The 50,725-nt window shown below is 64.0% G+C and carries 48 protein-coding genes and 2 tRNA genes; 32 read left to right on the top strand and 18 right to left on the bottom strand.

All coding sequences use genetic code 11. The annotated features are described in order from the left end of the window. Window positions 1-312: 312 nt before the first annotated feature. From ACSVIK_RS21245 to ACSVIK_RS21230, 4 genes are all read right to left on the bottom strand, one after another. On the bottom strand, window positions 313-1,476 hold the full coding sequence (locus ACSVIK_RS21245) for an EAL domain-containing protein (protein ID WP_442446194.1): 1,164 nt from the start codon (window positions 1,474-1,476) through the stop codon (window positions 313-315). Between the two features lie 99 nt (window positions 1,477-1,575). Beyond that, on the bottom strand, window positions 1,576-1,908 hold the full coding sequence (locus ACSVIK_RS21240; protein WP_442446193.1) for a hypothetical protein: 333 nt from the start codon (window positions 1,906-1,908) through the stop codon (window positions 1,576-1,578). Next, the gene (locus tag ACSVIK_RS21235; RefSeq protein WP_442446192.1) at window positions 1,905-2,264 is read right to left on the bottom strand and encodes a phage holin family protein; all 360 of its coding nucleotides are present in this window, start codon (window positions 2,262-2,264) and stop codon (window positions 1,905-1,907) included. Before ACSVIK_RS21235 ends, ACSVIK_RS21240 begins: the two co-directional genes overlap by 4 nt. A gap of 9 nt (window positions 2,265-2,273) precedes the next feature. Beyond that, complete coding sequence (locus ACSVIK_RS21230) at window positions 2,274-2,588, bottom strand: DUF883 family protein (RefSeq protein ID WP_442446191.1); 315 nt, start codon at window positions 2,586-2,588, stop codon at window positions 2,274-2,276. Window positions 2,589-2,944: 356 nt separating this feature from the next. Here ACSVIK_RS21230 and ACSVIK_RS21225 point away from each other — a divergent pair, with 356 nt between their 5' ends. Continuing rightward, entirely contained in the window at window positions 2,945-4,153 is a 1,209-nt protein-coding gene (locus ACSVIK_RS21225) for an ammonium transporter (RefSeq protein ID WP_442446190.1), read from the top strand. Between the two features lie 59 nt (window positions 4,154-4,212). Here the strand turns inward: ACSVIK_RS21225 and ACSVIK_RS21220 are convergent, their stop codons facing one another. Genes ACSVIK_RS21220 through purM form a run of 3 tightly spaced genes read right to left on the bottom strand, consistent with a single transcriptional unit; the run spans window position 4,213 to window position 6,640 of the window. Beyond that, window positions 4,213-4,929, bottom strand: a complete 717-nt coding sequence (locus tag ACSVIK_RS21220) for a DUF3108 domain-containing protein (protein ID WP_268183218.1) — start codon at window positions 4,927-4,929, stop codon at window positions 4,213-4,215. 8 nt (window positions 4,930-4,937) lie between these two features. After that, on the bottom strand, window positions 4,938-5,582 hold the full coding sequence (gene purN / locus ACSVIK_RS21215; RefSeq protein WP_442446189.1) for a phosphoribosylglycinamide formyltransferase: 645 nt from the start codon (window positions 5,580-5,582) through the stop codon (window positions 4,938-4,940). Beyond that, window positions 5,582-6,640 (bottom strand): phosphoribosylformylglycinamidine cyclo-ligase, encoded by a 1,059-nt coding sequence (purM, locus tag ACSVIK_RS21210; protein ID WP_442446188.1) that lies wholly within the window; start codon window positions 6,638-6,640, stop codon window positions 5,582-5,584. Before purM ends, purN begins: the two co-directional genes overlap by 1 nt. 232 nt (window positions 6,641-6,872) lie before the next feature. Between purM and ACSVIK_RS21205 the strand changes: the two genes are divergently transcribed. The 3 genes from ACSVIK_RS21205 to hda all read left to right on the top strand — a co-directional run bounded on the left by ACSVIK_RS21205 (window position 6,873) and on the right by hda (window position 9,817). After that, window positions 6,873-7,958 (top strand): DUF2066 domain-containing protein, encoded by a 1,086-nt coding sequence (locus ACSVIK_RS21205; RefSeq protein WP_442446187.1) that lies wholly within the window; start codon window positions 6,873-6,875, stop codon window positions 7,956-7,958. Between the two features lie 66 nt (window positions 7,959-8,024). Continuing rightward, a complete protein-coding gene (locus tag ACSVIK_RS21200; protein WP_442446186.1) occupies window positions 8,025-9,116 on the top strand; it encodes an AI-2E family transporter in 1,092 nt (363 codons plus the stop codon). Further along, window positions 9,113-9,817 (top strand): DnaA regulatory inactivator Hda, encoded by a 705-nt coding sequence (gene hda / locus ACSVIK_RS21195; protein WP_442446185.1) that lies wholly within the window; start codon window positions 9,113-9,115, stop codon window positions 9,815-9,817. The genes ACSVIK_RS21200 and hda overlap by 4 nt, the downstream gene beginning before the upstream one ends. 244 nt (window positions 9,818-10,061) lie before the next feature. Here hda and ACSVIK_RS21190 read toward each other — a convergent pair whose 3' ends face one another. From ACSVIK_RS21190 to arsC, 4 genes are read right to left on the bottom strand one after another with little or no spacing between them, the layout of a single operon-like run. Then, a complete protein-coding gene (locus ACSVIK_RS21190) occupies window positions 10,062-10,775 on the bottom strand; it encodes an alpha/beta fold hydrolase (protein ID WP_442446184.1) in 714 nt (237 codons plus the stop codon). After that, window positions 10,775-11,185, bottom strand: coding sequence for a DUF2069 domain-containing protein (locus ACSVIK_RS21185; RefSeq protein ID WP_442446183.1), 411 nt, complete (start codon window positions 11,183-11,185; stop codon window positions 10,775-10,777). The genes ACSVIK_RS21190 and ACSVIK_RS21185 overlap by 1 nt, the downstream gene beginning before the upstream one ends. Before the next feature lies 1 nt (window position 11,186). Further along, entirely contained in the window at window positions 11,187-11,783 is a 597-nt protein-coding gene (wrbA, locus tag ACSVIK_RS21180) for an NAD(P)H:quinone oxidoreductase (protein WP_442446182.1), read from the bottom strand. Next, window positions 11,780-12,133, bottom strand: coding sequence for an arsenate reductase (glutaredoxin) (arsC, locus tag ACSVIK_RS21175; protein WP_442446181.1), 354 nt, complete (start codon window positions 12,131-12,133; stop codon window positions 11,780-11,782). The genes wrbA and arsC overlap by 4 nt, the downstream gene beginning before the upstream one ends. A 344-nt stretch (window positions 12,134-12,477) precedes the next feature. On the opposite strand from arsC, the gene ACSVIK_RS21170 reads away from it, so the two are divergent. Then, the gene (locus tag ACSVIK_RS21170; protein WP_442446180.1) at window positions 12,478-13,716 is read left to right on the top strand and encodes a virulence factor BrkB family protein; all 1,239 of its coding nucleotides are present in this window, start codon (window positions 12,478-12,480) and stop codon (window positions 13,714-13,716) included. Here ACSVIK_RS21170 and ACSVIK_RS21165 read toward each other — a convergent pair. After that, on the bottom strand, window positions 13,713-15,119 hold the full coding sequence (locus tag ACSVIK_RS21165) for a PilZ domain-containing protein (protein WP_442446179.1): 1,407 nt from the start codon (window positions 15,117-15,119) through the stop codon (window positions 13,713-13,715). The two genes, ACSVIK_RS21170 and ACSVIK_RS21165, sit on opposite strands and share 4 nt — an antisense overlap. Before the next feature lie 30 nt (window positions 15,120-15,149). Between ACSVIK_RS21165 and ACSVIK_RS21160 the strand changes: the two genes are divergently transcribed. Then, window positions 15,150-15,617 carry a TlpA disulfide reductase family protein gene (locus ACSVIK_RS21160; RefSeq protein WP_442446178.1) on the top strand — a complete coding sequence of 156 codons (468 nt, stop codon included), beginning with the start codon at window positions 15,150-15,152 and terminating at the stop codon, window positions 15,615-15,617. A 4-nt stretch (window positions 15,618-15,621) separates the two neighbouring features. Here ACSVIK_RS21160 and ACSVIK_RS21155 read toward each other — a convergent pair whose 3' ends face one another. The 5 genes from ACSVIK_RS21155 to napE are packed head-to-tail and all read right to left on the bottom strand — an operon-like array spanning window position 15,622 to window position 19,675. Further along, window positions 15,622-16,218, bottom strand: a complete 597-nt coding sequence (locus tag ACSVIK_RS21155) for a cytochrome c3 family protein (RefSeq protein WP_442446177.1) — start codon at window positions 16,216-16,218, stop codon at window positions 15,622-15,624. 9 nt (window positions 16,219-16,227) lie between these two features. Next, window positions 16,228-16,713: a nitrate reductase cytochrome c-type subunit gene (locus tag ACSVIK_RS21150; protein WP_442446176.1), complete on the bottom strand. Its 486-nt coding sequence runs from the start codon at window positions 16,711-16,713 to the stop codon at window positions 16,228-16,230. 11 nt (window positions 16,714-16,724) lie between these two features. Next, a complete protein-coding gene (napA, locus tag ACSVIK_RS21145; RefSeq protein ID WP_442446175.1) occupies window positions 16,725-19,229 on the bottom strand; it encodes a nitrate reductase catalytic subunit NapA in 2,505 nt (834 codons plus the stop codon). Beyond that, window positions 19,229-19,486 carry a chaperone NapD gene (locus tag ACSVIK_RS21140; protein ID WP_442446174.1) on the bottom strand — a complete coding sequence of 86 codons (258 nt, stop codon included), beginning with the start codon at window positions 19,484-19,486 and terminating at the stop codon, window positions 19,229-19,231. Before ACSVIK_RS21140 ends, napA begins: the two co-directional genes overlap by 1 nt. Window positions 19,487-19,513: 27 nt before the next feature. Then, window positions 19,514-19,675: a periplasmic nitrate reductase, NapE protein gene (gene napE / locus ACSVIK_RS21135; protein ID WP_442446173.1), complete on the bottom strand. Its 162-nt coding sequence runs from the start codon at window positions 19,673-19,675 to the stop codon at window positions 19,514-19,516. Window positions 19,676-19,889: 214 nt separating this feature from the next. Here napE and ACSVIK_RS21130 point away from each other — a divergent pair, with 214 nt between their 5' ends. The 5 genes from ACSVIK_RS21130 (at window position 19,890) to ACSVIK_RS21110 (ending at window position 26,293) form a co-directional block, all read left to right on the top strand. Then, window positions 19,890-21,062 carry an MFS transporter gene (locus ACSVIK_RS21130; RefSeq protein WP_442446172.1) on the top strand — a complete coding sequence of 391 codons (1,173 nt, stop codon included), beginning with the start codon at window positions 19,890-19,892 and terminating at the stop codon, window positions 21,060-21,062. Window positions 21,063-21,174: 112 nt separating this feature from the next. Continuing rightward, window positions 21,175-21,780 (top strand): hypothetical protein, encoded by a 606-nt coding sequence (locus tag ACSVIK_RS21125; RefSeq protein ID WP_442446171.1) that lies wholly within the window; start codon window positions 21,175-21,177, stop codon window positions 21,778-21,780. 75 nt (window positions 21,781-21,855) lie between these two features. Then, window positions 21,856-22,533 carry a response regulator gene (locus ACSVIK_RS21120; RefSeq protein WP_442446170.1) on the top strand — a complete coding sequence of 226 codons (678 nt, stop codon included), beginning with the start codon at window positions 21,856-21,858 and terminating at the stop codon, window positions 22,531-22,533. Continuing rightward, the gene (locus tag ACSVIK_RS21115; RefSeq protein ID WP_442446169.1) at window positions 22,530-23,915 is read left to right on the top strand and encodes an ATP-binding protein; all 1,386 of its coding nucleotides are present in this window, start codon (window positions 22,530-22,532) and stop codon (window positions 23,913-23,915) included. The genes ACSVIK_RS21120 and ACSVIK_RS21115 overlap by 4 nt, the downstream gene beginning before the upstream one ends. Before the next feature lie 182 nt (window positions 23,916-24,097). Beyond that, on the top strand, window positions 24,098-26,293 hold the full coding sequence (locus ACSVIK_RS21110; RefSeq protein ID WP_442446168.1) for an OsmC domain/YcaO domain-containing protein: 2,196 nt from the start codon (window positions 24,098-24,100) through the stop codon (window positions 26,291-26,293). Between the two features lie 3 nt (window positions 26,294-26,296). Here ACSVIK_RS21110 and ACSVIK_RS21105 read toward each other — a convergent pair whose 3' ends face one another. Then, window positions 26,297-27,292, bottom strand: a complete 996-nt coding sequence (locus ACSVIK_RS21105) for an AraC family transcriptional regulator (protein WP_442446167.1) — start codon at window positions 27,290-27,292, stop codon at window positions 26,297-26,299. Here ACSVIK_RS21105 and ACSVIK_RS21100 point away from each other — a divergent pair. From ACSVIK_RS21100 to ACSVIK_RS21000, 21 genes are all read left to right on the top strand, one after another. After that, on the top strand, window positions 27,276-27,494 hold the full coding sequence (locus tag ACSVIK_RS21100; protein ID WP_442446166.1) for a hypothetical protein: 219 nt from the start codon (window positions 27,276-27,278) through the stop codon (window positions 27,492-27,494). The genes ACSVIK_RS21105 and ACSVIK_RS21100 overlap by 17 nt on opposite strands. A gap of 675 nt (window positions 27,495-28,169) precedes the next feature. Then, window positions 28,170-29,309, top strand: a complete 1,140-nt coding sequence (locus ACSVIK_RS21095; RefSeq protein WP_442446165.1) for an acyl-CoA dehydrogenase family protein — start codon at window positions 28,170-28,172, stop codon at window positions 29,307-29,309. 59 nt (window positions 29,310-29,368) lie between these two features. After that, entirely contained in the window at window positions 29,369-30,550 is a 1,182-nt protein-coding gene (locus tag ACSVIK_RS21090) for a CaiB/BaiF CoA transferase family protein (protein ID WP_442446164.1), read from the top strand. A gap of 594 nt (window positions 30,551-31,144) precedes the next feature. Further along, window positions 31,145-31,918, top strand: coding sequence for an ABC transporter substrate-binding protein (locus tag ACSVIK_RS21085; RefSeq protein ID WP_442446163.1), 774 nt, complete (start codon window positions 31,145-31,147; stop codon window positions 31,916-31,918). 160 nt (window positions 31,919-32,078) lie between these two features. Continuing rightward, window positions 32,079-32,768: an ABC transporter permease gene (locus ACSVIK_RS21080; protein ID WP_442446162.1), complete on the top strand. Its 690-nt coding sequence runs from the start codon at window positions 32,079-32,081 to the stop codon at window positions 32,766-32,768. After that, complete coding sequence (locus tag ACSVIK_RS21075; RefSeq protein WP_442446161.1) at window positions 32,765-33,463, top strand: ABC transporter permease; 699 nt, start codon at window positions 32,765-32,767, stop codon at window positions 33,461-33,463. Before ACSVIK_RS21080 ends, ACSVIK_RS21075 begins: the two co-directional genes overlap by 4 nt. 28 nt (window positions 33,464-33,491) lie before the next feature. Next, on the top strand, window positions 33,492-34,256 hold the full coding sequence (locus tag ACSVIK_RS21070; protein WP_442446160.1) for an ABC transporter ATP-binding protein: 765 nt from the start codon (window positions 33,492-33,494) through the stop codon (window positions 34,254-34,256). 163 nt (window positions 34,257-34,419) lie between these two features. Next, on the top strand, window positions 34,420-35,400 hold the full coding sequence (gene argR, locus ACSVIK_RS21065; RefSeq protein ID WP_268183274.1) for a transcriptional regulator ArgR: 981 nt from the start codon (window positions 34,420-34,422) through the stop codon (window positions 35,398-35,400). A 1,292-nt stretch (window positions 35,401-36,692) separates the two neighbouring features. Next, a complete protein-coding gene (locus tag ACSVIK_RS21060) occupies window positions 36,693-37,913 on the top strand; it encodes an aspartate aminotransferase family protein (RefSeq protein ID WP_442446159.1) in 1,221 nt (406 codons plus the stop codon). An 88-nt stretch (window positions 37,914-38,001) separates the two neighbouring features. Next, window positions 38,002-39,018, top strand: a complete 1,017-nt coding sequence (gene aruF, locus ACSVIK_RS21055) for an arginine/ornithine succinyltransferase subunit alpha (protein WP_442446158.1) — start codon at window positions 38,002-38,004, stop codon at window positions 39,016-39,018. A 97-nt stretch (window positions 39,019-39,115) separates the two neighbouring features. Next, window positions 39,116-40,132 carry an arginine N-succinyltransferase gene (astA, locus tag ACSVIK_RS21050; protein WP_442446157.1) on the top strand — a complete coding sequence of 339 codons (1,017 nt, stop codon included), beginning with the start codon at window positions 39,116-39,118 and terminating at the stop codon, window positions 40,130-40,132. A gap of 59 nt (window positions 40,133-40,191) precedes the next feature. After that, window positions 40,192-41,655, top strand: a complete 1,464-nt coding sequence (gene astD / locus ACSVIK_RS21045) for a succinylglutamate-semialdehyde dehydrogenase (protein WP_442446156.1) — start codon at window positions 40,192-40,194, stop codon at window positions 41,653-41,655. Then, on the top strand, window positions 41,655-43,001 hold the full coding sequence (gene astB, locus ACSVIK_RS21040; RefSeq protein ID WP_442446155.1) for an N-succinylarginine dihydrolase: 1,347 nt from the start codon (window positions 41,655-41,657) through the stop codon (window positions 42,999-43,001). The genes astD and astB overlap by 1 nt, the downstream gene beginning before the upstream one ends. An 80-nt stretch (window positions 43,002-43,081) precedes the next feature. Further along, window positions 43,082-43,354 carry a topoisomerase II gene (locus ACSVIK_RS21035; protein WP_268183286.1) on the top strand — a complete coding sequence of 91 codons (273 nt, stop codon included), beginning with the start codon at window positions 43,082-43,084 and terminating at the stop codon, window positions 43,352-43,354. 80 nt (window positions 43,355-43,434) lie between these two features. Further along, window positions 43,435-44,448 (top strand): succinylglutamate desuccinylase, encoded by a 1,014-nt coding sequence (gene astE, locus ACSVIK_RS21030; protein WP_442446154.1) that lies wholly within the window; start codon window positions 43,435-43,437, stop codon window positions 44,446-44,448. 153 nt (window positions 44,449-44,601) lie between these two features. Continuing rightward, window positions 44,602-45,606 (top strand): low-specificity L-threonine aldolase, encoded by a 1,005-nt coding sequence (ltaE, locus tag ACSVIK_RS21025; RefSeq protein ID WP_442446153.1) that lies wholly within the window; start codon window positions 44,602-44,604, stop codon window positions 45,604-45,606. A 259-nt stretch (window positions 45,607-45,865) separates the two neighbouring features. Continuing rightward, window positions 45,866-48,490, top strand: coding sequence for an alanine--tRNA ligase (alaS, locus tag ACSVIK_RS21020; protein ID WP_442446152.1), 2,625 nt, complete (start codon window positions 45,866-45,868; stop codon window positions 48,488-48,490). Between the two features lie 207 nt (window positions 48,491-48,697). Beyond that, window positions 48,698-49,936: an aspartate kinase gene (locus ACSVIK_RS21015; protein ID WP_442446151.1), complete on the top strand. Its 1,239-nt coding sequence runs from the start codon at window positions 48,698-48,700 to the stop codon at window positions 49,934-49,936. Between the two features lie 189 nt (window positions 49,937-50,125). After that, window positions 50,126-50,311, top strand: a complete 186-nt coding sequence (gene csrA, locus ACSVIK_RS21010) for a carbon storage regulator CsrA (RefSeq protein ID WP_003244478.1) — start codon at window positions 50,126-50,128, stop codon at window positions 50,309-50,311. A 61-nt stretch (window positions 50,312-50,372) separates the two neighbouring features. Then, window positions 50,373-50,463, top strand: a tRNA-Ser gene (locus ACSVIK_RS21005). Window positions 50,464-50,534: 71 nt separating this feature from the next. Further along, window positions 50,535-50,611 (top strand) — tRNA-Arg (locus tag ACSVIK_RS21000). Window positions 50,612-50,725: the final 114 nt, after the last annotated feature.

The raw sequence follows: 50,725 nt of genomic DNA, 5'->3' as shown, positions 1-50,725 counted from the left end.
TCTGGAACGGCGATGGAGTGAGCGAACCCTGGCGCAGCCAGGGCCGGATGATCGGGCGGAGGGTTTTGGTTACTTTTGCCCGCAAAAGTGACTCGCCCGGGAGGGCGAAACCAAGAACATCAGCAAAAACGCGGCAATTCGGAACAAACACCCGAAATACCACAAACTTGCCAGTCCGGTATCAAGACTGACTCCCCGAAACCCAGCGAAGAATCCACCCGGAGATCACCATCCAGGGGGCATCAGGCACGATAGAAATCTCAACGCCCCAGTTCGGATCGCAAGACCGCTAGAGCAATCAGCGTCACCACGCTACAGCGCGGCAGCGTCGATATCCACCAGCAGCAGGCGCTGGCCATTGTCGATGAACTGGCCGGCAGTCATGCAGTACTGATTGGTCGTGGCGTCACGGTAGGTGCTCGACAGGGTCAGGCGACGCTCGTCCCAGCCCTCGGCGAGCAACTGGTAGAAATAGGGGCGCCAGGACCAGTTGTGGCCCAGGTAGCGATCATCGGCGCGCCAATGGCTGCCGCACCATTCCAGATTGGGGCTGATCTGCGTGCCGTTGCGGTCGCACTGATAAGTGCGCAGCAGCCAGGGATAGTCATCCGGAGCCTTGAGCTGGCTGCTGGGAGCACCGCTCTCTGCCCATGGCTTGAGTTCGCTCATCAATTCGCTGAGGTGCTTGCGCAGTTTCACCAGGCGGGCACGCTCCGAGAGCTTCTGTTGCACGTAGCTGTCGCGCAGATGGGCGAAGCGGCCGACGAAGGCATCGCTGGCGAACAGCTCGCGCTCCGGGCGGGCGAAGAGAAAGCCCTGCACGTAGCGGGCCCCGCATTCCAGGGCGAAATTCAGCTCGGCTTCGGTTTCCACCCCTTCGGCGATGATCCAGCAGCCGGTCTTCTCGGCCATCTGCGCCAGGGCCTTGACCACCTCGCCGCTGGGGCCGCCGCGTGCCGCTTCCTGGAACAGACGCATGTCCAGCTTGAGGATGTCCGGTTGCAGAGCCAGCACCCGGTCGAGTTGCGAGTAACCGGCGCCGAAATCGTCGATGGCGATGCGCGCACCGGCTTCGCGATAGCGCGCCACCACCTGTGGCAGGCGCTGGCTGGCGCCACCGAGTTCGGTGATCTCGAAGACGATGCGCTGCGGCTCGATGCCGCTGCGTTGCAACTGGATGAGGCTGGGCAGGGGCTGCGCCGGGCGCAGACGGCTGATCCAGCGTGGCGAGATGTTGAGGCTGAGGAACCAGTCCTGCGGCGCCTCGTGAAAACGCATCAGGGCGTTTTCCCGCACCTGGCGGTCGAGCCGACGTAGCGCTGCCGGCGGCGTCTTGGGATCGGCGAACAACGGGCCGGCTGAGTGCACCTGGCCATGCTCGTCAACCAGCCGTGCCAGCGCTTCGACGCCGGCAATACGCCCGGTGGCGGTATCGATAAAAGGTTGAAAGACAGCGAATGGCGTTCCCTCGGTCACCTGGGAATTCCTTAGTTATGAGCCGTTTTATGGTTATTCAATAAGCAGATGACTCGACTAAGCAAGAACGCGGCCAGGCGGCACATGAAAGGTAACAATTCAGTTATGGCGGGTGACCTCGCCGGACGCCGGGTGGGAGGCGCCACGGCGTCTGAGCAATGGCATCAGTATCAGGGCGATGCGCAGCCAGCGGCGCCAGCCACTTTTGCCTCTGAGCAGGGTGGCGAACGCCAGGGCACCGCCAGTGAGCCACAATGGTGCAGAGCCACTGCTGCGCAGGTTCATGCTCATGTCTCGCACCTGACGCAGAGGCTGGGTGAGCAACAAGGCTTCATGGCGGATTTCCTGGCGGCGCATCTCCAGGCGCATGCGTAGCATGGCCTTGCGCATTTCACGGCGTGAGCCGTGGCTGGGCAGGTGAGGCTGGTTCATGGCAGCAGTTGCTCGCGGTCACGTTGTAGTTCTTCGAGGCTGGCGCTGAAGGGGGCGGGCGCGCGCATCAGGCTGGCCAGCAAGGCGCCGGCGCTGAGCAGCAGGCCCAGGCCATAGAACAGGCACAGGCCGGTGGCCACGGCCAGGCGGTGGCTATCCCAGTAGAGGATCAGCAGCAGTGCCGACAGGCCGATCAGCAGCAACAGGGCGAAACCCAGGCACAGGCCACCGAGCAACAGGGCGCGTAGCGCCTGGCTGCGCTGTTCCTCGAGTTCATGACCGACCAGCTCCAGGTGGCCCTGCAACCAGCCGAGCAGGGCGCCGCCGAGGCGGCGCGGTGAGGGGCTCTGACTCATGCGGCTGAATCAGCGCCGGCTCAGCAGCAGGCCGATCAGCGCGCCGATGGCGGCTGCCAGACCCAGCGCCTGCCAGGGGTGCTTGTGCACGTATTCCTCGGTGGTGTCCACCGCCAGCTTGCCCTGTTCGCGCAGGCTGCTTTCGGCATTCTTGAGGGTTTCACGGGCTCGCAGCAGGCTGTTGTGAATGTCTTCGCGCAGGTGGTCGGCTTGCTCGCCGGCCAGGCTGGCGGAGTGTTGCAGCAGTTTCTCGGTGTCGGTGACCAGCGCCTGAAACTCGTTGAGCAGGCTGTCTTGCGATGAAGTGGCAGTCTTGCGGGGCATCGTGCGCATCCTCTGCGTGGTGAATGTATGAGGTCTGAGTCTCGTTGGCTCCGAGGGTTCAGTCAGATTAGCAAACTCCGTACTGGTATATCGATTGCATTGTGCTGGTGCGTAATGTGCTCGAAATGCCCTCTTGTGGGGCTTTCTCGGGTTGGCTCAGGATGGCCAGATTAGATTTCAACCCATTGATAAATAAAAGATAAGTGCCTTTTCGATGGAAGCGGGTAGTGCCATTTTGGTGCCGACTGTCCGTGCCTTTTTCGGGCATCGGTAGCTGGTCTGCCATTTGTTGGTGCGTGACCGGCCCGTTTTGCTTTCATTTGGTGCTTTTTCCATTTTCGGAGCCCTCGTCTTAGATGGAAAACCTCAATAGTGCCGTTGCCACTCTGGTGCACGGTTCCAATACGCTGTTCATCCTCCTGGGCGCCATCATGGTTCTGGCCATGCACGCCGGTTTCGCCTTCCTCGAAGTGGGCACGGTGCGACAGAAGAATCAGGTCAATGCCCTGTCGAAGATCCTTTCGGACTTCGCCGTGTCGGCCCTGGCTTATTTCTTCATCGGCTACTGGGTGGCCTACGGTGTGACCTTCTTCGAGCCGGCCGCCGTGCTGACGCAAGACCATGGCTATGGCCTGGTGAAGTTCTTCTTCCTGCTGACTTTCGCGGCGGCCATTCCGGCGATTATTTCCGGCGGTATCGCCGAACGTGCCCGGTTCGGCCCGCAGTTGTGCGCCACGGCGCTGATCGTGGCCTTCGTCTATCCCTTCTTCGAGGGCCTGATCTGGAACGGCAACCATGGCTTCCAGGCCTGGCTGGAGGCACGCTTCGGCGCCGGCTTCCATGATTTCGCCGGCTCGGTGGTGGTGCATGCGGTGGGTGGCTGGCTGGCGCTCGGCGCCGTGCTGCTGCTCGGTCAGCGCAATGGCCGCTACCGCGATGGACGTCTGGTGGCGATGGCGCCCTCGAACATTCCCTTCCTGGCGCTGGGTTCGTGGATCCTGATCATCGGCTGGTTCGGCTTCAACGTGATGAGTGCGCAGAACCTGGAGAACATCAGCGGCCTGGTGGCGGTCAATTCGCTGATGGCCATGGTTGGCGGCACGGTGGCGGCCCTGCTGGTGGGGCGTAATGACCCCGGCTTTCTGCACAACGGCCCGCTGGCTGGGCTGGTGGCGGTGTGCGCCGGCTCCGACCTGATGCATCCGGTGGGGGCGCTGTTCACCGGGCTGATCGCCGGAGCCCTGTTCGTCTGGGCCTTCACGGCCACTCAGGTGAAATGGAAGATCGACGACGTGCTCGGCGTATGGCCGCTACATGGTCTGTGTGGCGTGTGGGGCGGCATTGCCTGCGGCATCTTCGCTCAGCCAGGTTTCGGCGGTCTGGGTGGTGTCAGCCTGGCCAGCCAACTGATCGGCACGTTGTTGGGCGTGCTGGTGGCGCTGGTGGGTGGTTTCGCCGTCTATGGCCTGCTCAAGGCGGTGCTGGGTATTCGCCTGGGTCAGGAGGAGGAGTTCAATGGCGCCGACCTGTCGATCCACAAGATTGGTGCCGTGAGCCACGATTGAGGCGAAGAAGAGCATGAAAAAACCGGGCGTTTGCCCGGTTTGTTCATTACCTGGAGGTCTCAGCCCTGGCGGCCTTCGACCGGCTTGCCGTTGACCGTGCCGTCCTTGAGCATGATCTGGTATTCCTTGCCGTCGGTTTCCACCTGGTGCAGGCGCACCAGCAGGTAGCCCCAGTCCTTGGCGAACCAGAGGATGGTCTTGCGGCTGCTCTGAGTGGGGTCGCGCACGCGCTCGACCTTGATGGCGTCGATCAGGCCGGCGCGGGTGCGCACCACTTCCTCGCCGAGCACGCGAAAGTCGTAGGTTTCCACCTCGTCGCCATCGACCACCTGATAGCTCATGCTTTTCTTGCCGTCGGCCACGTCGAGCTGCAGGGCAATCTGGTAGCTGGACTTGTCCAGCAGGCCGCGGTTCAGCGGCAGGCGCACGGCGTTGTCGCGGTCGCTACCGATCACCTGCTTCTGTTGCCAGTCGAAATCCAGCTCGATCTTCTTGCTCTTGCCCAGGCCGCTGCGGTCGAAGCGGTAGCTGTGGGGCAGCAGGGCGCCATTGTCGAGGTTGAAGGTGCTCTGTTCGGACAGGCCGGCCACCAGCATCGAAGCCTCGAAGTCGAGCTTCCAGCGCTCGCCGTCGACCTTGGTGAGGCTGCGTTCGGCGCTACCGCTGATTGGCAGTTGCTTCCAGTCGGCGGTGTAGCTGGCAGAGAAGGGTTCCAGCTCGGCGGCCAAAGCCGGCAGGCTGAGCAGGGTCAGGGCGAACAACAGGGCACGACGCATAAAGTCTCCTAGGTTCGAAACACGTGGCCGCTGGCGGGCAGCGGCTGGCCATCCAGCATTGCGCCTTGCGCGCCGAGACGCAAGCGGCCTTCGGCGAACCAGCGCACCGCCAGCGGATAGATGCGGTGTTCCTGCTGGTGCACGCGGCTGGCCAGGCGCTCGGGCGTGTCGTCTGCCAGGATCGGCAGCACTGCCTGTACGACCAGAGGGCCACCATCGAGTTCCTCGGTGACGAAGTGCACGCTGCAGCCATGCTCGGCGTCGCCGGCCTCCAGCGCCCGCTGGTGCGTATGCAGGCCCTTGTGTCTGGGCAGCAGGGATGGGTGGATATTGAGCAGGCGCCCGCTGTAGTGCCTGACGAAGCCGGGCGTGAGGATGCGCATGAAGCCAGCCAGCACCACCAGGTCGGGCTGGTGGGCGTCGATGACCTCGATCAGCGCCGCATCGAAGGCTTCGCGCCCTTCGTACTGCTTGTGGTCGAGCACGGTGGTGGCGATGCCGGCCTGCTGCGCACGCTGCAGGCCGTAGGCATCGGTGCGGTTGGAAATCACCGCGCCGATGCGGGCCGGGTTGTCGTCCTCGGTGCTGCTGTCGATCAGGGCCTGCAGATTACTGCCCGACCCGGAGATCAGGACGACGACATTGCACGGCATCAGTGGGCTTTCAGGTTGTTCAGTTGCACCTGGGCTGCGCCTTCGGCGGCCTCGGTGATCTGACCGATGACCCAGGGTTGCTCGCCGCTGGCGCGCAGGCTGGCCAGAGCTGCTTCGACCTGATCCTGCGCCACGCAGATGACCATGCCGACGCCGCAGTTGAGCACGCGGTGCATCTCGTGCTCATCGACGTTGCCTTGTTCCTGCAGCCAGTCGAACACTGCCGGGCGAGTCCAGCTGGCGACGTCTATCACCGCCTGGGCCCCTTCTGGCAGCACGCGCGGGATGTTGTCCAGCAGGCCGCCGCCAGTGATGTGGGCCATGGCCTTGACCGCGCCAGTGTCCTTGATCAGCTTGAGCAGCGGTTTGACGTAGATACGGGTCGGGGCCATCAGCAGGTCGGCCAGGGCCTTGCCGCCCAGTTGCACCTGCTCGATGTCGGCGCCGGAGACTTCGATGATCTTGCGGATCAGCGAGTAGCCGTTGGAGTGCGGGCCGGAGGAGGGCAGGGCGATCAGAGCGTCGCCGGTGACCACCTTGGAGCCGTCGATGATTTCGCTCTTTTCCACCACGCCGACGCAGAAACCGGCCAGGTCGTAGTCTTCACCTTCGTACATGCCCGGCATTTCGGCGGTTTCACCCCCGACCAGGGAGCAGCCGGCCAGTTCGCAGCCGGCGCCGATGCCGGTGACCACGGTGGCGGCCACGTCGACGTTGAGCTTGCCGGTGGCGTAGTAGTCGAGGAAGAACAGCGGCTCGGCGCCACAGACCACCAGGTCGTTGACGCACATGGCCACCAGATCCTGGCCGATGCTGTCGTGCTTGTTCAGGTTCAGCGCCAGGCGCAGCTTGGTGCCGACGCCGTCGGTGCCGGACACCAGCACTGGCTGCTTGTAGCCGGCCGGGATCTCGCACAGGGCGCCGAAGCCACCCAGGCCACCCATGACTTCCGGACGGGCAGTGCGCTTGGCCACGCCTTTGATGCGTTCGACCAGGGCCTCACCGGCATCGATGTCGACGCCTGCGTCCTTGTAGCTGATGGAGGGTTGCTTGCTCATAGATCCGGGCCTTTGAATGGGGAGTTCGGGTAGCGCCGACGTGGCGCAGGCTCATGCTGAGGAGCCCGGCGCGCCTACCGGCTGGCGAAGGCGCGCGATTTTATCAGGCTTGCCCGGTAGCGGCCACTCACGTGCGTGCGCTTCGTCGCGCCTTGCCCGGCCGCTGGCGGCTGTTTAAGGTATAGGCCCTCTGCACGGCCTTGCGCCGTCGTTCCTTCTGCGAGAGCCCACCATGCGTCCGTTTCTTCGCCCGCTGCTGTTTTGCCTGTCACTGCTCTGTCTGCCCGCCTGGGCCGTCCCGGTCAGTGGCCTCTATCAGGTGCGCGAACCGGTGGCCGATCAGAATGACAGCAGCCGCGACGAGGCCATGCAGCGCGCCTTGCAGACCCTGGTGCAGCGCCTGACCGGGGATACTCAGGCGATACAGAACCCGGCCCTGGAGGGGCTGCGCAAGGATCCGCAGCAGATCGTCAGCCAATTCGGTTACGAGGGCGACGCGCTGCTGGTGGACTTCGACCCGGCCAGCACCGAGCGTTTGCTGCGCGGTGCCGGGCTGCCGCTGTGGGGGGGCAACCGCCCGCTGATCCTGACCTGGTGGCTCAGCGACAGCGATGAGGAAAGCCAACTGATTGGCGAGAGTCAGGCCGATGCCGGGCTGCTGCGCGACGCCGCACAGCACCGTGGCCTGCCGTTACGCCTGCCCCTGGCCGATCTCAGCGAACAACTGGTGGCCACGCCAGAGAATTTCGCCGCCAATGACCCGCAGGCCCTGCGCGATGCCTCCGAGCGCTATGGCGCCGATGCGCTGCTGGCGGTGGTCGCCCGTCAGGCCGATGGCAAGTGGCAGGCGCAATGGCGCCTGTGGCTGGGCGATGAGCGCGAGCAGGGCAGTGCCGAGGCAGCCGATCAGGCGGCATTGGCCGATGCCGTGATGCTGGCGGTCAATCAGCGTCTGGCGCCGCGTTTCGTGGTCAAACCGGGCGCGGCGCAGAGTCTGACGCTGGTGCTCGAGGGCGCCGACCTGAGCCGCTTCGCGGCGGTCGAGCGCCTGCTCGAGCCCTTCGCGCCGCGCCTGCTGGCCGTCGACGGCAAGCGCCTGACCTATCAGGTCAACGCCAGTGCTGAGCAGTTGCGTGCGCAATTGGCCCTGGGGCAGTTGCAGGAAATGCCGGCCCCGCAGCCCGAGCCGGCCCCTGCATCAGGCGCTGAAGCGGCAGCCAATGCGGCGCCTGTTTCTTCCGGCGATGCCCAGGCTGCCAGTGCAGCGATGCCAGCGCAGCCTGCAGCGCCCAGCAACGCCCTGTATTTCCGCTGGTAAACTGCAACGCTGCGGCCAACCAGGTCGCAGCGTGCACCTGGCATTGCGCAAACCGAGGAAGCGAGCATGACCGACTCCAATCGCTGGCTATGGATGGCTGGGCTGTTTCTGCTCGGCTGGTTGCTGTACCTGCTTCACCCGATTCTTTCGCCTTTTCTGGTGGGCATCCTGCTGGCCTATCTGGGTGACCCCCTGGTAGACCGCCTGGAGCGCCATCGCCTGTCGCGCACTGGCGGTGTGGTGGTGGTCTTCGCCCTGTTCGCCCTGGCCTTGCTAATCCTGCTGCTGGTGCTGGTGCCGATGCTCGGCCGGCAACTGGTTAGCCTGTATCAACTGATGCCGCAAATGCTCGACTGGCTGCAGGGCACCGCCTTGCCCTGGTCGCAATCGCATCTGGGGCTGAACCACGATCTGCTGCAGGTCGACCAGCTCAAGCAGGTGTTCTCCGACAATCTCGGCAAGACCACCGACGTGCTCAGAACGGTGCTGGCCCAGGCCACCTCTTCCAGCCTGGCGCTGCTGGCCTGGCTGGGCAACCTGCTGTTGATCCCGGTGGTCAGCTTCTACCTGATGCGTGACTGGGATCTGCTGGTCGAGCGCATGCGCCGCCTGCTGCCCCGTCAGCGCGAAGGGCTGGTGGTCAAGCTGGTGGGCGAATGTCACGAGGTGCTCGGCGCCTTCCTGCGCGGGCAGTTGCTGGTGATGCTGGCGCTGAGCGTCATCTATGCCGTCGGCCTGATGCTGGTGGGGCTGGAGCTGGGCCTGCTGATCGGTCTGCTGGCTGGCCTGGCGAGCATCGTGCCGTACATGGGCTTCATCGTCGGCATCGGCGCGGCGCTGGTGGCGGCGCTGTTCCAGTTCGGCCTCGACCCCTATCCGCTGCTGGGCATCGGTGCTGTGTTCATGGTCGGGCAGATGCTCGAAGGCATGCTGCTGACCCCGCTGCTGGTGGGCGATCGTATCGGCCTGCACCCGGTGGCGGTGATCTTCGCCATCCTCGCTGGCGGTCAGCTGTTCGGCTTCACCGGCGTGCTGCTGGCCCTGCCAGTGGCGGCGGTGATCATGGTGCTGCTGCGCCATGCTCATGATTTGTATAAACTTTCCGGCCTTTACGGAGAGTCCAACAGCGGTTCCGATGAGCCGCCGAGCCCTGCATGAAACCTATCCAGCTGCCTCTGGGGGTGCGTCTGCGCGACGACGCCACCTTCGCCAACTACTACCCCGGTGCCAACGCCGCAGCGCTCGGTTATGTCGAGCGCCTGTGCGAAGCCGATGCCGGCTGGACGGAAAGCCTGATCTACCTCTGGGGCGCCGAAGGCGTCGGCCGCAGCCACCTGTTGCAGGCGGCCTGCCTGCGTTTCGAGCAGCGTGGCGAGGCGGTGGTGTATCTGCCGCTGGGCGAGGTGGTGCAGCATGGCCCTGAACTGCTCGACAACCTGGAGCAGTGCGAGCTGGTCTGCCTCGACGATATCGATGCGGTGGCGGGGCGCAGCGACTGGGAAGAGGGGCTGTTCCACCTGTTCAACCGCTTGCGTGACAGTGGTCGACGCCTGTTGCTGGCCGGCACCATGTCACCGCGCGAACTGCCGATCCAGTTGCCCGACCTCAAGTCGCGGCTGACCCTGGCGCTGGTGTTCCAGTTGCACGAATTGTCCGACGAAGACAAGTTGCGCGCCCTGCAACTGCGTGCTTCGCGCCGCGGCCTGCAGATGAGCGACGAGGTCGGGCGTTTCATCCTCACCCGTGGCGAGCGCGGCATGAGCGCGTTGTTCGAGCTGCTCGAACGCCTCGACCAGGCCTCGCTGCAGGCCCAGCGCAAGCTGACCATTCCTTTCCTCAAGGAAACTCTGGGCTGGTAGGAGGCGAGCTGCAAGCCGCAAGCTACAAGCTACAAGCTACAAGCAAGAGCGTAGCCCGGATGCAATCCGGGAGCTTTCCCACTATCCCTGGATTGCATCCGGGCTACGGGCTCCCCTGAGGGCATTTGTAGGAGCGAGCTCTGCTCGCGAACCTTTAGCTGCATGGCGTTTCGCGAGCAGAGCTCGCTCCTACATAGGGCATGGCCCGGATGCAGATCTGGGCCACGGACCTACAAGCCCCAAGTCATAAGGTATGTGCGCGCCTTCTTGCCGCTTGTGGCTTGCAGCTTGAAGCTGCTTCTATGAACTCGGCGATTGCCTTGGCACAGGCCTGTGGCTGGGTCTGCAGGATGAAGTGCGGGCCGTCCAGGCGGATCTGGCGGATGTCGTTGCAAGCCTGGGGCAGGCGCTCAGCGGCGCTGTTGGCGACCAGGCGATCCTGCTGTGGCCAGAGGTGCAGGCAGGGTAGATCCAGGGTTTGCGCCGGTGCTCGCAGGCTGGCCAGTGTGGCGAGTCGGGCGCGCAGCAGGCTTGGATCCAGCCGGCGAATTTCCCTTTGCACCCGCTGCAGGATGTCCTCGTCCGCCGCCTTGCCCAGGCACATCATCCGCAGCAACCCGGGCATTGTGGCCAGGGTCAGTGGCATGGGCAGGTGCTTGAGCAGGGCCAGGGCCGGATTGGGGCAACTGAGGAACGAAGCGGCGAAGATCACCCCGCGCAGCCCGGCCGGTTGGCGCAAAGCCAATTGATGGGCGAGGGGGCCGGAAAATGACTCGCCCAGGAGCACGAAGGGCGTCGTCCCCAGTTGCGTGAATAGCGTATCGGCCAGGCTGGGGTAATCCTGTTGCACTTGCGTCGGCAGGCTCAAGGGTTGGCAGTCGATCTCGCCAAGCGCCTCGATCAGCGGCGTGAAGAGGGTGCTGCTGCCGTTCATGCCGGGCAGCAGCACCAGGCGCATCAGGCTTCTCCAGCCAGCTTGCGGTCGTACTGGAAGCGCCAGCGGGTGTAGAGCAGGGCGCAGCAGAACAGGTTGAAGCTGATCAGCGCCTCCAGCACGCCGAACAAGGCGCGTTGCGGGTCGATGGCGGCGAGCACGCCCTGGATGAAGTAGATGTTGACCACGAAGCAGGTCCAGGCATGCGCGCGGGCGCTGCCCATGATCAGGCCGGGGGCCAGCAGGGCCAGAGGAATCAACTGGATGGCCAGTACCACGCCGACGCGGGCGCCGTGCAGGTCGGCGAAGGCCAGGTTCCAGATCAGCAGCAGGGCCACCAGGGTAATGAAACTGAACAGGCTCAGGGCGCGGCTCAGCTTCATGCGCGGTTCCAGCCATTGCAGGTTGGGCAGGGGTTTCTTGGCGCGGGCCACGTCAGTTCTCCAGCTTCTGCGCAAGGCGCGCCAGGCGGCTGCCGAGGGCGCGACAGAGGGCGGTTTCCTGCTCGTCCAGGCCGCGTTTGCCGTCACCGCCGGCATGGTGGCTGGGGCCGTAAGGCGTGCCGCCGCCCTGGGTCTGCAGCAGAGCCGATTCGCTGTAGGGCAGGCCGCACAGCAGCATGCCGTGGTGCAGCAACGGCAGCATCATCGACAGCAGGGTGCTCTCCTGGCCGCCGTGCAGGCTGGCGGTGGAGGTGAACACGCCAGCCGGCTTGCCCACCAGCTCGCCAGTCAGCCACAGGTTGCTGGTGCCGTCGAGGAAGTACTTCAGCGGCGCGGCCATGTTGCCGAAACGCGTGGGGCTGCCGAGGGCCAGGCCGGCGCAGTTCTTCAGGTCATCCAGCGTGGCGTAGGGGGCGCCTTCGTCGGGCACGGCTGGCGCTACGGCTTCGCATTCGCTGGACACCGCCGGCACCGTGCGCAGGCGTGCTTCCAGGCCGGCCAGTTCGATGCCACGGGCGATCTGCGTGGCCATCTGCGCGGTGGCGCCGTGGCGGCTGTAGTAGAGCACCAGAATGTAGGGCGCACTCATGCCAGCAGCTCCAGTACCTTTTCCGGCGGGCGGCCGATCACCGCCTTGTCGCCGGCGACCAGAATCGGCCGTTCGATCAATTTCGGCTGCTGCACCATGGCCTCGATCAGTTGCGCCTCGCTCAGGTTGGTATCGGCCAGGCCCAGGGCCTTGTATTCGTCCTCGCCACTGCGCAGCAACTGGCGGGCACCGATGCCCAGCTTGCCGAGCAGGTCGCGCAGTTCCGCGGCACTAGGCGGGGTTTCCAGGTAACGCACGACTTTCGGTTGCAGGCCGCGGGCTTCGAGCAGTTCCAGCGCGCCGCGGGATTTCGAGCAGCGCGGGTTGTGGTAGAGCGTCAGGTCGGTCATGGTGAGCTGTATTCGGCTTCAGGTGGCCGCTATTCTAACAGGCTGTTGAAAAACTACCTGCGTTGTCTGGCCAGCGTTAAAAACAGCCTCAAGATGCTCATTTACAACACGTAAACTGCGCTCTTTCGGCTGTTTGCGGGGCCGCCATCGGTATTGGCCAGTCTGCCTCGCCTACGTTTTTCACCGGCCTGTAAACCGCCTCCGGCATGGATGGGCGAAGGCAGTTGCATGAGACCCTGCGACCTTTTCACGCGCTGGGTGGTCTGTTCAGATTGGGCTTTCAGGCAATCGGCCAGACAATCCAAGCGGCTACGAGCCGTGCAACGCAGCTTTGAGGAGAGGGCATGCGCTATCGATTGCGCGACTGGTGGGAGTTCTGGCGTGGCCTGGTGCAGCGCTTCTTCGAGGATCGCGGCACCAGCAGCGCGGCGGCCCTGACCTATACCACGCTGTTCGCGGTGGTGCCGATGATGACCGTGACCTTCGCCATGCTCTCGGCGGTTCCGGCCTTCCAGGGCGTGGGTGAAGAGATCCAGTCCTTCATCTTCCACAACTTCGTGCCCTCCACCGGCGAGACGGTGCAGGAGTACCTGCGCGAATTCACCGGCCAGGCCAAGCAACTGACCTGGATCGGCGTGGTGTTGCTGGCGGTCACGGCCTTCCTCATGCTGGTGACCATCGAGAAGACCTTCAACGCCATCTGGCGCGTGCGCCAGCCACGCCGTGGCATGTCCAGCTTCCTGCTGTACTGGGCGATCCTCAGCCTCGGGCCGATCCTGCTCGGTGCCGGGTTTGCCATCAGCACCTATATCACCTCGTTGTCGCTGATCTCCGGCCCGGATGCGGTGCTCGGCGCCAAGACCCTGTTGCGCTTCATGCCGCTGCTGTCGAGCGTGGCGGCCTTCACCCTGCTCTATGCGGCCGTACCCAACACCCGCGTGCCGGTGCGCCATGCCCTGCTGGGTGGGGTGTTCGCCGCCGTGCTGTTCGAGATCGCCAAGGCCCTGTTCGGCCTCTACGTGCGGCTGTTTCCCGGTTATCAACTGATCTACGGCGCCTTTGCCACGGTGCCGCTGTTCTTGCTGTGGATCTATCTGTCGTGGCTGATCGTGCTGCTGGGCGCCGAGCTGGTGTGCAGCCTGTCACTGCCCAAGCAATGGCGGCGCCGCCCCATGCCACGCATGTTGGTATTGCTGGGCATCCTGCGGCTGTTGCTGGCGCGCCAGCAGCATGGTCAGGCGCTGCACTATCGGGGTCTGCAAGGGGCGGGCTGGCGCATGCCCGAGGACGAGTGGAACGAGGTGATGGGCTTTCTCGAGGATGAGCAAATGGCCTGCCGTGCCAGTGGCGGGGGGTGGGTGCTGTGTCGTGACCTGCATCACTTCAGCCTGCAGCAACTGCTGACGCGCAGCCCCTGGCCATTGCCGAATCTGCAGCAGTTGCCGCAACAGCTCGAGGAGCCCTGGTTCCCGGCCATGCGCCAGGCGCTGGAAACTCTGCAGGCGCAGCAGGATGAGCTGTTCGCAGGCAATCTGGCGGACTGGCTATTGGCGCGGCCATCCGAGCCGCGAGCCTCGGCTTAGTTCAGATGCAGAGGATGGCGCGCCACGCTGGTGGTCGCCAGGTTGCTGGCCGGTAGCTGCAGGATGGCCTGGTTGTGCACGTTGGCCAGTTGCAGCCAGAGGTGCTCGCCCTCGACGAACTGCCCGAGCGCCAGCCACAGGCCGTGATGCCAGCCGGAGCCGGGAGCCGGCGTGCTCTGCAGGACACCGGGGTGGGTCTGCGCGCTGGGCGCGCGACGCAGCCAGACCGGCCGTGGCAGACCCTTGAGGTAGCGCAGGCCCAGGTGCAGGCCTTCACCATTGACATGCCGCCAGCGCACCAGGGCCAGGGTCGGCTTGGTGTCGGTAAGCAACAGCACCAGTTGCCCGACCACCATCTGCAGGCCCTCGTTGGCGTTGCACAGCAGGCGTGCGCCACCGGCACCGGCGTCGAGGATATGCGCCGTGGTACGCGGCGGCCGTTGCTCCAGCAGGTGCGCATGGATGGCGGCCAAGCCGATCACCAGGCTGCACTGACCGTCCAGTTCGGCCCGGGCGTGACGGCGCTGGCGCTGCCCCAACCAGTGGGGTTGCACGCGTTCGAGCAGGTCATGCTCCCGCGCGCTTTGCAGGGGCGCGGGTTCCTGCAAGGCGACCAGCAGGGCACCCAGCTCGAGGCGGCGCAGCGTTTGCGTCGGCCTTTGCGGATGTTGCTCGAAGCCCAGGCAGGGTTTGCCGACGCTGAGATCCAGCAGTGCCCCTTCGCTGTCGTCGTATTCGTCCCAGGGCTGCAGGCGCGCCAGCTCGGCATAGGGCGACAGGGCGGCGAACAGGGTCAGGCATTCGCCCTCGGCCAGTTGAAAGGGGTCGCTCAGCGCCAGCAGCAGGCATTGTTGGTACAGGCCGCGCAGGCTGCTGGCCGGGCGGGGCTGGAAGGCAGCGGCGATGGGTTCGTCCAGGCACTGCTGGTGTTCGCCGATCCAGTACAGCAGGTGGCTGTCGCGCCACAGCGACTCCGGCGGCTGCTGGTAGAGCTGGTAGCTGCGCAGCAGGTGCTGGGCCAGGTAATGCTGGGCCATGTACAGGCACCAGGCCAGGTGTGGCAGGGACGGCTGGCGCCCTTGGAGAATCTGCAGCAGCAGGCGCTTGAAGCCGATCGCCATTTCGCTGCACAGGCGCAGGAGCAGGGCGCTGGGCGGACCGGCGGCGTCGCTCAGGGCGGCATAATGACGGAACTCGTCGCTGAAATTTTGCAGCGCGCGTTGTCTTTCCAGTAAGGTCAGCGCGCTGCGGTTGAGGTTGAACAGCAGGCTCAGTAGCTGTTGCAGTGCGTTGCTCGGATCCTGCCGGCGCGCGCTGGCGAGCTGTCCGACCAGATCCGCCGGCACGACGCCGTGCTCTTCGCGCAGTTCTGGTACTTCCAGGCGCAGGGTGTCCAGCGTCATATCAACCCCGGGTAGACGAGGATCGAGTGCATGGGCTTACAGCTCCGCAATGCGGTAGTAGGGATTTTGGCCGGTCTGCTGCTGGTTGGCTGCAGCGAGGATTTCGGCCTCGATCAGCATGGGCAGAAGGTACCGGCTGAGCGTCTGGATGGCCAGTGGCTGGTCATCAATTATTGGGCCGAATGGTGCGCGCCGTGCCGCACCGAAATTCCCCAGCTCAATGCGCTGTCCAAGGCGCTCGAGACGCAGTCGGCAACAGTCATCGGGGTCAACTTCGATGGCTTGCAGGGTGAGGAACTCAAGCGGGCCGCCGATGCCTTCGATATTCAGTTCACCGTCCTGGCGCAGGATCCGGCTGAGCGTTTCGCCTTGCCGCACAACGACGTGCTGCCGGTGACCTACATCATCGATGACCAGGGCAAGCTGCGCGAGCGCCTGGTGGGCGAGCAGACCTCGGCTGGCGTGCAGGCGCATCTGCAGCGACTGCGCGGCGAATAGGCCCCTACCAGCCCGGCACACCACTCATGTCCGGCAGATGGTGGGCAATGCCCTTGTGGCAATCGATGCAGGTGGCCTCACCGCTGGCCAGCGCGCTGGAGTGCATCTGCCGGGCGCGCGGGCTCTGCTTGGTGAAGTCCATGTAGTCGAACTCGTGGCAGTTGCGGCATTCCAGCGAGTCGTTGGCCTTGAGTCTGGCCCACTCGTGCTCGGCCAGCTCGCGGCGTTTTGCCAGGAACTTGTCGCGGCTGTCGATGGTGCCGAAGATCTTGCCCCAGACTTCCTTGGAGGCCTGCATCTTGCGTGCGATCTTGTCCGTCCACTGGTGCGGCACGTGGCAGTCCGGGCAGGTGGCGCGCACCCCGGAGCGGTTGCTGTAGTGAATGGTGTCCTGCAGCTCGACATAGACGTTGTCGCGCATCTCATGGCAGGAGATGCAGAACTGCTCGGTATTGGTGGCCTCCAGCGCGGTGTTGAAGCCGCCCCAGAAGATGATCCCGGCGATGAAACCACCGAGTGTGAGAAAGCCCAGGCTGTAGTGCACGCTCGGGCGACGCAGGATGCCCCAGTATTCCTTGAGCAGGGCCAGTAGTGACTTCATGAGGCCTCCTCAGGGCTTCGCCGCGCGGGCCGCTTCGTCGCCCAGCAACTGGTCGATATTGCGGAAGCTGTTGCCGACCAGCGGTTTGACCTCCTGCTGAGCCACATGACACTGGGTGCAGAAATAGCGCCGCGGCGATACGGCAGCCAGCGGCTGGCCGTCACGATCCATGTAATGGGTGATGCTGATCATCGGTGCCTGGCTGCGGGCACTGCCGGCGCGGCTGTGGCAGGTCAGGCACTTGTTGCCGTTGGCGTCCACCTGGTAGCCGCGAATGCTGTGCGGGATGGTCGGCGGCTGTTCCGGGTAGTTGCGCTCGCGGCGCACGTCCTTGTTTTCCTCGTTGCCCAGCACCGGTGCCGGCAGGGTCTGACTGAGGGTACCGCCTGGGCGGCGGCCGTCCGGCGCCGGGGCGTCGAGTGGGTAATCGAGCTCAGCGGCGATGGCCAGGCCAAAGACCGCAAGCAGTAACAGAGGCAGAAAACGCAGGCTCATGACGGCTCTCCTCAGGCCAGGCTGACCAGTTCGATCTTCACCGCACACTTCTTGTAGTCGGTCTGCTTGGAGATCGGGTCGGTGGCGTCCAGGGTGACCTTGTTGATCAGTTTGTTGGCGTCGAAGAAGGGCACGAACACCAGGCCGCGTGGCGGCTTGTTGCGCCCGCGGGTTTCGATGCGCGCGCGGATCTCGCCGCGCCGGCTGATCACCTTGACCTCGCTGCCACGCCGCGCCTTGAGCGCCTTGGCGTCGTCCGGATGCATGTACACCAGGGCATCGGGCACCGCGCCGTGCAGTTCTTCGACACGCTGGGTCATGCTGCCGGTATGCCAGTGCTCCAGCACGCGGCCGGTGCTCAGCCAGAACGGGAAGTCGGCATCCGGCGCCTCGGCTGGCGGCTCGTAGGGCAGGGCGAAGATCAGCGCGCGCTTGTCCGGGTAACCGTAGAACTGCACGCCGCTGCCTTTTTCCACGTAGGGGTCGAGCCCTTCGCGGTAGCGCCAGCGCGTCTCCTTGCCATCGACCACCGGCCAGCGCAGGCCGCGCTCGGCGTGATAGCGGTCGAAGGGCGCCAGGTCATGGCCATGGCCACGGCCGAAGCGGGCGTATTCCTCGAACAGGCCCTTCTGCAGATAGAAGCCGAAAGCCTCGGCCTCGTCGTTGGCGTAGCCGGCTTCGATCTGCTCGCTGGGGAACTGGTCGACCTGGCCATTGGCGAACAGCACCTGGTAGAGCGTCTTGCCCTTGTAGTCCGGGGCCTTGGCCAGCAGTTCGGCGGGCCAGACCTCGTCGGTGGTGAAGCGCTTGGAGAATTCCACCAATTGCCAGAGATCGGACTTGGCCTCGCCCGGCGCCTTCACCAACTGGTGCCAGAACTGCGTGCGGCGCTCGGCGTTGCCGTAGGCGCCTTCCTTCTCCACCCACATGGCGCTGGGCAGGATCAGATCGGCGGCCTGGGCGGAGACGGTGGGGTAGACGTCGGAGACGATGACGAAGGTTTCCGGGTTGCGCCAGCCTGGCAGCACTTCCTGCATGACATTGGGGCCGGCCTGCATGTTGTTGCTGACCTGCGTCCAGTAGACCTTGAGCACGCCGTCCTTGAGCATGCGGCTCTGCTGCACGGCATGGAAGCCCGGCTTTTCCTGAATGGTGCCGGGCGGCAGCTTCCAGATCTTCTCCGCAGTTTCGCGGTGTTTGGGGTTGGCCACCAGCAGGTCGGCGGGCAGCCGGTGGGAGAAGGTGCCTACTTCGCGGGCGGTGCCGCAGGCCGAGGGTTGGCCGGTGAGGGAGAAGGGGCTGTTGCCTGGCTCGCTGATCTTGCCGGTGAGCAGGTGGATGTTATAGATCAGGTTGTTGGCCCAGACGCCGCGGGTGTGCTGGTTGAAACCCATGGTCCAGAACGACACCACCTTGCGCTTGGGGTCGGCGTACAGCTCGGCCAGGGCCTTGAGGCGCTCGGCTGACACGCCCGATTCCTTGGCGGTGCGCTCCAGGGTGTAGGGTTTGACGAAGGCGGCGAACTGCTCGAAGGACATGTCCTCCCAGGTGTTGGCCTTGGCGGCGTTCCTGGCCTGCATCTCCAGCGGGTTGTCCGGACGCAGGCCGTAGCCGATGTCGTCGGCGCCGCGGGCGAATTTGGTGTGGTTGCCGACGAAGTCCTGGTTCACCGCACCGCTCTCGATGATGTGGTTGGCGATGTAGTTGAGGATCAGCAGGTCGGTCTGCGGTTTGAACACCAGCGGGATGTCGGCGAGGTCGAAGCTGCGGTGCTCGAAGGTGGAGAGCACTGCCACCTTGGTGTTCGGCTGGCTGAGGCGCCGATCGGTGACCCGGCTCCAGAGGATCGGGTGCATCTCGGCCATGTTCGAGCCCCACAGGACGAAGGCATCGGCGGCCTCGATATCGTCGTAGCAGCCCATCGGCTCGTCCATGCCGAAGGTGCGCATGAAGCCCATCACCGCCGACGCCATGCAGTGCCGCGCGTTGGGGTCGATGTTGTTGCTGCGCAGGCCGGCTTTCATCAGCTTGTTGGCGGCATAGCCTTCCCACACCGTCCACTGGCCGGAGCCGAACATGCCGACCGCCTCCGGGCCGTGCTCGGCGATGGCCTGCTTGGTCTTCTGCGCCATGATGGCGAAGGCCTGCTCCCAGCTTACCGGCTGGAATTCGCCCTGCTTGTCGTACACGCCGTTCTTCATGCGCAGCAGCGGCTGGGTGAGGCGGTCGACGCCATACATGATCTTCGACAGGAAATAGCCCTTGACGCAGTTCAGGCCGCGGTTGACCTCGGCCTTGACGTCGCCGTGGGTGGCTACCACGCGGTTGTCGCGGGTAGCCACCATCACGCTGCAGCCGGTACCGCAGAAGCGGCAGGGCGCCTTGTTCCAGTCCAGGCGGGTCATGTCCGCTTCGGTGATCAGGTTGCTGGCGGTGCTGACCAGAGGCAGGCCGGCGGCCGCTGCGGCGATGGCGGCCGCGTTGGCTTTGGCGAATTCACGGCGGGAAAGCTTCATCAGGCGTCTCCTTCTGCTTCGAGGAGTTCGTGGTAGACCAGGGCGGCGTTGAGCACGCCCGGCAATGCATTGATCTGTTCGATGCGCGCCAGGATCTGGCGCTCGTGTTCGGTTTCCAGCACCACCACCAGCTTGCCCTGAGGGCTTTCCTGGTGCAGTTCGACGCCGTCGAGCTGGCGCAGGTTGGCTTTTACCGCGACGAGCAGCTCGGGCCGTGCGTGTATCAGCAGGCTGGATATGTGCAGGGGGGCGGCCATGTTCCGTGGCTCCGTGTTTGACGACGATCAGGTGGGTGGGCCAGGCGGCCCCAGGAGCATCTGCATGAACCAGATGATGAATCCGTAGCCGCCGACCAAGGCGACCGAAAGAAGGGGGAACAGGCAGACGACGAGAAAGAGGAACAGGCGGGTTTCCTTGCCTTTCTTGGCTTTGCTCTCTGTGTCCATTCGCTTGGCTCCATTGCGTTCCCTATCTCAGGCTAGACCCTAGCTTTAGTGAGGGCAAAGTCCGTTGCGCTGGATCAAGGGAGGGGGAATCAGGCCAGGTGCAGGGCGCGCGTTCGGAATTATCGATAGCGTGCTAATATTTTCTCCCGTTCCATTCATTGGGCGGCGTCGACCCAGCGCGCGCCCGCATCAGGCTTCTTGAGTTTTCTCGTTCATGTCTACTGCCCATCTGACCCGTGGCAGCGTGGCTTACCGGCGCGCCACCCTGGCGCTGTTCTGCGCCGGTTTCGCCACCTTCGCCATGCTCTATTGCGTACAGCCACTGCTGCCATTGCTGGCCGCGCACTTTCGCGTGTCGGCAGCCAGCAGCAGCCTGGCGCTGTCGCTGACCACCCTCAGCCTGGCGCTGTGCCTGCTGGTATCCGGTGCGTTGGCCGAGAGCTGGGGGCGCAAACCGGTGATGGTGGCGGCGCTGGGCCTGGCGGCGCTGCTGGGGATCGCCTGCGCGCTGGTGGAGCAGTGGAGCAGCCTGCTGATCCTGCGCACTTTGCTGGGCTTGGCATTGAGCGGTCTGCCGGCGTTGGCCATGGCCTATGTCGGCGAGGAGTTCGACCCGCAGTCCCTGCCAGCGGCCATGGGGCTGTACATCGGCGGCACGGCCCTGGGCGGTTTGCTCGGCCGTCTGCTGGCCGGCCTGCTCAGTGATATCGGCGGCTGGCCCTGGGCGCTGGGCGGCATCGCCGGGCTGGGCCTGCTGGCGCTGGGCCTGTTCGTCTGGCTGCTGCCGCCATCGCGGCATTTCACCGCGCAGCCACTGTCGCCCCATGGCTTGCTGCGCAACTTCGCCCTGCACCTGGGCAATCCACGTCTGCGGCTGCTGTTCGCCCTGGCGTTCCTGCTGATGGGCGGCTTCGTCGCGCTGTTCAACTACGTAGGCTTTCGCCTGGCCGGCGCGCCCTTCAACCTTTCGGCGACGGTGATCGGCCTGCTGTTCGTGGTCTATCTGCTGGGTATCTTCAGCGCCGGTTGGGCCGGGCGGCTGGTGCCTCGCTTCGGCGCGCGCCAGGTGATGCTCGGCAGCATCGCCCTGATGCTGCTGGGCGTGGCGCTGTGCGCAACGCCCTGGTTGAGTGCGGCCGTGGCCGGCCTGGCGCTGTTCACCCTGGGCTTCTTCGCCGCCCATGCGGTGGCCAGCGGGCAGGTCGGGGTGCATGCGCAGGGGGCCAAGGCGCAGGCTTCGGCGCTGTACCTGTGCGCGTATTACCTGGGATCGAGCCTGGTGGGGTATCTGGGTGGTTATGTCTGGGAGCATGCCGCCTGGCTGGCGCTGCTGGCCGTTCTCGCCTCCCTGTTTCTGCTGGCAGCGGCTCTGGTGCGACGTTTATAGGTCGTTCGCTGCCCATTCAGTGCAGGTTCAAGGAGGGTTCAGCAGGGATTCAGTAGTCTTCGCACAGACTCGTTGGCGAGTTGATCGCAACGGCAACGAGAGGAACGATTCGATGAAAGTCATACTGAACCGTATCGCACTGAGCACTTGCCTGGCGCTGGGCGCTACCGCCGCCAAGGCCGATGACAATTTCCTCGGGCTGACCTGGGGGCAGACCGACAACAACATCCAGAAGTCCAATGCGCTGAATGCCAACCTGGACGACCCCAAGCTGGACAAGGTGATCGATGGCACCGGCACCTGGGGTGTGCGCATTGGCCAGCAGCAGGGTGATGGCCGCTACTACCTGAGCTACGAGAATTTTTCCGACAGCTACAGTGGTTACAAGCTGCGCCAGCAGAACCTGCTGGGAAGCTACGACCTGTTCTTGCCGCTGGGTGAAAACGGCACCAAGCTGTTCGGTGGCGTGAGCGGCGGGTTGGTCAAGCTGGAGCAGGAGAGCCGGGGCTTCTCCCGTGACAGCGATATCGGCCTGGCAGCCGGTTTGCAAGCGGGTGTCGTGCAGGAACTGGGCAGCAATACGTCGATCGAAGGCGGATATCGTTATCTGCGTACCAATGCCAGCACCGAGATGGCGCCGCATGGTGCGGGCAAGGCCGGGTCGCTGGATCTGCACAGCAGCTCGCAGTTCTACCTGGGTGCCAACTACGCCTTCTGACGGCGGACTGCGATTCACGGGCCGGGCGTATGCCCGGCCTTCGTATAACTGAAAAAAGAGGAGGGAACACAGATCATGAAATTGTTGGTGGTGGAGGATGAGGCCCTGTTGCGTCACCACCTGTTCACTCGTCTCAGTGAAAACGGTCATGTGGTCGATGCCGTGCGTACCGCCGAGGAGGCCTTGTACCGCGCGGACAACTTCAATCACGACCTGGCCCTGGTCGATCTCGGCCTGCCGGGCATGAGTGGCATCGACCTGATTCGCCAGTTGCGCAGCCAGGACAAGCACTTCCCGATCCTTATCCTCACCGCGCGCGGCAACTGGCAGGACAAGGTGGAGGGGCTGTCCTGTGGTGCCGACGATTACCTGGTCAAACCCTTCCAGTTCGAGGAGCTGGAAGCGCGCCTGAACGCCTTGCTGCGGCGCTCGTCGGGGTTCACCAAGTCGACCATCGAAACCGGTGAGCTGGTGCTGGATCTCAACCGCAAGCAGGCCACGGTCGGTGAGCAATCGTTGCAACTGACGGCCTACGAATACCGCATCCTCGAATACCTGATGCTCCATCACCAGCAGGTGATCGCCAAGGAGCGCCTGATGGAACAGCTCTATCCCGGCGACGAGGAACGTGATCCGAACGTCATCGAGGTGCTGGTCGGGCGGCTGCGGCGCAAGCTCGAGACGGCATTGGAGAGCAAGCCGATCGAGACTGTGCGCGGCCAGGGGTACATGTTCAACGAGCGCTGCAAGTGAGGCGCGCGCGCGACATTCTGCATCGTCTGCGCGCCCGTTTCGGCTCGCTGCGCCTGCGTCTGATGCTCGGCACGGCGGCGCTGGCGGTGTTGTTCATGCTGTTGTTGATGCCGGTGCTGCAGGGGGTGTTTCTCAACGCCCTGGAGCAGACCGTGGAAAAACGCCTGGCCTCCGACGCCGCCGCGCTGATCTCGGCCGCACGCATCGAGGATGGCCAGTTGCGCATGCCGGACAAGATGCCGGACGAGGAATTCGACAACCTCGACTCGCATCTGCTGGGGTTCATCTTCGACCGCGACGGCAATCTGATCTGGCGTTCGCGCTCGTCCCTGTACGAGCTGGTGCGTTACCTGCCGCGCTATGATGGGCACGGTCATGAGTTCGTGCGTATCCACGACGACCACAATGGCCAGGAGTATTTCGTCTACGACATCGAAGTGGATCTGCTGCGCGGCGATGAAACGGCGCTGAGTATCGTCACCATGCAGCCGACGCGGGAATACCAGACCCTGTTCGATGGCTTCGCCTGGAAGTTGCGTCTGTGGCTGGGCCTGGCCCTGATGGTGTTGCTGGGGCTGCTGTGGTTCGGTCTGACCTGGGGCTTCCGCAGCCTGCGCGGCTTGAGTGACGAACTCGATGGCGTCGAGGCCGGTACCCGCCAGCGCCTGAGTGATGAGCATCCGCGCGAACTGCTGCGCCTGACCAGTTCCCTCAACCGCCTGCTCGACAGCGAACGGCGTCAGCGCGAACGCTACCGTGACTCTCTGGAGGATCTTGCCCATAGTCTGAAGACGCCCCTCAGCGTGTTGCAAGGCATCGGCGAGACGCTCACCGCGCAGCCGGAGAACCGCGAGCAGGCGCAACTGATGCAGGCGCAGATCGAGCGCATGAGCCAGCAGGTCGGCTATCAGTTGCAGCGCGCCAGCCTGCGCCGCAGTGGCCTGGTGCGTCATCGCGAGCAGGTCTGGCCATTGCTCGATGGTCTGTGCAGCTCGCTGGACAAGGTGTACCGCGACAAACGCGTGGAGGCGACCCTGGAGGTGCCCGAGTACAGCCAGGTGAGCATGGAGCGTGGTGCGCTGATGGAACTGCTCGGCAATCTGCTGGAAAACGCCTACCGGCTCTGCCTGCATCAGGTGCGGGTGCGCCTGGAGCCGCTGGCGGACGGTTGCCTGCTGACCATCGAGGACGATGGCCCCGGGGTGCCGGCCGATCAGCGCGCCCGCGTGCTGCAACGTGGCGAGCGCCTGGATGTGCAGAACCCGGGGCAGGGCATCGGCCTGGCGGTGGTCGAGGACATAGTCGAGAGCTACGACGGCGAACTGAGCCTGGAGGATTCCGAGCTCGGCGGGGCCTGCTTCCGCGTGCGCCTGTACGACTGAAACGGGCCGCCTTGCTACTGAGTCGCCGCTGAAGCGCCTGCCATGGTTCGCCTTTCACTCGAAATGGGAGGGGCTTCAGCCGCGACGGCTCCGATTGCCCGCCCTTTGGCGCGCGGTGCAAGACATCCGGGGCAAAACCCGGATAATGGCGGCCATTTCGTTTTGCTTGCCGGTGCCGCTCCATGGAAATCAAGGTCAACTTTCTCGACAACCTTCGCCTCGAAGCCAAATTCGACGACTTCACGGTGATCGCCGATCAGCCCATCCGCTACAAGGGCGATGGCTCGGCGCCGGGGCCGTTCGACTATTTCCTGGCGTCCTCGGCGTTGTGCGCGGCGTACTTCGTCAAGCTGTACTGCCAGACCCGCGACATCCCCACCGAGAACATTCGCCTGTCGCAGAACAATATTGTCGACCCGGAGAACCGTTACGCGCAGATCTTCAAGATCCAGGTCGAGCTGCCGGCCGACATTTCCGAGAAGGATCGTCAGGGCATTCTGCGTTCCATTGACCGCTGCACGGTGAAGAAGGTGGTGCAGCAAGGCCCCGAGTTCGTCATCGAGGAAGTCGACAACCTCGACGCCGATGCCCAGGCGCTGCTGATGCCGGTAGCCGATACCTCCACCTACATTCCCGGCAAGGATCTGCCGCTGGAACAGACCATCGCCAATATGTCGGGCATCCTCGCCGAGCTGGGGATGAAGATCGAGATCGCCTCCTGGCGCAACATCGTGCCCAACGTCTGGTCGCTGCATATCCGCGATGCGCAATCGAACCTGTGCTTCACCAATGGCAAGGGCGCGACCAAGGAGGCTGCCCTGGCCTCGGCGCTGGGCGAGTTCATCGAGCGGCTGAACTGCAACTTCTTCTACAACGACCAGTTCTGGGGCGAGGACATCGCCAGTGCCGAATTCGTCCATTACCCCAACGAGCGCTGGTTCAAGCCGGGGCCGAAGGACGCACTGCCCGAGGAAATTCTCGACGAGCATTGCCTGGCCATTTACGACCCGGATGGCGAGCTGCGTGGCTCGCATCTTTATGACACCAACTCGGGCAATACGCTGCGCGGCATCTGCTCGCTGCCGTTCGTGCGCCAGAGCGATGGCGAGACGGTGTACTTCCCGTCCAACCTGATCGAAAACCTGTATCTCTCCAACGGCATGAGCGCCGGCAACACCCTGGCCGAGGCCCAGGTGCAGTGCCTGTCGGAGATCTTCGAGCGGGCGGTCAAGCGCGAGATTCTGGAGAACGAGCTGTGCCTGCCGGACGTGCCGCAGGCCGTGCTGGCCAAGTACCCGGGCATAGTCGCTGGCATTAAAGGCCTGGAGGAGCAGGGCTTTCCGGTGCTGGTCAAGGATGCCTCGCTCGGTGGCGAATTCCCGGTGATGTGCGTGACCCTGATGAACCCGCGCACCGGCGGCGTGTTCGCCTCCTTCGGCGCGCACCCGAGCTTCGAGGTGGCGCTGGAGCGCAGCCTGACCGAACTGCTGCAGGGGCGCAGCTTCGAGGGCCTCAACGACCTGCCGCAGCCCACCTTCGACAGCCTGGCGCTGACCGAGCCGAACAACTTCGTCGAGCACTTCATCGACTCCAGCGGCGTGGTGTCCTGGCGCTTCTTCGGCGCCACGCCGGACTTCGAGTTCGTCGAATGGGACTTCTCCGGCGAGGGGGCCGACTCCAATGAACAGGAAGCCGCGACCCTGTTCGGCATCCTCGAAGCCATGGGCAAGGAAGTCTACGTGGCCACCTATGCCGACCTCGGCGCCAACGCCTGCCGCATCCTGGTGCCCGGCTACTCGGAGATCTACCCGGTCGAGGATCTGATCTGGGACAACACCAACAAGGCGCTGCTGTTCCGCAAGGACATCCTCAACCTGCACGCCCTCAGCGACCGCGAACTCAAGTCGCTGCTGCGCAACCTGAACAACGCCGAGGTCGACGACTACACCGACATCACCACGCTGATCGGCGTCGAGTTCGACGACAACACGGTGTGGGGCCAGCTCACCATCCTCGAGCTGAAGCTGCTGATCAACCTGGCGCTGAAGAAATACGACGACGCCAAGGAGCTGGTCGAGGCCTTCCTGCAGTACAACGACAATACCGTCGAGCGCGGCCTGTTCTATCAGGCGGTCAACGCCGTGCTGGAGATCCAACTGGACGACGAGCTTGAGCTGGCCAACTACGAGCACAACCTGCGGCGCATGTTCGGCAACGAGCGCATGGACGCGGTAATCGGCTCGGTGGACGGCAGCGTGCGCTTCCATGGCCTGACCCCGACCAGCATGCAGCTCGAAGGCCTGGACAAGCACCTGCGTCTGATCGACAGCTACAAGAAACTGCACGCGGCCCGTGCGCGCGCGGCAGGCTTGAGCTGAGGCCTACTGGCCAGCGCGGTAGGTGCCGGGGGTCAGCCCCGTCCATTTCTTGAACGCGCGGTGGAACGCCGAGGGCTCGGAAAACCCGAGCTGCTCGGCGATGCTCTCGATGGTCATCTCGTTGCGACCCAGGTAGTAGATGGCCAGATCGCGGCGCAGATGATCCTTGAGCTCCTGAAAGCTGCTGCCTTCCTCACGCAGGTGCCGACGCAGGGTCTGCGGACTGGTGTGCAACTGCTGGGCGACCCGCTCAAGATCCGGCCAGGTGCGGCAGTCGCGGCCGAGCAGGCGGCGAATCTGGCTGATCAGGCTGGCACCACCATCGGGGCGGGCCAGCAGGTCGGCGGGGGAGTGCAGGAGAAACTGCTTGAGGGTGCGCTCGTCCTGCAGCAGCGGCATGTCCAGGTAGCGCGCCTGGAACAGCAGGCTGTTGTACCCGGCGGCAAAGCTCCTGGGGCAGGGGAACAGCAGGTCGTACTCGGCGGCATGGGCAGGTTCGGCATGGGCGAAGGTGGCTTCTTCCAGGCGGATGCGCTGGCCGATCAGCCAACTGCCGAGGCGGTGCCAGATCACCAGCAGGCTTTCCAGCAGGAAGTGATCCGGATCCCACAGCGCGCTGTCGTCCACGCTCAGGCGTGCCCAGTCGCCCTCGCGCTGCAAACGAATGCGTGGAGCTTCGGGAAACAGACCATAGAACAGCACGCCGCGGTTCAGCGCCTTTTCCAGCGTGCGGCAATGGATGATGGCGTGCCCCATCATGGCAAAGGTGCCGCGCTTGCTCGGCAGCTTGCCGAAACCCAGGTACTCGTCGTCGAGGGCTTCCCAGAGCAACTGCACCAGGCGGGTGAACTGCTCGGGGGCGACACGCGCGCGGGGCTGTTGGAGGATGGCCGACTGGATGCCGGCCTGGCGCAGCAGCTCGTCGCAGGGCCGGCCATGGCGCTGCGCGCCACGCAAAGCGGCCTGGACGAAGTGGCTGGCGATGGAGCGTTCACGCATGGAGGGCGGGCCTTTTTTGCTGGCGATGGTAGCCAGTGCCGTGCCTGGGGAACAAGTGTGGCTGGTAGTGGTGCGGCTGCCGGTTGCCAGCCTGGCGCTGATTCTCAGCTTCGGCGGCTTCATGCCCGAGACTTGGGTTATGGTCAGTCTGGTCGGGGATAGCTTGGCCGGCCTGTCCCGTACAGAGTCTCCATTGGCCTGACTCCTTCGCAGGCTCTTTCTGGCATGGCGGGGTTATTGATACCGGACTGGTAATGAAGTCGGGATGGGGTCGTCGAGTTAAACCAATAGTTCATTCGCGTAGGCGTGACGGGACGCCGGCCACTCGGAAGCAGTACGCTGTTGGGAGTATTGGACGTAGGTTGTGGTGCCGAACTGGGCATGGCCCGGCGGACTGTTCGCTTCGCTCCTGAGTCCGCCCTACGGCTGACCAGCACTCCGCGCTACCTCTGGGGTTACCTCGGGTTCAGGCGCGTGCAGAGCCCGCCCAGGAGGGCGAACGGAATCGTCGTGGAAGAGGTTGAGCGGCATGGATGCCGCGAGAGCCGCGATGGGCCATGGATGGCCCACCGCGGCGGGCCTCTGGAGCGACGATGGAGTGAGCGAACCCTGGCGAAGCCAGGGCCGGATGATCGGGCGGAAGGTTTTGGTTACTTTGCCCGCAAAGTGACTCGCCCGGGAGGGCGAAACCAAAAACATCAGCAAAAACGCGGCAATTCGGAACAGACCACAGAACAACCAATACAAACTTGCCAGTCCGGTATCACCACCTACTTTGGCCGAATGAGTCAACCGCACCTGAGCGCATGGGTCATTGAGCGGCATGCGGCGGCACACCTAACCTTCGCCCGATAACGAGCAGCGGAGGATCCGCCCCATGCAGCGCAATCATTTCGACACCGAGCACAACCTGTTCCGCGATGCCTTCGCGGCGTTCCTCGACAAGGAGGTGGTGCCGCATCAGGAAGAGTGGGAGGCCGCCGGCGTGGTCGATCGCAGCGTGTGGCGCAAGGCCGGCGAGATGGGCTTTCTGCTGCCCTGGGCCGACGAGCAATACGGCGGCGCCGGGCTCAAGGATTTCCGTTACGAGCAGATCATGTGCGAGGAGCTGGCGCGCATCAACGAGCCCGGTTTCATGATCCCGCTGCACTCGGCCCTGTGCGGCCCCTATATCGCCGAGTACGGCAGTGCCGAGCAGAAGGCGCGGTTCATGCCGGGCATCGTCAGCGGCGAGACCATCCTCGCCGTGGCGATGACCGAGCCGTCTGCCGGCTCCGACCTGGCCGGCATGCGCACCACGGCGGTGGACAAGGGCGATCACTGGCTGCTCAACGGCTCCAAGGTATTCATCTCCAACGGTTACCTGGCTGATCTGGTGATAGTCGCGGCCAAGACCGACCCGGCCAACAAGCACGCCATGGGCCTGTTCCTGGTGGAGCGCGGCATGCCCGGCTTCGAGCGTGGCAAGAAGCTGAAGAAGCTCGGCATGCACAGCCAGGACACCGCCGAGCTGTTCTTCAACGACGTCAAGGTGCCCAAGGAGAACCTGCTGGGCGATGCCAAGGGCGGCTTCTTCTACCTGATGAACATGCTCGCCCAGGAGCGCCTGACTAACGCCTGCGGCGCAGTGGCCGGGGCCGAGGCGGCGCTGCAGACCACCCTCGATTACGTCAGGGAGCGCCAGGCCTTCGGGCGTCCGGTGGCGCACTTCCAGAACACCCGCTTCAAGCTGGCGGAAATGCGCACGCAGGTCGACGTGGCGCAGGTCTTCACCGACCGCTGTGTGCTGGATCACAACCAGAAGAAACTCACTCCGGAAGTGGCCGCCGAGGCCAAGCTCTTCACCACCGAGCTGCTCGGCAAGGTGGTGGACGAGGGCGTGCAACTGCATGGCGGCTGGGGCTACATGTGGGAATACCCGATCTGCAAGATGTACGCGAACGCGCGTATCCAGCGCATCTTCGCCGGCACCTCGGAGATCATGAAGGAGATCATCAGCCGTGGTATGAAGCTGTAGGGCGCCGCAGGGCGCGCAGGCGTTACCGGCCATATCACACACAGGAAATGGGAGTCGCCATGTCCGGCCCACTGTCTTCGCTGAAAATCCTCGACTTCTCCACCCTGCTGCCGGGGCCGTTCGCCTCCTTGCTGCTGGCGGACATGGGCGCCGAGGTGCTGCGCGTGGAGTCGCCCACGCGCCTGGATCTGGTGCGGGTGCTGCCGCCGCACGAGGGTGGCACCTCCACCAGCCATGCCTATCTCAATCGCAACAAGCGCAGCATCGCCCTCGATCTCAAGCGGCCCGAAGCGGTGGAGCTGGTCAAGCAACTGGTGGCCGAGTACGACATCCTGCTCGAACAGTTCCGCCCCGGCGTGATGGACAGGCTGGGGCTGGGCTACGAGGCGCTCAAGGCGATCAATCCACGGCTGATCTACGTCTCCATCACCGGCTACGGGCAGACCGGGCCTTATCGCGAGCGCGCCGGGCATGACATCAACTATCTGGCCCTGTCCGGCATCGCCAGCTACACCGGGCGCCGCGACAGCGGCCCGCTGCCCCTTGGCGTGCAACTGGCGGATCTTGCCGGTGGTTCCCTGCACGGGGTGATCGGTCTGCTGGCCGCCGTGGTGCAGCGCCAGGCCACGGGCAAGGGGCAGCAGGTGGACGTGAGCATGACCGACTGCGCCTTCAGCCTGCACGGCATGGCCGGCGCCGGTTACCTGGGGGCGGGAGTGGAGCCGGCCATGGAGAATCAGCCGCTCAATGGCGGCAGCTTCTACGATTACTACCGCACCCGTGACGGCCGCTGGTTCGCCGTGGGCAGCCTGGAGCCGCAATTCATGCAGGCTTTCTGTCAGGCCATCGGGCGGCCGGAGCTGGCGGCTCGTGGGTTGTCGCAGAAGCCGGAAGATCAGCAGGCGCTCAAGCGCGAGATCGCGATCGAGTTCGAGAAGCGTGATTTTGCCGAGTGGGGTCAGGTGTTCGCCGCGCTGGATGCCTGCGTCGAGCCCATGTTGCCGCTCTCCGAAGCGCTGAAGCATCCGCAGATCCGCGCCCGCGAGCTGGTCACCGAGGTGCCGCGCGAGGGGCTGCCGGCGCAGGCGCAACTGGCCTGCCCGTTGAAGTTCTCCGACGGCCTGCCACCGCCACGGCATGTAGGCGCGGCGCTCGGCGCGCACACCGAGCAGGTGCTGGCCGAACTGGGTTTCGATGCCGAAGGTGTGGCCAGATTGCGTGAGGCAGGGGTGTTTGGCTAGCAGGCTGTTGAAAAACTACCTGCGTTGGCAATACTGCGTTAAAAACAGCCTCAAAATGCTCATTTACAACACGTAAACCCGAGTGCGGGCCCAGTGCTTTTTTCGGCTGTTTTTGCGGGGCCGCCATCGGTATTGTCTTGCCTGCCTCGCCTACGTTTTTCAACGGCCTGCTGGGGGCTGTTGCTAGCTGCTGGTAACACCCTGCACCGGACTGGGCGTTTCGGGAACGAAATTGCCCTGATTCGGTGCAATTGCTGGTCGCAGTGATCGCTCGTTCTCCAGCGAAAACACCGATCTAGAGCGGCCGGCGATTTCATGGCCTGGCTCTTGCTTTGAACATCCGTTTGGATTTTTTCTGTTGATCACTGCTTTTTCTGTCTGTCAATATCTCCCGCCTGCGCATCCTGCGCTTCTGTAATTAGTTGTCGCATTGAAGAAATATCGCCTCATTGCCTGCCGCTAGAATGCCGCACACCCAGCCAAGGCCCCTTGTCGTCCACCCTGCACGACAGCGCAGCACTGCCTTCTACAACCCATAAAAGGCCCGGGCCCCTCACTGCCATCGATGCCATACCCAATTCGAAGGAGCAATTCATGAAGAAGATCGCACTGCTCGGCGCCTTGACGCTGTCCCTGTTGTCGCCCCTGGCCATGGCCGAGAAGCCGCTGCGCATCGGCATCGAGGCGGCCTATCCGCCCTTCGCCTTCAAGACCCCCGATGGCCAGATCGCCGGCTTCGACTATGACATCGGCAACGCCCTGTGCGAGGAGATGAAGGTCAAGTGCCAGTGGATCGAGCAGGAGTTCGACGGCCTGATCCCGGCGCTCAAGGTGCGCAAGTTCGACGCCGTGCTGTCGTCCATGTCGATCACCGACGATCGCAAGAAGTCCGTGGACTTCACCAACAAGTACTACGCCACCCCGGCCAAGCTGGCGATGAAGGCCGGTACCGAGCTGAAGGATCCGCTGGTCGACCTCAAGGACAAGAAGATCGGCGTGCAGCGCTCCTCGGTGTATGACCGCTACGCCACCGACGTCTTCGCCCCGGCCGGTGCTCAGGTGGTGCGCTACAGCTCGCAGAACGAAGTCTTCCTCGACCTGCAGGCCGGTCGTCTGGATGCCACCCTGGCCGACTCGGTGAATATCGACGACGGTTTCCTCAAGACCGATGCCGGCAAGGGCTTCGCCTTCGTCGGCCCCGATTTCACCGACGTGAAGTACTTCGGCGAAGGGCAGGGCATCGCCGTGCGCAAGGGTGACACCGCGCTGCGCGACAAGCTCAACGCCGCCATCGCGGCCATCCGTGCCAACGGCACGTACAAGCAAGTGCAGGACAAGTACTTCGACTTCGACGTATACGGCGAATAACTCCGACCTGCAGACGACCAATGGCACGGACTCCTGCGAGCCGTGCCATGCTTTCATGGCTACCTTTTCCAGGTGGCCTTCGTGGTGAGCCTGGCCGCCACCGCTGACCTTTCCACTGTGCTCCCTGGCGCCCTTGCGGTGCCTGACGAGGTATTCGCGCATGCTTCAAGGCTATGGCTCGACCATTCTCGATGGTGCCTGGCTCACGCTGCTGCTGGCGCTGACATCCATGGCGCTGGCCATCTTTCTCGGCCTGATCGGCGCGGCGTGCCGCCTGTCACCCATCAGGTGGTTGGCCTTGCTCGGCGAAACCTATGCCACGGTGATCCGTGGCATTCCCGATCTGGTGCTGATCCTGCTGATCTTCTATGGCGGCCAGAGCCTGGTGAACAGCGTGGCGCCGATGGTCGGCTACGACGATTACATCGACATCAACCCCTTCGTCGCCGGTGTGTTCACCATGGGTTTCATCTTCGGTGCCTACCTGTCGGAAACCTTCCGTGGCGCCTTCATGGCCATCCCCAAGGGGCAGGCCGAGGCGGGCTCGGCCTACGGCATGAGCGGCTCACAGGTGTTCTTTCGCATTCTGGTGCCGCAGATGATCCGTTTCGCCATTCCCGGCTTCACCAACAACTGGCTGGTGCTGACCAAGGCCACCGCGCTGATTTCCGTGGTCGGCCTGCAGGACATGATGTTCAAGGCCAAGAGCGCCGCTGATGCCACCCGCGAACCCTTCACCTTCTATCTGGCGGTGGCCGGCCTGTACCTGCTGCTGACCAGCGTGTCGCTGCTGGCCCTGCGTCTGCTGGAGAAACGCTACTCGGTGGGCGCCAAGGTGGCCGAACTATGATCTTCGACTATCAGATGATCTGGGAGAACCTGCCGCTGTATTTCAGTGGAGTGCTGGTGACCCTCAAGCTGCTGGCCATCTCCCTGAGCGTCGGCCTGGCGCTGGCCCTGCCGCTGGCGCTGATGCGGGTGTCGAAGTCGCCCTGGGTGAACTTCCCGGCCTGGCTCTATACCTACGTGATCCGTGGCACGCCGATGCTGGTGCAACTGTTTCTGATCTATTACGGCCTGGCGCAGTTCGAGTTCATCCGCGACAGCTTCCTCTGGCCGTATTTCTCCAGCGCCACCTTCTGCGCCTGCCTGGCCTTTGCCATCAATACCAGTGCCTACACTGCCGAAATACTCGCTGGCAGCCTCAAGGCCACGCCGCCGGGGGAGATCGAGGCGGCCAAGGCCATGGGCATGTCGCGCGTCAAGCTGTACCGGCGCATCCTGCTGCCTTCGGCGCTGCGCCGCGCACTGCCGCAATACAGCAACGAGGTGATCATGATGCTGCACACCACCTCGCTGGCCTCCATCGTCACCCTGGTGGATATCACCGGCGCGGCGCGCACCGTCTACTCGCAGTACTACATGCCGTTCGAGGCCTTCATTACCGCCGGCCTGTTCTACCTGGCGCTGACCTTCACCCTGGTGCGCCTGTTCAAGCTGGCCGAGCGCCGCTGGCTGGCCTACATGGCCCCGCGCAAGGCCTGATGCCATGCCGATTCAAGAGAACCCGAACATGTACAAACTCGAAGTCCAGGATCTGCACAAGCGCTACGGCAGCCATGAGGTGATCAAGGGCGTGTCTATGGCGGCCAAGGCCGGCGACGTCATCAGCATCATCGGCTCCAGCGGCTCGGGCAAGAGCACCTTCCTGCGCTGCCTGAACCTGCTGGAGCAGCCCCATGCCGGCAAGATCCTGCTCAATGGCGAAGAATTGAAGCTGGTGCCGGCCAAGGACGGCTCCCTGCGCGCAGCCGATGCCAAACAGTTGCAGCGCATGCGCGCGCGCCTGGCCATGGTGTTCCAGCACTTCAACCTGTGGTCGCACATGAGCGCCTTGGACAACGTGATGGAAGCGCCGGTGCACGTGCTCGGTGTGAGCAAGGCCGAAGCCCGCGACAAGGCCGAGCATTACCTGAACAAGGTGGGTGTGGCCCATCGCAAGGACGCCTACCCGGCGCACATGAGCGGCGGTGAGCAGCAGCGTGTGGCCATCGCCCGCGCTCTGGCCATGGAGCCGGAAGTGATGCTGTTCGACGAGCCCACCTCGGCACTCGACCCGGAACTGGTTGGCGAGGTGCTCAAGGTGATGCAGGATCTGGCCAGCGAAGGGCGCACCATGGTGGTGGTGACCCACGAGATGGGCTTTGCCCGCGAGGTCTCGAACCAACTGATGTTCCTGCACAGGGGGCTGGTGGAAGAGCGTGGTTGCCCGCGTGAAGTGCTGGCCAATCCACAATCCGAGCGGCTCAAGCAGTTCCTTTCCGGCAGTCTCAAATAATAAGAAGCTAGACTGCGTCTCAAAGCCTGTTCAAAGTCTTGCGAGCTAGAGGCATGCAAGGCAAAAACAGGCGAGGAAGCGGAGTGTACTTTTGTACATGAGCATTCCGAGCCTGTTTTTAACGCAGCAGGCCCGACGCGCAGCAAACTATGAACAGGCTTTCATGACCCCCCATCGAATCGGCTTTCTATACTGGCCCGGCACCAAGGCCCTGACCCTGTCCCTGGCCGAGGAAGCCCTGCGCGTGGCGCAGCGGGTGCACCCCGAGGTGCTCTACGAACTGGTGTTTCTGCAGGCCGAGCCGTCGATGGCGGGGGATTGGCGCCTGCCGGGCGAGCCCTGGGCCGGGCACATGGATGGCCTGCACAAGTTGTTTCTGCTCGCCGATGCGCCGCCGGCTCAGGTATCGGCGCCGCTGGCTGCCGCGCTCAAGCAGCAGGTGCGTAGTGGCTGCGTCATTGGCGGCTTGTCGGCCGGGGTCTATCCGCTGGCGCAGCTCGGCTTGCTCGACGGCTACCGCGCGGCGGTGCATTGGCGCTGGCAGGACGATTTCGCCGAACGCTTCCCCAGGGTCATCGCCACCAGCCATCTGTTCGACTGGGATCGTGATCGCCTCACCGCCTGTGGTGGCCTGGCGGTGCTCGACCTGCTGCTGGCGGTACTGGCGCGCGACCATGGCGCTGAGCTGGCCGGTGCGGTGAGCGAGGAGCTGGTGGTCGAGCGCATCCGTGAAGGCGGCGAGCGCCAGCGCATCCCATTGCAGAATCGTCTGGGTTCCAGCCATCCCAAGCTGACTCAGGCGGTGCTGCTGATGGAGGCCAATATCGAGGAGCCGCTGACCACCGACGAGATCGCCCAGCACGTCTGCGTGTCGCGCCGGCAACTGGAGCGCATCTTCAAGCAGTACCTCAACCGCGTGCCCAGCCAGTACTACCTGGAGCTGCGTCTGAACAAGGCGCGGCAATTGTTGATGCAGACCAGCAAGTCGATCATCCAGATCGGTTTGTCCTGCGGCTTCTCCTCGGGGCCGCATTTTTCCAGCGCCTACCGCAACTTCTTCGGCGCCACGCCGCGTGACGACCGCAACCAGCGGCGCAGCAACAGCCCCTTCGAGCTCAGCTCCACACCGGTCGAGCGCGGCTGATCCGTCCTGCGTCTGCCCTGTAGGAGCGAGCTCTGCTCGCGAAGTTGTGGTGCTTCCCTTGGCGTGCGAGCGGGTAACCGGATGAAATCCTGATGCCGTTCACTCAAGGCACTTCCTTGAAACCTCGTGCCAGGGGTTGGTCTGCTTGCTTGATACCGGGCTGGTAAGTTTGTGTGTTGGTTCGTATTGGGTCGTTGGGGTTTTGGACGCCGCTGCGGTGTATTCAGAGGTTCCGGGTTTCGCCCCCTCGGGCGACTTACTTTTCTTTGAAGTGCGCAAAGAAAAGTAAGCAAAAGAAACGCACCCCCGCCATCCGGGTCTCGCTGCGCTCGACTTCCCTCTCTCCGGCACCGCTCCGGGGTCGGCGTACATGGGCCGTCCCTGGCCCATTACGCCTCTCGCGGCATCCATGCCGCTCGCCCCCTGCGCAGCGCCTACGTTCGGCCTCCTGAAGGGGGTATTCGCGCGCCTGAACGAGCAGGCATGTCATGACTTGCCTGGCATGCTCTGATAGCTATGAAGTAGCGATGCGGCCATTGAATTAAACCAAAACTTTCATTTTGCAGTTTCATGCGTTGAACAGCTTGCCGGCTTGCAGCCGGCATTCTGGTCAGCTACAACCACTCCGTGCTACTTCTGGGTTACCGCAGATTCAGGCGCGTGCAGAGCCCGCCCAGGAGGGCGAACGGAATCGTCGTGGAAGAGGTTGAGCGGCATGGATGTCGCGAAAGCCGCGATGGGCCAGGGATGGCCCACCGTGGCGGGCCTCTGGAGCGGCGATGGAGTGAGCGAACCCTGGCGCAGCCAGGGCCGGATGACCGGGCGGAGGGTTTTGGTTACTTTTGTCGGGCCGGCCATCCGGGGCAAAAGTGACTCGCCCGGGAGGGCGAAACCAAAAACATCAGCAAAAACGCGGCAATTCGGAACAGGCATAAAAACAACCAACACACAAACTTGCCTGTCTCAAAGCCCGCCATCCATTGGCCGGCAATGGCTGCACCGCTTGAATGAACCGCATCAAGATGAAATCCGAGTCAATAGCGGCCCGGCAGCCAGCGCAGAATTTTTCCCGGCCCCTGCACCGCAGCGCTTAACTGCGTTTACACTGCGCCTTTCCGACGTTTTCTGTCGCTTTGACGAAAACCCGCGGGAAACCTGGGGTGGCGCTGTAAGAACATGTCGCATGAGCACAAGGCCGACCCCGAATCAGCCCCTACAATCCTTGGCATTCCCTGTCGTTACGGGCCTTCTGGCTGCCCGGGCGGCCGGTATTTCTCATCAGGAGAGCTTCGATGTCCGTTCAGCACGATGCGGTGCAACGCGCCGATTTCGACCAGTTCATGGTCCCCAACTACGCCCCCGCTGCCTTCGTCCCGGTGCGCGGCCTGGGTTCGCGAGTGTGGGATCAGAGCGGTCGCGAGCTGATCGACTTCGCTGGCGGCATCGCCGTCAACGTGCTCGGCCACTGCCACCCGGCGCTGGTGGCGGCCCTGACCGAGCAGGCCAATACCCTGTGGCACATTTCCAACGTGTTCACCAACGAGCCGACCCTGCGCCTGGGCAAGAAACTGGTGGAGGCCACCTTCGCTGAGCGCGTGTTCTTCTGCAACTCCGGCGCCGAGGCCAACGAGGCCGCGTTCAAGCTGGCCCGGCGTGTCGCCCATGATCGTTTCGGCGCGGAAAAACACGAGATCATCGCCGCTACCAACAGCTTCCACGGGCGCACCCTGTTCACCGTCAGCGTCGGCGGCCAGCCCAAGTATTCCGACGGTTTCGGGCCGAAGATCCAGGGCATCACCCATGTTCCTTACAACGATCTGGAGGCGCTGAAGGCGGCCATCTCCGACAAGACCTGCGCCGTGGTGCTGGAGCCGATCCAGGGCGAGGGCGGGGTGCTGCCGGCGGACAAGGCCTACCTGGAAGGTGCCCGCGCGCTGTGCGATGCGCACGATGCGCTACTGGTGTTCGACGAGGTGCAGAGCGGCATGGGCCGCAGCGGCGAACTGTTCGCCTACATGCACTACGGCGTGGTGCCGGACATCCTCTCCAGCGCCAAGAGCCTGGGCGGCGGCTTCCCCATCGCGGCGATGCTCACCACCACCGAGCTGGCCAAGCATTTCTCCCCCGGCACCCACGGCACCACCTACGGCGGCAACCCGCTGGCCTGCGCCGTGGGCGAGGCGGTGCTGGACATCGTCAATACCCGCGAGACGCTCGATGGCGTGAAGGCCAGGAGCGCGCGTTTCAAGAGCCGCCTGGAGGCCCTCGGCCAGCAGTACGGCCTGTTCGAGCAGGTGCGTGGCATGGGCCTGCTGCTCGGTTGCGTGCTCAATGACAAGTGGAAGGGGCAGGCCAAGCAGGTACTCGATGCCGCCACGGCCGAAGGCCTGATGGTGCTGCAGGCTGGCCCGGACGTGGTGCGTTTCGCCCCGAGTCTGGTGGTCGAGGACGTCGATATCGAAGAAGGCCTGGCTCGTTTCGAGCGCGCGCTGAGCAAGCTGACGGCGGCCTGAGTAGCCCCAGGCAAGGGCTCGAGCCGCACAGCCGCGGCTCGGGCCCGTGTCGCCGCCTTACCGATTCCCTGTTGAGAAGGAGTGCCCCATGCTGGTGATGCGCCCCGCGCAAATGGCGGATCTGGCCGAGGTGCAGCGGCTGGCTGCCGACAGCCCGGTCGGGGTCACCTCGTTGCCGGACGATGCCGGCCGCCTGGGTGACAAGATCGGCGCGTCGGAGTCGTCCTTCGCTGCCGAGGTCAGCTTCAATGGTGAGGAAACCTATTTCTTCGTCCTCGAAGACACCGTCAGTGGGCGCCTGGTGGGCTGCTCCGGCATCGTCGCCTCGGCCGGTTATTCCGAGCCGTTCTACAGCTTTCGCAACGAAACCTTCGTGCACCACTCCCGCGAGCTGAAGATCCACAACAAGATTCACGTGCTCTCGCTGTGCCACGACCTCACCGGCAACAGCCTGCTGACCAGCTTCTACGTCGAGCGCTCGCTGGTGTCCACGGCCTTCGCCGAGCTCAACTCCCGTGGTCGCCTGCTGTTCATGGCCAGCCATCCCGAGCGCTTCGCCGACGCCGTGGTGGTGGAGATCGTCGGGCAGAGCGACGAGCATGGCGAGTCGCCGTTCTGGGACGCCGTGGGGCGCAACTTCTTCGACATGAGTTATGCCGAGGCCGAGCGCTTGTGCGGTTTGCGCAGCCGCACCTTCCTCGCCGAGCTGATGCCGCATTACCCCATCTACGTGCCGCTGTTGCCGGACGCGGCGCAGGAGGCCATGGGCCAGGTGCACCCGCGGGCGCAGATCACCTTCGACATCCTCATGCGTGATGGCTTCGAGACAGACCATTACATCGACATCTTCGACGGCGGGCCGACCCTGCATGCGCGCACCTCGGGCATCCGCAGCATCGCCCAGAGCCGCCTGGTGCCGGTGCTCATCGGCGATGGCGCGCAGGCTGGCCGGCAGTACCTGGTGAGCAATGGCCAGTTGCAGGATTTTCGCGCCATCGTCGTCACGCTGGACTGGGTACCGGGCAAACCCGTGACCCTCAGCGCCGAAGCCGCCGAAGTGCTGAGCGTGGGCGAGGGCGGCAGCGTGCGTTTGGTGGCGGTTTGAATCGCAGCGGCAAGCCTCAAGCTCCAAGCGGCAAGCCAGCCTGGCTGCTGACTTGTAGCTTGCCGCTTGAAGCTAATAGCTTGATCCGGAGGATCCAATGATCGTTCGTCCCGTGCGCAGCGCCGATTTGCCGGCTCTGATCGACCTGGCACGCAGTACCGGCGCCGGCCTGACCACCTTGCCGGCCAATGAGGCGCGTCTGGCGCAGCGTGTCGTCTGGGCGGAAAAGACCTTCCGTGGCGAGGCCGAGCGTGCCGACGCCGATTACCTGTTCGTGCTTGAGGACGATGCCGGCCAGGTGCTCGGCATCTCTGCCGTGGCGGGCGCTGTGGGCCTGCGCGAGCCCTGGTACAACTACCGCGTCGGTCTGACCGTCAACGCCTCGCAGGCGCTGAATATCCATCGGCAGATTCCGACCCTGTTCATGGCCAACGACCTGACCGGCAACAGCGAGCTGTGCTCCCTGTTCCTGCATGCCGATCACCGTACCGGGCTCAATGGCCGTCTGCTGTCGAAGGCGCGCTTTCTGTTCATCGCCGAGTTCCGCGAGCAGTTCAGCGACAAGGTGATCGCCGAGATGCGCGGTATGTCCGACGAGCACGGCCATTCACCGTTCTGGGAAAGCCTGGGGCGGCACTTCTTCAAGATGGAATTCTCCCAGGCCGACTACCTCACCGGCGTAGGCAACAAGGCCTTCATCGCCGAGCTGATGCCCAAGTTCCCGCTCTATACCTGCTTCCTCTCGGCGGAGGCGCGCGCCGTGATCGGTCGTGTGCACCCCGATACCGAGCCGGCGCTGACCATGCTCAAGGCCGAAGGCTTCAGCTATCAGGGTTATGTCGACATCTTCGACGCGGGGCCGGCCATCGAGGCGGAAACCGCGAAGATCCGCGCCGTGCGTGACAGCCAGCAACTGGTGCTGGCCATCGGCACGCCGGGCGACGACGCAGTGCCCTATCTGGTGCATAACCGCAAGGGCTACGACTGCCGCATCACCGTCGGCCCGGCGCGGGTGGCCGCCGGTACCCTGGTGGTGGCGCCATTGACCGCCAAGCGCCTGCGCATGTCTGCGGGTGATCTGGTGCGTGCCGTGCCGCTGGCAGCCCGCAGCTGAAAGAGACTGTACCGGGCCGGTCAGCCTGCCGGCCGTGAATGTGTGGAGTGAAAAATACAATGAGCACTCACTATATTGCTGGCCAGTGGCTGGCAGGCCTTGGCGAGCCGCTGCAATCGCTCGACCCGTTCAGCCAGGCCGTGCTCTGGCAGGGGCGCGGCGCTACTGCCGAGCAGGTCGATGCCGCCGTGACGGCGGCACGCCAGGCCTTTTCCGCCTGGGCTGGGCAGTCGCTGGACGCGCGTATCGCCGTGCTCGAGCGCTTCGCCGTGCAGCTCAAGGATCAGGCCGAGGCCCTGGCGCGGGCCATCGGCGAAGAGACCGGCAAGCCGTTGTGGGAAGCGGCCACCGAAGTCAACAGCATGATCGGCAAGGTGACCATCTCCATCCAGAGCTACCGCGAACGCACCGGCGAGAAACGCGGGCAGGTGGCCGACGCCAGCAGTGTGTTGCGGCACAAGCCTCATGGTGTGGTGGCGGTGTTCGGCCCCTACAACTTCCCGGGTCATCTGCCCAATGGCCATATCGTGCCGGCGCTGCTGGCCGGTAATTGCGTGCTGTTCAAGCCCAGCGAGCTGACCCCGAAGGTGGCCGAGCTGACGCTCAAGTGCTGGATCGCGGCGGGGCTGCCGGCGGGTGTGCTCAACCTGCTGCAGGGCGGGCGCGACACCGGCATCGCCCTGGCCGGTCATGATGGCATCGATGGGCTGTTCTTCACCGGCTCCAGCCGTACCGGCAACCTGCTGCATGCGCAGTTCGCCGGGCGCCCGGAGAAGATCCTGGCGCTGGAGATGGGCGGCAACAATCCCTTGATCGTCGATCAGCTGGCCGATGTCGAGGCCGCGGTCTACAGCATCGTGCAGTCGGCCTTCATCAGCGCCGGCCAGCGCTGCACCTGCGCGCGCCGTCTGCTGGTGCCCGCAGGGGAGTGGGGCGATGCCCTGCTGGCGCGCCTGGTGCAGGTGGCCGGGCAGCTTGGCGTCGGCCGTTTCGATGCGCAACCGGCACCTTTCATGGGAACTGTGATTTCCCTGCAGGCGGCAACGCAACTGCTGCAAGCCCAGGCCGATCTGCTCAGCCAGGGCGCCACGGCACTGCTGGCGATGACTCAGCCGCAGGCCGATGCGGCGCTGCTCACCCCTGGCATCCTCGATGTCACTGCTCTGGCTGAGCGCCCGGACGTGGAGTTCTTCGGCCCGCTGCTGCAGGTGATCCGCTACGGCGATTTCGAGGCCGCCCTCACCGAGGCCAATGCCACCGCCTATGGCCTGGCTGCTGGGCTGCTGTCCGATTCGCGGGCGCGCTTCGAGCGCTTCTGGCTGCACAGCCGCGCCGGCATCGTCAACTGGAACAAGCCGCTCACCGGCGCCGCCAGCAGCTCGCCGTTCGGCGGCATCGGCGCCTCCGGCAACCATCGCCCCAGCGCATACTATGCGGCCGACTATTGCGCCTATCCGGTGGCCTCGCTGGAAAGCGAAAACCTGGCCCTGCCTGCGACCTTGAGCCCGGGAGTGACCCTCTGATGCCTGCCCATGAGATGAACCTCGACGGCCTGGTCGGGCCGACCCACAACTACGGCGGGCTGTCCTACGGTAACGTCGCCTCGCAAAGCAACGGACAGGTCGCTTCCAACCCCAAGGAGGCCGCCAAGCAGGGCCTGGCGAAGATGAAGGCGCTGATGGACATGGGCTTCAAGCAGGGCGTGCTGGCCCCGCAGGAGCGCCCGGCCGTCGCCGAACTGCGCCGTCTGGGCTTCAGCGGCAGCGATGTCGAAGTGATCGCCCGCGCCGCGCGCGAGGCCATGCCGTTGCTGGTGGCGAGCTGCTCGGCCTCGAGCATGTGGACGGCCAATGCCTGTACCGTCAGCCCCAGTGCCGATACCGCCGATGGTCGCGTGCACTTCACCGCTGCCAACCTCAATTGCAAGTTCCACCGCTCGATCGAGCACCCCACCACCAGCCGCGTGCTGCAGGCCATGTTCGCCGACGAGGCGCACTTCGCCCATCACCCGGCGCTGCCGGCGGTGGCGCAATTCGGCGACGAGGGCGCGGCCAACCACACACGCTTCTGCAAGGATTATGGCGCTGCCGGCGTGGAGTTCTTCGTCTACGGGCGCAGCGCCTTCGATACCCGTTACCCGGCACCGGCCCGTTACCCGGCGCGGCAGACCCTGGAGGCCAGCCAGGCGGTGGCACGCCTGCACGGCTTGAGCGAGGCAGGGGTGGTGTACGCCCAGCAGAATCCGGCTGTGATCGATCAGGGCGTGTTCCACAACGACGTGATCGCCGTGGGCAACGGTGAGGTGCTGTTCTATCACCAGGACGCCTTTCTCCGCAGCGACCAGGTGCTGGCCGAGCTGAGCGACAAGCTGGCCCGACGCGGTGGCAACCTTCAGGCAGTGTGCGTGCCGACTGCGGCGGTCAGCGTGCAGGACGCAGTTTGCTCGTACCTGTTCAACAGCCAACTGCTGACTCGCGCCGATGGCAGCATGCTGCTGGTGGTGCCGGAGGAGTGCCGTCACAACGCCAGCGTCTGGCGCTACCTCGAACAGCTCACCGTCAGTGGTGGGCCGATCCGCGAGGTGCGCGTGTTCGATCTAAAGCAGAGCATGCAGAACGGCGGCGGTCCGGCCTGCTTGCGCTTGCGTGTGGCACTGAACGAAGCTGAGCTGGCGGCGGTCAATCCGGGTGTGGTGATGACGGATGCGCTGCACGAGCGTCTGGTGGCCTGGGTCGACAAGCACTACCGTGACCGCCTGAGCGAAGCCGACCTGGCCGACCCGCAACTGCTGTACGAGTGCCGCACGGCGTTGGATGAACTGACGCAGATCCTTAAACTGGGCTCGGTCTATCCTTTTCAATTGAACTGATATCAGCGACAAGCTCCAGGCCTCAAGCTGCACATGTCAGCGGGTCTTGCAGCTTGAAGCTTGTAACTAGGAGCTGTTTCATGTCCCTGCAACTGATTCTCGAAGATACCGACGGTACCCAGCTGGAAACCTCCTGCACCCGCTTCGCCGTGGTCTGGCAGGGCAAGGAGGTGTGGATTCAGGCCGTCGGCGATCAGTTGCTGATCGGTGTCGACGTAGAGGAGGGCGATACCGAGTACGCCAACCTGCTGCTGCGCCCGCAGGCCACCAATCTGGTCAGCCTGCAGCTGGAAATGGAGGCGGTCGATGCCGGTGACGACGATCACGTGCATGGCCCGGACTGCAATCACTGATCGAGCCTGGTAGGAGTGAGCGAAAACGCTTCGCCCGCAATGCTCGCTCCTACAACAATGCTGCGAACCAAGGAGTCGCCATGCTTGCCCTCGGCAAACTGCTTGAACTGACCCTGGCCGGCCATGAGCCGTCGGCGAAGATTCAACTGACACCCGACGGCACGCGCCTGCGCTGGCTGGACGAAGGCGCGCTGGAGGTCACGCCGCCGGCTGCCCGCGACAGTGGCCTCGACCTGCTGCTGTCGGCCGGCATCCACGGTAACGAAACCGCGCCCATCGAGCTGCTCGACCGTCTGCTGCGTGGCATCGCGCGCAACGAGTTGCATCCGGCAGCACGCATGCTCTTCCTGTTCGGCAACCCCGAGGCCATGCGTCGTGGCGAGCGCTACGTGGAACAGGACATCAACCGCCTGTTCAGCGGCCAGCACGAGCAGGCCAGCGGCTTCGAGGCGATCCGCGCCTGCGACCTGGAGCATCTGGCCGCCACCTTCTTCGGCAAGGCAACGGGGCGCACGCGGCTGCACTATGACCTGCACACCGCCATGCGCGGCTCGAAGATCGAGCAGTTCGCCCTCTATCCCTGGCAAGAGGGCCGCGCCCACTCCCGTCGTGAGCTGCAGCGCCTGCGGGCCGCCGGGATCGAGGCGGTGCTGCTGCAGAACAAGGCATCGAGCACCTTCAGCGCTTACACCTATGCGCAGCTCGGTGCCGAGGCCTTCACCCTGGAGCTGGGCAAGGCGCGCGCCTTCGGGCAGAACCAGCAGATCAACCTCGGGCCGCTGGAAAGCGCCCTGCACGACCTGATCGAAGGGCGTGAGGTGGCGGGCGGCGAGACGAGCCTCGATGGCTTGCAACTGTTCGCCGTATCGCGCGAGATCATCAAGCACAGCGACAGCTTCCAGCTGCACCTGCCGGCAGATATCGAGAACTTCACCGAGTTCGAGCCCGGTTATCTCTTGGCTGAAGACATCGCCGGTACCCGCTGGGTGATACAGCCGCCGGGCGAGCGCATCATCTTTCCCAATCCCAGGGTCAGGAACGGCCTGCGCGCCGGCATCCTTATCGTTCCCGACGACGGCGCCGGCTTGCTGTAGCCCGGATGCAATCCGGGGATGGCTGGCACATTTTCCCCGGATTGCATCCGGGCTACGGTGTCGGCCAGTTGCTTTATCGCGCAACTGTATCTTTCACCGTTCGGGCAGCCTCTTTAGCATGGGCTTTTTCGCCAGAAGCCGGGAACGCCTGCCATGCCCCTGATCGATCTGCGTAGTGACACCGTCACCCAGCCCACCGCCGCCATGCGCGAGGCCATGCTCACCGCCGAACTGGGTGACGATGTCTATGGCGAGGATCCCACCGTCAACCGCCTGGAGAGCTGGCTGGCCAAGGAGCTGGGCTTCGCCGCGGCATTGTTCGTGCCGACCGGCACCATGAGCAACCTGCTGGGCCTGATGGCGCACTGTGAGCGCGGCGACGAATACATCGTCGGCCAGCAGGCGCACACCTACAAATACGAGGGGGGTGGCGCCGCCGTACTCGGCTCTATCCAGCCGCAGCCGATCGAGGGCGAAGCCGATGGTTCGCTGGATCTGGCCAAGGTCGAGGCGGCGATCAAGCAGGACGACTTCCACTTCGCTCGCACCCGCCTGCTGGCACTGGAAAACACCACCCAGGGCAAGGTGTTGTCGCTCGACTATCTGGCCGCCGCGCGCGAGCTGACTCGTCGACGTGGCCTGAGCCTGCATCTGGATGGCGCACGCCTGTACAACGCGGCGGTCAAGCTGCAGGTGCCGGCACGCCAGATCACCCGGTATTTCGACTCGGTCTCGGTGTGTCTGTCCAAGGGCCTCGGCGCGCCAGTCGGTTCGGTGTTGTGCGGCAGCGAGGAGCTGATCGCCAAGGCTCGGCGCCTGCGCAAGATGGTTGGCGGCGGTATGCGCCAGGCTGGCCTGCTGGCGGCGGCCGGGCTCTATGCCCTGGAGCACCAGGTCGAGCGTCTGGCCGAGGATCATGCCAAGGCCGCGCGCCTGGGCGAGGCACTGCGCGAGCTGGGCTACAGCGTCGAGCCGGTGCAGACCAATATGGTCTACGTGCAGCTTGGCGAGCGGGCCGCGCGGATCAAGGCGTTCATGGCCGAGCGCCGCATCGCCGTCGTCGCCGCACCACGCCTGCGCCTGATTACTCACCTGGATGTCGGCGGCGAAGGCATCGAGCGGGTGGTCGAGGCCTTCGCCGCTTTCCGTGACCATTGAGCGAGAAAGGGGCGGTTCATAGCTGTCGCCTATCAACAGGGCACTAGCCGCGGGCGACAGGGCCGATATAATGCGTCCCTTTGCAGACTGCGTGATAACCGTTGCGCCCGGTCATGCTGCGTTGGGAATCGGCTCGGAATGCTCATTCACAGGCTGTGAATTCTGCCTCCTCGCTGCCTTCTGCCATGGCTGACCTTCGCTCGCTAGGTTGTCACTTCGCCGGCTCTGCCGTAGCCGCCTGATTCCGTGGATATCCCCTATGAAAAGCGCAGAAATCCGTGAAGCCTTCCTGAGCTTCTTCGAAGAAAAAGGGCACACCCGTGTCGCTTCCAGCTCGCTGATTCCGGCGAACGACCCGACCCTGCTGTTCACCAACGCAGGCATGAACCAGTTCAAGGACTGCTTCCTGGGTCTGGAAAAGCGCGCCTACACCCGCGCTACCACCAGCCAGAAGTGCGTGCGTGCCGGTGGCAAGCACAACGACCTGGAAAACGTCGGCTACACCGCGCGCCACCACACCTTCTTCGAGATGCTGGGCAACTTCAGCTTCGGCGACTATTTCAAGCGCGATGCCATCCATTACGCCTGGGAATTCCTCACCTCCGAGAAGTGGCTGAACCTGCCCAAGGAAAAGCTCTGGGTTACCGTCTACGCCACCGATGACGAGGCCTATGACATCTGGACGAAAGAAGTCGGCGTCCCCACCGAGCGCATGATCCGCATTGGTGACAACAAGGGCGCGCCGTATGCGTCCGACAACTTCTGGGCCATGGGCGATACCGGCCCGTGCGGCCCCTGCACGGAGATCTTCTTCGATCACGGCGAGCACATCTGGGGCGGCCCACCCGGCAGCCCGGAAGAGGACGGCGACCGCTACATCGAGATCTGGAACAACGTCTTCATGCAGTTCAACCGCACTGCGGACGGCGTGCTGCACCCGCTGCCGGCGCCGAGCGTGGACACCGGCATGGGCCTGGAACGCATCAGTGCCGTGCTGCAGCACGTCAACTCGAACTATGAGATCGACCTGTTCCAGAACCTGCTGGCTGCTTCGGCCAAGGCGATCGGCTGCAGCAACGAAGGCCAGGCCTCGCTCAAGGTGGTCGCCGACCATATCCGCTCCTGCAGCTTCCTCATCGCCGACGGCGTGACCCCGTCCAACGAAGGCCGTGGCTACGTGCTGCGCCGCATCGTGCGGCGCGCCTGCCGCCACGGCAACAAGCTGGGCGCCAAGGGCAGCTTCTTCTACCAGATCGTCGCCGCCCTGGTGGCCGAGATGGGTGACGCCTTCCCCGAACTCAAGCAGCAGCAGGCGCATATCGAGCGTGTGCTGAAGACCGAGGAAGAGCAGTTCGCCAAGACCCTGGAGCAGGGCCTGAAGATTCTCGAGCAGGATCTGGCCGAGCTCAAGGGCACTGTCATTCCTGGCGACGTGGTGTTCAAGCTGTACGACACCTACGGCTTCCCGGTCGACCTGACTGCCGACATCGCCCGCGAGCGCGAGCTGTCGGTGGACGAAGAAGGCTTCGAGCGTGAAATGGAAGCGCAGCGTGAGCGCGCCCGTTCCGCCAGCGCCTTCGGTATGGATTACAACGCCCTGGTCAAGGTCGACGCCGACACCCGTTTCCTCGGCTACGAAGGCACCAGCGGCAGCGGCAAGATCATCGCCCTGTTCAAGGCCGGCAGCGCCGTGGACAGCCTCGCCGAAGGCGAGGAGGGCGTGGTGGTGCTGGATCAGACCCCGTTCTACGCCGAATCCGGTGGCCAGATCGGCGACTGCGGCTATCTGGAAGGTGCCGGCGTGCGCTTCGACGTGCGTGACACCACCAAGGCTGGCGGCGCCTTCCTGCACCACGGTGTGGTGGCCAAGGGCGGCTTGTCCGTCGGCACCAGCGTCAAGGCCGAGGTGGACGCCGAGGTGCGTCAGGCCACGGCGCTGAACCACTCGGCCACTCACCTGCTGCACGAAGCCCTGCGCCAGGTGCTCGGTGAGCACGTGCAGCAGAAGGGCTCGCTGGTCAACAGCCAGCGCCTGCGCTTCGACTTCAGCCACTTCGAGGCGATCAAGCCCGAGCAGATCAAGCAGCTCGAGGACATCGTCAACCGCGTGGTGCGCGAGAACACTGCGGTGGAAACCGAGATCACCGATATCGAAACCGCCAAGGCCAAGGGGGCGACCGCACTGTTCGGTGAAAAATACGGCGATCAGGTGCGCGTGCTGAGCATGGGCGGCGACTTCTCCGTCGAACTGTGTGGTGGTACCCACGTGGCCCGTACCGGCGACATCGGTCTGTTCAAGATCGTCAGCGAAGGTGGTGTGGCGGCCGGCGTGCGCCGTATCGAGGCGGTTACCGGCGCGGCAGCGCTGGCCTACCTCAATGGTGCCGAAGAGCAGCTCAAGGAAGCCGCCTCGCTGGTCAAGGGCAACCGCGACAACGTGCTGGACAAGCTCTCGGCGCTGATCGAGCGCAACCGCCAGCTGGAAAAGGAGCTGGAGCAGCTCAAGGCCAAGGCCGCCAGTGCGGCAGGCAACGACCTGGCTGCTGCGGCCGTGGACGTGAAGGGCACCAAGGTATTGGCGGCGCGCGTCGACGGTCTGGATGGCAAGGCGCTGCTGGCACTGGTCGACCAGCTCAAGAACAAGCTGGGTAGTGGCGTGATCCTGCTCGGCGGCGTGTTCGACGAGAAAGTGGTGCTGGTCGCAGGCGTCACCCAGGATCTGACATCCAGGCTCAAGGCGGGTGATCTGATGCGCCAGGCCGCAGCAGCCGTGGGCGGCAAGGGCGGTGGTCGTCCGGACATGGCTCAGGGCGGCGGCGTCGACGCTGGCAAGCTGGACGAGGCTCTGGCCCTGGCGGCAGCTCTGGTCGAACAGGCCTCTTGACCCGCGATGCCTGCGTTCTGACCTGGCTCTGTGCGGGCGCGAATTTCATCAATGAGTTCGCTCCTGTACAGGCATCAGCTGGTTAACGCGGGTATCGTCTTGCAAGTAGCGTGAAAGCGAGGCCAGCAGTGCGTCCGGCAGGCCTTGGCAGTGTGACCCGATGCGGGTTTAATGGGCGCCCTTCGAGGAATCAGGCGGCTTTTTGAAATGGCTTTGATCGTACAGAAGTTTGGGGGCACCTCCGTCGGCACCGTCGAGCGTATCCAGCAGGTGGCCGAGAAGGTGAAGAAGTTCCGCGAGAAAGGCGACGACATCGTCGTCGTGGTATCCGCCATGAGTGGCGAGACCAACCGTCTGATCGATCTGGCCAAGCAGATCACCGACGGCGAGCCGGTACCGCGTGAGCTGGATGTGATGGTCTCCACCGGCGAGCAGGTGACCATCGCCCTGCTGGCCATGGCGCTGATCAAGCGTGGCGTGCCGGCGGTGTCCTACACCGGCAACCAGGTGCGCATCCTCACCGACAGCGCCTACAACAAGGCGCGTATTCTGCAGATCGATGACCAGAAGATTCGTGCCGACCTCAAGGCCGGGCGCGTGGTGGTCGTTGCTGGCTTCCAGGGTGTCGACGAGCACGGCAGCATCACCACCCTCGGTCGTGGCGGTTCCGACACCACCGGCGTGGCTCTGGCGGCGGCGTTGAAGGCCGACGAATGCCAGATCTACACCGATGTCGATGGCGTCTACACCACCGACCCGCGCGTGGTGCCCAAGGCTCAGCGCCTGGAAAAGATCACCTTCGAGGAAATGCTGGAAATGGCCAGCCTCGGCTCCAAGGTGCTGCAGATTCGTTCGGTGGAATTCGCCGGCAAGTACAATGTCCCGCTGCGCGTCCTGCACAGCTTCCAGGAGGGGCCGGGCACCCTCATTACCCTTGATGAAGAGGAATCCATGGAACAGCCGATCATTTCCGGCATCGCCTTCAATCGCGACGAAGCCAAGCTGACCATCCGTGGGGTACCGGATATCCCCGGCATCGCCTTCAAGATTCTCGGCCCGATCAGCGCCGCCAACATCGAAGTGGACATGATCGTGCAGAACGTCTCGCACGATAACACCACCGACTTCACCTTCACCGTGCACCGCAACGACTACAACAACGCCCTGAACGTGTTGCAGATGACCGCTGACGAACTGGGTGCCCGTGAAGTGGTGGGCGACACCAACATCGCCAAGGTGTCCATCGTCGGTGTCGGCATGCGTTCCCACGCTGGTGTCGCCAGCCGCATGTTCGAGGCTCTGGCCAAGGAGACCATCAACATCCAGATGATCTCCACCTCCGAGATCAAGGTATCCGTGGTCATCGAGGAAAAATACCTGGAGCTGGCCGTGCGTGCCCTGCACACCGCTTTCGAGCTCGACGCCCCGGCTCGACAGAGTGACTGATGCATCGATCCGAAAGGCGCGGCTGGTTCCGCGCCTTTCGTCTTTTTGACTGGCACGCGGGAACTTTATTTCTACGCGAGCTGGTCAATACTTGGGTAGACGCTTGCTGGCTTGAATCCGCAGGAAGCCGACACCATTTTCTTTTTGCAGACATGTTGTCCTGAAAATGTAATTCGTGAGGAGAAAGGAATGCTGATTCTGACTCGCCGGGTTGGAGAGACCCTGATGGTTGGTGATGATGTGACTGTCACCGTGTTGGGTGTGAAAGGTAACCAGGTGCGTATTGGCGTCAATGCGCCGAAAGAGGTTGCCGTGCACCGTGAGGAAATCTACCAACGCATCCAGAAAGAGAAGGGTGACGAACCAAGCCACTAATTTTTCTACAAATTTTTGTTTGCAAACGGGGAAAACATGGTTATCATGCGCCCCGTGTTGCGGAGAGGTGGCCGAGTGGCCGAAGGCGCTCCCCTGCTAAGGGAGTACACCTCAAAAGGGTGTCGGGGGTTCGAATCCCCCCTTCTCCGCCATTATTCAGCGAGTCGGGCGGTTGCCAGGCTGGCGAATCAACCAGAGGTGATCTGGTATAAAAGCACCGACCGGACTCATAGCTCAGCTGGATAGAGTACTCGGCTACGAACCGAGCGGTCGGAGGTTCGAATCCTCCTGAGTCCGCCATATTCAAATGGCTTGCATCGCTGCAAGCCATTTTGTTTCAACCAGTGGTGATCTGGTCTAAAAGCGCCAAACGGACTCATAGCTCAGCTGGATAGAGTACTCGGCTACGAACCG

Origin of the sequence: Pseudomonas sp. NCHU5216 (genome assembly GCF_052156495.1) — a bacterium.
Classification (GTDB): Bacteria; Pseudomonadota; Gammaproteobacteria; order Pseudomonadales; family Pseudomonadaceae; genus Aquipseudomonas.
This window is presented reverse-complemented; position numbering and strand designations above follow the sequence as displayed.

Bases quoted from the DNA above. Each gene is read 5' to 3' on its own strand.
- ACSVIK_RS21240 (WP_442446193.1), bottom strand. From the start codon at position 1,908: ATGAACCAGCCTCACCTGCCCAGCCACGGCTCACGCCGTGAAATGCGC.
- ACSVIK_RS21235 (WP_442446192.1), bottom strand. From the start codon at position 2,264: ATGAGTCAGAGCCCCTCACCGCGCCGCCTCGGCGGCGCCCTGCTCGGC.
- ACSVIK_RS21230 (WP_442446191.1), bottom strand. From the start codon at position 2,588: ATGCCCCGCAAGACTGCCACTTCATCGCAAGACAGCCTGCTCAACGAG.
- ACSVIK_RS21225 (WP_442446190.1), top strand. From the start codon at position 2,945: ATGGAAAACCTCAATAGTGCCGTTGCCACTCTGGTGCACGGTTCCAAT.
- ACSVIK_RS21220 (WP_268183218.1), bottom strand. From the start codon at position 4,929: ATGCGTCGTGCCCTGTTGTTCGCCCTGACCCTGCTCAGCCTGCCGGCT.
- purN (WP_442446189.1), bottom strand. From the start codon at position 5,582: ATGCCGTGCAATGTCGTCGTCCTGATCTCCGGGTCGGGCAGTAATCTG.
- purM (WP_442446188.1), bottom strand. From the start codon at position 6,640: ATGAGCAAGCAACCCTCCATCAGCTACAAGGACGCAGGCGTCGACATC.
- ACSVIK_RS21205 (WP_442446187.1), top strand. From the start codon at position 6,873: ATGCGTCCGTTTCTTCGCCCGCTGCTGTTTTGCCTGTCACTGCTCTGT.
- ACSVIK_RS21200 (WP_442446186.1), top strand. From the start codon at position 8,025: ATGACCGACTCCAATCGCTGGCTATGGATGGCTGGGCTGTTTCTGCTC.
- hda (WP_442446185.1), top strand. From the start codon at position 9,113: ATGAAACCTATCCAGCTGCCTCTGGGGGTGCGTCTGCGCGACGACGCC.
- ACSVIK_RS21190 (WP_442446184.1), bottom strand. From the start codon at position 10,775: ATGCGCCTGGTGCTGCTGCCCGGCATGAACGGCAGCAGCACCCTCTTC.
- wrbA (WP_442446182.1), bottom strand. From the start codon at position 11,783: ATGAGTGCGCCCTACATTCTGGTGCTCTACTACAGCCGCCACGGCGCC.
- arsC (WP_442446181.1), bottom strand. From the start codon at position 12,133: ATGACCGACCTGACGCTCTACCACAACCCGCGCTGCTCGAAATCCCGC.
- ACSVIK_RS21170 (WP_442446180.1), top strand. From the start codon at position 12,478: ATGCGCTATCGATTGCGCGACTGGTGGGAGTTCTGGCGTGGCCTGGTG.
- ACSVIK_RS21165 (WP_442446179.1), bottom strand. From the start codon at position 15,119: ATGACGCTGGACACCCTGCGCCTGGAAGTACCAGAACTGCGCGAAGAG.
- ACSVIK_RS21160 (WP_442446178.1), top strand. From the start codon at position 15,150: ATGGGCTTACAGCTCCGCAATGCGGTAGTAGGGATTTTGGCCGGTCTG.
- ACSVIK_RS21155 (WP_442446177.1), bottom strand. From the start codon at position 16,218: ATGAAGTCACTACTGGCCCTGCTCAAGGAATACTGGGGCATCCTGCGT.
- ACSVIK_RS21150 (WP_442446176.1), bottom strand. From the start codon at position 16,713: ATGAGCCTGCGTTTTCTGCCTCTGTTACTGCTTGCGGTCTTTGGCCTG.
- napA (WP_442446175.1), bottom strand. From the start codon at position 19,229: ATGAAGCTTTCCCGCCGTGAATTCGCCAAAGCCAACGCGGCCGCCATC.
- ACSVIK_RS21140 (WP_442446174.1), bottom strand. From the start codon at position 19,486: ATGGCCGCCCCCCTGCACATATCCAGCCTGCTGATACACGCACGGCCC.
- napE (WP_442446173.1), bottom strand. From the start codon at position 19,675: ATGGACACAGAGAGCAAAGCCAAGAAAGGCAAGGAAACCCGCCTGTTC.
- ACSVIK_RS21130 (WP_442446172.1), top strand. From the start codon at position 19,890: ATGTCTACTGCCCATCTGACCCGTGGCAGCGTGGCTTACCGGCGCGCC.
- ACSVIK_RS21125 (WP_442446171.1), top strand. From the start codon at position 21,175: ATGAAAGTCATACTGAACCGTATCGCACTGAGCACTTGCCTGGCGCTG.
- ACSVIK_RS21120 (WP_442446170.1), top strand. From the start codon at position 21,856: ATGAAATTGTTGGTGGTGGAGGATGAGGCCCTGTTGCGTCACCACCTG.
- ACSVIK_RS21110 (WP_442446168.1), top strand. From the start codon at position 24,098: ATGGAAATCAAGGTCAACTTTCTCGACAACCTTCGCCTCGAAGCCAAA.
- ACSVIK_RS21100 (WP_442446166.1), top strand. From the start codon at position 27,276: ATGGAGCGTTCACGCATGGAGGGCGGGCCTTTTTTGCTGGCGATGGTA.
- ACSVIK_RS21105 (WP_442446167.1), bottom strand. From the start codon at position 27,292: ATGCGTGAACGCTCCATCGCCAGCCACTTCGTCCAGGCCGCTTTGCGT.
- ACSVIK_RS21095 (WP_442446165.1), top strand. From the start codon at position 28,170: ATGCAGCGCAATCATTTCGACACCGAGCACAACCTGTTCCGCGATGCC.
- ACSVIK_RS21090 (WP_442446164.1), top strand. From the start codon at position 29,369: ATGTCCGGCCCACTGTCTTCGCTGAAAATCCTCGACTTCTCCACCCTG.
- ACSVIK_RS21085 (WP_442446163.1), top strand. From the start codon at position 31,145: ATGAAGAAGATCGCACTGCTCGGCGCCTTGACGCTGTCCCTGTTGTCG.
- ACSVIK_RS21080 (WP_442446162.1), top strand. From the start codon at position 32,079: ATGCTTCAAGGCTATGGCTCGACCATTCTCGATGGTGCCTGGCTCACG.
- ACSVIK_RS21075 (WP_442446161.1), top strand. From the start codon at position 32,765: ATGATCTTCGACTATCAGATGATCTGGGAGAACCTGCCGCTGTATTTC.
- ACSVIK_RS21070 (WP_442446160.1), top strand. From the start codon at position 33,492: ATGTACAAACTCGAAGTCCAGGATCTGCACAAGCGCTACGGCAGCCAT.
- argR (WP_268183274.1), top strand. From the start codon at position 34,420: ATGACCCCCCATCGAATCGGCTTTCTATACTGGCCCGGCACCAAGGCC.
- ACSVIK_RS21060 (WP_442446159.1), top strand. From the start codon at position 36,693: ATGTCCGTTCAGCACGATGCGGTGCAACGCGCCGATTTCGACCAGTTC.
- aruF (WP_442446158.1), top strand. From the start codon at position 38,002: ATGCTGGTGATGCGCCCCGCGCAAATGGCGGATCTGGCCGAGGTGCAG.
- astA (WP_442446157.1), top strand. From the start codon at position 39,116: ATGATCGTTCGTCCCGTGCGCAGCGCCGATTTGCCGGCTCTGATCGAC.
- astD (WP_442446156.1), top strand. From the start codon at position 40,192: ATGAGCACTCACTATATTGCTGGCCAGTGGCTGGCAGGCCTTGGCGAG.
- astB (WP_442446155.1), top strand. From the start codon at position 41,655: ATGCCTGCCCATGAGATGAACCTCGACGGCCTGGTCGGGCCGACCCAC.
- ACSVIK_RS21035 (WP_268183286.1), top strand. From the start codon at position 43,082: ATGTCCCTGCAACTGATTCTCGAAGATACCGACGGTACCCAGCTGGAA.
- astE (WP_442446154.1), top strand. From the start codon at position 43,435: ATGCTTGCCCTCGGCAAACTGCTTGAACTGACCCTGGCCGGCCATGAG.
- ltaE (WP_442446153.1), top strand. From the start codon at position 44,602: ATGCCCCTGATCGATCTGCGTAGTGACACCGTCACCCAGCCCACCGCC.
- alaS (WP_442446152.1), top strand. From the start codon at position 45,866: ATGAAAAGCGCAGAAATCCGTGAAGCCTTCCTGAGCTTCTTCGAAGAA.
- ACSVIK_RS21015 (WP_442446151.1), top strand. From the start codon at position 48,698: ATGGCTTTGATCGTACAGAAGTTTGGGGGCACCTCCGTCGGCACCGTC.
- csrA (WP_003244478.1), top strand. From the start codon at position 50,126: ATGCTGATTCTGACTCGCCGGGTTGGAGAGACCCTGATGGTTGGTGAT.